This is a genomic window from Diaphorobacter sp. MNS-0, assembly GCF_019602835.1.
Lineage (GTDB): Bacteria > Pseudomonadota > Gammaproteobacteria > Burkholderiales > Burkholderiaceae_C > Diaphorobacter > Diaphorobacter nitroreducens.
This window is the reverse complement of the sequence record NZ_CP080761.1, coordinates 224,450-278,764: the sequence shown is the minus strand read 5'-3', so window position 1 is coordinate 278,764 and position 54,315 is coordinate 224,450. Positions and strand designations below refer to the sequence as shown.

Annotated in this window: 56 protein-coding genes and 1 pseudogene (2 of these 57 only partly in view); 18 read left to right on the top strand and 39 right to left on the bottom strand. The window is 69.1% G+C overall.

Features of this window, described 5'->3' with window-relative positions; translation table 11 throughout:
• Together dmpE and K2L43_RS01270 are read right to left on the bottom strand one after the other, a co-directional pair.
• On the bottom strand, positions 1–428 hold the 5' portion of the coding sequence (gene dmpE / locus K2L43_RS01275) for a 2-oxopent-4-enoate hydratase (protein WP_196994574.1). The gene continues 355 nt to the left of window position 1, outside the view; 428 of the gene's 783 nt are visible here — the first part of the coding sequence; it begins with the start codon at positions 426–428; its stop codon lies off the left edge, out of view.
• Positions 429–510: 82 nt separating this feature from the next.
• Positions 511–1,971 carry a 2-hydroxymuconic semialdehyde dehydrogenase gene (locus K2L43_RS01270; RefSeq protein WP_196994575.1) on the bottom strand — a complete coding sequence of 487 codons (1,461 nt, stop codon included), beginning with the start codon at positions 1,969–1,971 and terminating at the stop codon, positions 511–513.
• A 171-nt stretch (positions 1,972–2,142) separates the two neighbouring features.
• Between K2L43_RS01270 and K2L43_RS01265 the strand changes: the two genes are divergently transcribed.
• Positions 2,143–3,048: a LysR substrate-binding domain-containing protein gene (locus tag K2L43_RS01265; RefSeq protein WP_196994576.1), complete on the top strand. Its 906-nt coding sequence runs from the start codon at positions 2,143–2,145 to the stop codon at positions 3,046–3,048.
• Between the two features lie 16 nt (positions 3,049–3,064).
• Here K2L43_RS01265 and K2L43_RS01260 read toward each other — a convergent pair whose 3' ends face one another.
• The 11 genes from K2L43_RS01260 to K2L43_RS01210 all read right to left on the bottom strand — a co-directional run bounded on the left by K2L43_RS01260 (position 3,065) and on the right by K2L43_RS01210 (position 11,373).
• Positions 3,065–3,925 (bottom strand): alpha/beta fold hydrolase, encoded by an 861-nt coding sequence (locus K2L43_RS01260; RefSeq protein WP_196994577.1) that lies wholly within the window; start codon positions 3,923–3,925, stop codon positions 3,065–3,067.
• A gap of 74 nt (positions 3,926–3,999) precedes the next feature.
• The gene (locus tag K2L43_RS01255; protein WP_231403478.1) at positions 4,000–4,455 is read right to left on the bottom strand and encodes a heme-binding protein; all 456 of its coding nucleotides are present in this window, start codon (positions 4,453–4,455) and stop codon (positions 4,000–4,002) included.
• A gap of 20 nt (positions 4,456–4,475) precedes the next feature.
• Positions 4,476–5,366, bottom strand: a complete 891-nt coding sequence (locus K2L43_RS01250; RefSeq protein WP_220638350.1) for a transporter — start codon at positions 5,364–5,366, stop codon at positions 4,476–4,478.
• A gap of 32 nt (positions 5,367–5,398) precedes the next feature.
• On the bottom strand, positions 5,399–6,343 hold the full coding sequence (locus K2L43_RS01245) for a catechol 2,3-dioxygenase (protein ID WP_220638349.1): 945 nt from the start codon (positions 6,341–6,343) through the stop codon (positions 5,399–5,401).
• 36 nt (positions 6,344–6,379) lie between these two features.
• Positions 6,380–6,730 carry a 2Fe-2S iron-sulfur cluster-binding protein gene (locus tag K2L43_RS01240; protein ID WP_047350241.1) on the bottom strand — a complete coding sequence of 117 codons (351 nt, stop codon included), beginning with the start codon at positions 6,728–6,730 and terminating at the stop codon, positions 6,380–6,382.
• 17 nt (positions 6,731–6,747) lie between these two features.
• Complete coding sequence (locus tag K2L43_RS01235; protein ID WP_220638348.1) at positions 6,748–7,812, bottom strand: NADH:ubiquinone reductase (Na(+)-transporting) subunit F; 1,065 nt, start codon at positions 7,810–7,812, stop codon at positions 6,748–6,750.
• Positions 7,813–7,866: 54 nt separating this feature from the next.
• A complete protein-coding gene (locus K2L43_RS01230) occupies positions 7,867–8,223 on the bottom strand; it encodes a phenol hydroxylase subunit P4 (protein WP_024538558.1) in 357 nt (118 codons plus the stop codon).
• Positions 8,220–9,779, bottom strand: a complete 1,560-nt coding sequence (locus K2L43_RS01225) for an aromatic/alkene/methane monooxygenase hydroxylase/oxygenase subunit alpha (protein ID WP_220638347.1) — start codon at positions 9,777–9,779, stop codon at positions 8,220–8,222. Before K2L43_RS01225 ends, K2L43_RS01230 begins: the two co-directional genes overlap by 4 nt.
• Before the next feature lie 40 nt (positions 9,780–9,819).
• Positions 9,820–10,089, bottom strand: a complete 270-nt coding sequence (locus tag K2L43_RS01220; protein WP_196996106.1) for an MmoB/DmpM family protein — start codon at positions 10,087–10,089, stop codon at positions 9,820–9,822.
• A gap of 38 nt (positions 10,090–10,127) precedes the next feature.
• Positions 10,128–11,120, bottom strand: coding sequence for an aromatic/alkene monooxygenase hydroxylase subunit beta (locus tag K2L43_RS01215; protein ID WP_220638346.1), 993 nt, complete (start codon positions 11,118–11,120; stop codon positions 10,128–10,130).
• 37 nt (positions 11,121–11,157) lie between these two features.
• Entirely contained in the window at positions 11,158–11,373 is a 216-nt protein-coding gene (locus tag K2L43_RS01210; RefSeq protein ID WP_220638345.1) for a phenol hydroxylase subunit, read from the bottom strand.
• Between the two features lie 298 nt (positions 11,374–11,671).
• Here K2L43_RS01210 and K2L43_RS01205 point away from each other — a divergent pair, with 298 nt between their 5' ends.
• Positions 11,672–13,366 (top strand): sigma-54-dependent Fis family transcriptional regulator, encoded by a 1,695-nt coding sequence (locus K2L43_RS01205; RefSeq protein ID WP_220638344.1) that lies wholly within the window; start codon positions 11,672–11,674, stop codon positions 13,364–13,366.
• 24 nt (positions 13,367–13,390) lie between these two features.
• Complete coding sequence (locus K2L43_RS01200) at positions 13,391–14,179, top strand: GntR family transcriptional regulator (protein WP_011803673.1); 789 nt, start codon at positions 13,391–13,393, stop codon at positions 14,177–14,179.
• A gap of 36 nt (positions 14,180–14,215) precedes the next feature.
• Here the strand turns inward: K2L43_RS01200 and K2L43_RS01195 are convergent, their stop codons facing one another.
• Complete coding sequence (locus tag K2L43_RS01195; protein ID WP_255580508.1) at positions 14,216–15,130, bottom strand: M48 family metallopeptidase; 915 nt, start codon at positions 15,128–15,130, stop codon at positions 14,216–14,218.
• Between the two features lie 193 nt (positions 15,131–15,323).
• Between K2L43_RS01195 and K2L43_RS01190 the strand changes: the two genes are divergently transcribed.
• From K2L43_RS01190 to K2L43_RS01170, 5 genes are all read left to right on the top strand, one after another.
• Positions 15,324–16,697 (top strand): AmpG family muropeptide MFS transporter, encoded by a 1,374-nt coding sequence (locus tag K2L43_RS01190; RefSeq protein WP_220638343.1) that lies wholly within the window; start codon positions 15,324–15,326, stop codon positions 16,695–16,697.
• Between the two features lie 120 nt (positions 16,698–16,817).
• Positions 16,818–17,534 (top strand): response regulator transcription factor, encoded by a 717-nt coding sequence (locus K2L43_RS01185; RefSeq protein WP_047350236.1) that lies wholly within the window; start codon positions 16,818–16,820, stop codon positions 17,532–17,534.
• 28 nt (positions 17,535–17,562) lie between these two features.
• A complete protein-coding gene (locus tag K2L43_RS01180) occupies positions 17,563–18,789 on the top strand; it encodes an ATP-binding protein (RefSeq protein WP_220638342.1) in 1,227 nt (408 codons plus the stop codon).
• Between the two features lie 83 nt (positions 18,790–18,872).
• Positions 18,873–19,436 (top strand): redoxin domain-containing protein, encoded by a 564-nt coding sequence (locus tag K2L43_RS01175; protein ID WP_047350215.1) that lies wholly within the window; start codon positions 18,873–18,875, stop codon positions 19,434–19,436.
• Complete coding sequence (locus K2L43_RS01170) at positions 19,433–20,161, top strand: MOSC domain-containing protein (protein ID WP_220638341.1); 729 nt, start codon at positions 19,433–19,435, stop codon at positions 20,159–20,161. The genes K2L43_RS01175 and K2L43_RS01170 overlap by 4 nt, the downstream gene beginning before the upstream one ends.
• 7 nt (positions 20,162–20,168) lie before the next feature.
• On the opposite strand, the gene K2L43_RS01165 is transcribed toward K2L43_RS01170, so the two are convergent.
• Positions 20,169–21,437, bottom strand: coding sequence for a YbfB/YjiJ family MFS transporter (locus K2L43_RS01165; RefSeq protein WP_220638340.1), 1,269 nt, complete (start codon positions 21,435–21,437; stop codon positions 20,169–20,171).
• A 79-nt stretch (positions 21,438–21,516) separates the two neighbouring features.
• Between K2L43_RS01165 and K2L43_RS01160 the strand changes: the two genes are divergently transcribed.
• Together K2L43_RS01160 and K2L43_RS01155 are read left to right on the top strand one after the other, a co-directional pair.
• A complete protein-coding gene (locus K2L43_RS01160; RefSeq protein WP_220638339.1) occupies positions 21,517–22,419 on the top strand; it encodes a LysR family transcriptional regulator in 903 nt (300 codons plus the stop codon).
• A gap of 4 nt (positions 22,420–22,423) precedes the next feature.
• The gene (locus K2L43_RS01155; protein WP_220638338.1) at positions 22,424–23,488 is read left to right on the top strand and encodes a nitronate monooxygenase family protein; all 1,065 of its coding nucleotides are present in this window, start codon (positions 22,424–22,426) and stop codon (positions 23,486–23,488) included.
• 68 nt (positions 23,489–23,556) lie between these two features.
• Here K2L43_RS01155 and K2L43_RS01150 read toward each other — a convergent pair whose 3' ends face one another.
• From K2L43_RS01150 to radA, 8 genes are all read right to left on the bottom strand, one after another.
• Complete coding sequence (locus K2L43_RS01150) at positions 23,557–24,543, bottom strand: glycosyltransferase family 32 protein (protein ID WP_220638337.1); 987 nt, start codon at positions 24,541–24,543, stop codon at positions 23,557–23,559.
• A gap of 3 nt (positions 24,544–24,546) precedes the next feature.
• Positions 24,547–25,626, bottom strand: a complete 1,080-nt coding sequence (locus tag K2L43_RS01145) for a glycosyltransferase family 2 protein (RefSeq protein ID WP_370633085.1) — start codon at positions 25,624–25,626, stop codon at positions 24,547–24,549.
• Positions 25,623–26,780, bottom strand: a complete 1,158-nt coding sequence (locus tag K2L43_RS01140) for a glycosyltransferase (RefSeq protein WP_220638336.1) — start codon at positions 26,778–26,780, stop codon at positions 25,623–25,625. Before K2L43_RS01140 ends, K2L43_RS01145 begins: the two co-directional genes overlap by 4 nt.
• Before the next feature lie 9 nt (positions 26,781–26,789).
• On the bottom strand, positions 26,790–28,097 hold the full coding sequence (locus tag K2L43_RS01135) for an O-antigen ligase (protein WP_220638335.1): 1,308 nt from the start codon (positions 28,095–28,097) through the stop codon (positions 26,790–26,792).
• Positions 28,098–28,199: 102 nt separating this feature from the next.
• Positions 28,200–28,406 (bottom strand): zinc-finger domain-containing protein, encoded by a 207-nt coding sequence (locus K2L43_RS01130; protein WP_088887884.1) that lies wholly within the window; start codon positions 28,404–28,406, stop codon positions 28,200–28,202.
• A 4-nt stretch (positions 28,407–28,410) separates the two neighbouring features.
• Positions 28,411–29,349: a branched-chain amino acid transaminase gene (locus tag K2L43_RS01125; RefSeq protein ID WP_047350207.1), complete on the bottom strand. Its 939-nt coding sequence runs from the start codon at positions 29,347–29,349 to the stop codon at positions 28,411–28,413.
• Positions 29,350–29,395: 46 nt separating this feature from the next.
• Entirely contained in the window at positions 29,396–29,836 is a 441-nt protein-coding gene (locus K2L43_RS01120; RefSeq protein ID WP_088887885.1) for a glycerate kinase, read from the bottom strand.
• Positions 29,837–29,905: 69 nt separating this feature from the next.
• Complete coding sequence (gene radA, locus K2L43_RS01115; protein ID WP_011803649.1) at positions 29,906–31,288, bottom strand: DNA repair protein RadA; 1,383 nt, start codon at positions 31,286–31,288, stop codon at positions 29,906–29,908.
• A 110-nt stretch (positions 31,289–31,398) separates the two neighbouring features.
• Here radA and K2L43_RS01110 point away from each other — a divergent pair, with 110 nt between their 5' ends.
• Both K2L43_RS01110 and K2L43_RS01105 read left to right on the top strand, forming a co-directional pair.
• Complete coding sequence (locus K2L43_RS01110) at positions 31,399–31,605, top strand: hypothetical protein (RefSeq protein ID WP_220638334.1); 207 nt, start codon at positions 31,399–31,401, stop codon at positions 31,603–31,605.
• Positions 31,606–31,752: 147 nt separating this feature from the next.
• The gene (locus tag K2L43_RS01105) at positions 31,753–32,367 is read left to right on the top strand and encodes a glutathione S-transferase family protein (RefSeq protein WP_103736849.1); all 615 of its coding nucleotides are present in this window, start codon (positions 31,753–31,755) and stop codon (positions 32,365–32,367) included.
• Positions 32,368–32,460: 93 nt separating this feature from the next.
• Here the strand turns inward: K2L43_RS01105 and K2L43_RS01100 are convergent, their stop codons facing one another.
• The 4 genes from K2L43_RS01100 to alr all read right to left on the bottom strand — a co-directional run bounded on the left by K2L43_RS01100 (position 32,461) and on the right by alr (position 35,655).
• Complete coding sequence (locus K2L43_RS01100) at positions 32,461–33,480, bottom strand: cytochrome-c peroxidase (RefSeq protein ID WP_304515501.1); 1,020 nt, start codon at positions 33,478–33,480, stop codon at positions 32,461–32,463.
• 98 nt (positions 33,481–33,578) lie between these two features.
• Positions 33,579–33,719, bottom strand: coding sequence for a hypothetical protein (locus K2L43_RS01095; RefSeq protein ID WP_220638333.1), 141 nt, complete (start codon positions 33,717–33,719; stop codon positions 33,579–33,581).
• Positions 33,716–34,549, bottom strand: a complete 834-nt coding sequence (locus K2L43_RS01090) for a hypothetical protein (protein ID WP_220638332.1) — start codon at positions 34,547–34,549, stop codon at positions 33,716–33,718. The genes K2L43_RS01095 and K2L43_RS01090 overlap by 4 nt, the downstream gene beginning before the upstream one ends.
• 8 nt (positions 34,550–34,557) lie before the next feature.
• The gene (alr, locus tag K2L43_RS01085; RefSeq protein WP_220638331.1) at positions 34,558–35,655 is read right to left on the bottom strand and encodes an alanine racemase; all 1,098 of its coding nucleotides are present in this window, start codon (positions 35,653–35,655) and stop codon (positions 34,558–34,560) included.
• Between the two features lie 140 nt (positions 35,656–35,795).
• On the opposite strand from alr, the gene lplT reads away from it, so the two are divergent.
• The 3 genes from lplT to K2L43_RS01070 all read left to right on the top strand — a co-directional run bounded on the left by lplT (position 35,796) and on the right by K2L43_RS01070 (position 38,637).
• Complete coding sequence (gene lplT / locus K2L43_RS01080; RefSeq protein WP_220638330.1) at positions 35,796–37,073, top strand: lysophospholipid transporter LplT; 1,278 nt, start codon at positions 35,796–35,798, stop codon at positions 37,071–37,073.
• 140 nt (positions 37,074–37,213) lie between these two features.
• Positions 37,214–38,155 (top strand): DMT family transporter, encoded by a 942-nt coding sequence (locus K2L43_RS01075; protein ID WP_220638329.1) that lies wholly within the window; start codon positions 37,214–37,216, stop codon positions 38,153–38,155.
• Complete coding sequence (locus tag K2L43_RS01070; protein ID WP_123675315.1) at positions 38,152–38,637, top strand: glutathione peroxidase; 486 nt, start codon at positions 38,152–38,154, stop codon at positions 38,635–38,637. The genes K2L43_RS01075 and K2L43_RS01070 overlap by 4 nt, the downstream gene beginning before the upstream one ends.
• A 225-nt stretch (positions 38,638–38,862) precedes the next feature.
• Here K2L43_RS01070 and K2L43_RS01065 read toward each other — a convergent pair whose 3' ends face one another.
• The 11 genes from K2L43_RS01065 to K2L43_RS01015 form a co-directional block, all read right to left on the bottom strand.
• Positions 38,863–39,591, bottom strand: coding sequence for a YafY family protein (locus K2L43_RS01065; protein ID WP_220638328.1), 729 nt, complete (start codon positions 39,589–39,591; stop codon positions 38,863–38,865).
• 77 nt (positions 39,592–39,668) lie between these two features.
• Positions 39,669–40,139 (bottom strand): GyrI-like domain-containing protein, encoded by a 471-nt coding sequence (locus tag K2L43_RS01060; RefSeq protein ID WP_012655292.1) that lies wholly within the window; start codon positions 40,137–40,139, stop codon positions 39,669–39,671.
• A 92-nt stretch (positions 40,140–40,231) separates the two neighbouring features.
• On the bottom strand, positions 40,232–40,621 hold the full coding sequence (locus tag K2L43_RS01055; protein WP_041835845.1) for a VOC family protein: 390 nt from the start codon (positions 40,619–40,621) through the stop codon (positions 40,232–40,234).
• A gap of 99 nt (positions 40,622–40,720) precedes the next feature.
• Positions 40,721–41,590 (bottom strand): ProQ/FINO family protein, encoded by an 870-nt coding sequence (locus K2L43_RS01050; protein ID WP_220638327.1) that lies wholly within the window; start codon positions 41,588–41,590, stop codon positions 40,721–40,723.
• Positions 41,591–41,651: 61 nt separating this feature from the next.
• A complete protein-coding gene (gene glcF, locus K2L43_RS01045) occupies positions 41,652–42,890 on the bottom strand; it encodes a glycolate oxidase subunit GlcF (RefSeq protein WP_196994602.1) in 1,239 nt (412 codons plus the stop codon).
• 25 nt (positions 42,891–42,915) lie between these two features.
• Positions 42,916–43,713 (bottom strand): YoaK family protein, encoded by a 798-nt coding sequence (locus K2L43_RS01040; RefSeq protein WP_088887897.1) that lies wholly within the window; start codon positions 43,711–43,713, stop codon positions 42,916–42,918.
• A 270-nt stretch (positions 43,714–43,983) separates the two neighbouring features.
• A complete protein-coding gene (gene glcE, locus K2L43_RS01035; protein ID WP_220638326.1) occupies positions 43,984–45,093 on the bottom strand; it encodes a glycolate oxidase subunit GlcE in 1,110 nt (369 codons plus the stop codon).
• A gap of 103 nt (positions 45,094–45,196) precedes the next feature.
• Positions 45,197–46,147 (bottom strand): SMP-30/gluconolactonase/LRE family protein, encoded by a 951-nt coding sequence (locus tag K2L43_RS01030; protein WP_220638325.1) that lies wholly within the window; start codon positions 46,145–46,147, stop codon positions 45,197–45,199.
• A gap of 139 nt (positions 46,148–46,286) precedes the next feature.
• Complete coding sequence (locus K2L43_RS01025; RefSeq protein ID WP_220638324.1) at positions 46,287–47,714, bottom strand: ammonium transporter; 1,428 nt, start codon at positions 47,712–47,714, stop codon at positions 46,287–46,289.
• A 46-nt stretch (positions 47,715–47,760) separates the two neighbouring features.
• Complete coding sequence (glnK, locus tag K2L43_RS01020; protein ID WP_011803632.1) at positions 47,761–48,099, bottom strand: P-II family nitrogen regulator; 339 nt, start codon at positions 48,097–48,099, stop codon at positions 47,761–47,763.
• A gap of 20 nt (positions 48,100–48,119) precedes the next feature.
• Entirely contained in the window at positions 48,120–48,851 is a 732-nt protein-coding gene (locus tag K2L43_RS01015) for a TorF family putative porin (RefSeq protein WP_220638323.1), read from the bottom strand.
• A 218-nt stretch (positions 48,852–49,069) separates the two neighbouring features.
• Here K2L43_RS01015 and K2L43_RS01010 point away from each other — a divergent pair, with 218 nt between their 5' ends.
• Positions 49,070–50,608, top strand: a complete 1,539-nt coding sequence (locus K2L43_RS01010; RefSeq protein ID WP_012655283.1) for a YifB family Mg chelatase-like AAA ATPase — start codon at positions 49,070–49,072, stop codon at positions 50,606–50,608.
• 45 nt (positions 50,609–50,653) lie between these two features.
• Positions 50,654–52,391 (top strand): annotated as a pseudogene (locus K2L43_RS01005) (methyl-accepting chemotaxis protein).
• A gap of 129 nt (positions 52,392–52,520) precedes the next feature.
• Here K2L43_RS01005 and K2L43_RS01000 read toward each other — a convergent pair.
• Positions 52,521–53,330 (bottom strand): SDR family NAD(P)-dependent oxidoreductase, encoded by an 810-nt coding sequence (locus K2L43_RS01000; RefSeq protein ID WP_220638322.1) that lies wholly within the window; start codon positions 53,328–53,330, stop codon positions 52,521–52,523.
• 108 nt (positions 53,331–53,438) lie between these two features.
• Between K2L43_RS01000 and K2L43_RS00995 the strand changes: the two genes are divergently transcribed.
• Positions 53,439–54,315, top strand: partial view of a LysR family transcriptional regulator gene (locus K2L43_RS00995; protein WP_220638321.1) — the 5' portion only. It continues 41 nt past the right edge of the window; only the first 877 of its 918 coding nucleotides appear in the window; the start codon lies at positions 53,439–53,441; its stop codon lies beyond the right edge, outside the window.

Here is a 54,315-nt window from a genome sequence, read left to right as displayed (position 1 = left end):
CGCGAGTCAACGATCTCGAAGCAGGCCATCACGCCCTCGGTGGCGGCCAGCACGTCGGCGGCGGTGACGCCGGGGCCTCGCAGCGTTTTCTTCAGCACAAAGGCGATCTCGCCCTCGGCCTTGGGCTGGATCAGCGTGCTGGCGGCAACGGCCTGGCCTTCGTTGAAGACCATGCCGTCGGTGAGCCAGCCGAAGTCGGGCTGGAACACGCCCAGCATGTCCATCACCGCCCGGCTGGTGACGCCGACCTTTTTGCCCACCACGCGCTCGCCGGCGTCCAGGCGGCGCGCCAGCATGCGCTGCTGGATGGCGTAGGCGTCGGCGATGGTGATGTCGGGGTGGCGGGTGGTCAAAGGCTCCACCACCTGGCAGCCCGCGAGGGCCTGGTACAGCTCGTCGCCGAGCTGCTCGATCTGTTGGGAGTTCATGGCCATGGTTTTGCTATATAAAAAGTAGCTGCTTACGCTTGATGGATAAGGGCTTGAGGCTGATTTGGCTTAAATTCCTGCCTCACAGCTTGATACACACGTTCTTGAGCTCGGTATAGAACTCCAGCGAGTGCACGCCGCCCTCGCGGCCTATGCCCGACTGCTTGGAGCCGCCGAACGGCGTGCGCAGGTCGCGCAGGAACCAGCTGTTGACCCAGGAGATGCCGACCTCCATGCGCTGCGCCACGCGGTGCGCGCGCGACAGGTCGCGCGTCCAGATGGCGGTGGCCAGGCCGTACTCGTTGTCGTTGGCCTTGGCCAGCACCTCGTCCTCGGTGTCGAAGGGGGCGATGTGGCAGCAGGGGCCGAAGATTTCTTCCTTGATGACGCGCGCCGTCTCGGGCAGGCCAGTCCAGATGGTGGGCTGCACCCAGCAGCCGTCCTTGAGTTCGCCCGGCATGTCGGGCACGCCGCCGCCGGTGACCACCGTGGCGCCCTCCTGCACCGCCAGCTGGTAGTACGACAGCACCTTGGCCTGGTGCTCCTTGCTGATCAGCGGGCCGAGCTGGGTGTCGGCGCCCTCGGGCACGCCGATCTTCCAGCCCTCGACCTGCTGCTTCAGCGCGGCGACGAACTTGTCGAAAATCGGGCGCTCGACATAGACCCGCTCGGTGCCCAGGCAGACCTGGCCGCAGTTGACGAAGGCCGAGCGCAGCGTGCCCTCGATGGCGGCGTCAAAGTCGCAGTCGGCAAACACGATGGCGGCGTTCTTGCCGCCCATTTCCAGGCTGACGGGGCGCGCGCCCTTGGCGGCGGCCTTCATGATGACCTCGCCGGTGCGCGTCTCGCCGGTGAAGGTGATGGCGTCGATGCCGGGGTGGCTGGTGACGAACTCGCCGGCCGAGCCGGGGCCGAAGCCGTGCACCACGTTATAGACCCCCTTGGGGATGCCGACGTGGTTCATCACCTCGCCCAGCAGGGCGGCGGTGCGCGGCGTTTCCTCGGACGGCTTGACCACCACCGTGTTGCCGCAGGCCAGCGCCGGGCCGACCTTCCAGGTCATGAGCAGCAGCGGCAGGTTCCAGGGGCAGATCACGCCGACCACGCCCACGGGCTTGCGGTAGCCGTAGTTGATGGCGCCGCGGCCGTCGGGCGTGGCCATCTCGAAGAACTCGGTGGGCACGTTCTTCACCACGTCGGCAAACACCTTGAAGTTGGCGGCGCCGCGCGGAATGTCGATGTGCGAGGCCAGGCTCCTGGGCTTGCCGGTGTCGGCGCATTCGGCCTCCAGGAACTCGTCGAAGCGGCGCGTGATCTCGGCCACCAGGGCCTCCAGCAGCTCCACCCGCTGGGCCAGCGTCATGCTGCCCCACGGGCCCTTGAGCGCGGCGCGCGCGGCGGCCACGGCGGCGTCCACCTCGGCCTGGCCGGCTTCGGCCACCTGGCCGATCACCGCGTTGGAAATCGGCGTGCGGTTGTCGAACCACTTGCCGGTGGCGACGAACTCGCCGTTGATGAAGTTCAGGATCTGTTTGGCTAGCATGTCACTCTCTCTTTTCTACAGGTGGGCGGGGCGGGCCTGCACGCGGGCACCGGCCCCATCGTCACGTTGTCCTCGCAGCGATGAGGGCAACGATAGGCGGCAGTCTTCATACTGTCCAATACCGAATTTTGCGAAATCAATACCTCCGAGGTATGAAAAACAGGGGTGCCCATGGACTTGCGGCAGATGAAATACTTTTTGGCCCTGGCCCAGGAGCTGCACTTCGGGCGCGCGGCGCAGCGGCTGCACATGGCCCAGCCGCCACTGACGCGGCAGATACGGGCGCTGGAGGAAGAGCTGGGCACGGCGCTGTTCCTGCGCACGCCCAAGGGCGTGGAGCTGACGGCCGCGGGCCAGACGCTGCTGGACGAGGTGCCCAACATCCTGTCGCTGGCCCAGCGCGCCGACGAGCGCACCCGGCTGGCGGGCGCGGGGCTGATAGGGCGCCTGGACGTGGGCATCTTCGGCTCGGGCGTGCTCGACGTCATCCCCCGGCTGCTGGCGGACTTCCACCGCCAGCGCCCCGACGTGCGCCTGGAGCTGCACAACATGACCAAGGCCGAGCAGCTGCAGGCGCTGCGCGAGCGCCGCATCGCCGTGGGCTTCAACCGGCTGGTGCAGGCCGAGCCCGGCCTGGGCGTGCAGGTGGTGCTGCGCGAGCCGCTGGTCGTCGGCCTGCCCGAGACCCACCCGCTGTGCGGGCGCGCCCAGATCGGCCTGCGCGAGCTGAGCGGCGTGCCGATGATCCTGTACCCCAACGCCCCCCTGCCCGGCCTGGCGCAGGAGGTGACCGCCGCCTTCGCGCGCGAGGGCGCGCGGCTGGAGGTGGCGCAGGAGGTCGAGGACGTGCTGACCTGCGTGGCCCTGGTGGCCAGCGGCTTTGGCTGCTGCATCACCACCCAGTCCGCCATGAGCCTGCGCCTGCCGGGCGTGGCCTACAGGCCGCTGCACTCGCGCCAGCTGCGCGACATCGCCCTGTGCTGCCTCTACCGCACCGATGACGGCTCGCCGGTGCTGGCGGCCTTTTTGCGGGTGGTGCAATCCTTCGCCGCGCGGCAGGGCGCCGTGGAGCCGTAGCCAGGCAGGCATGGCCTCAAGCCTCCGCGCCTTCGGCCAGGAAGTCGCCGACCAGGCGGGCAAAGCGCGCCGCGTGCTCGATCTGCGTCCAGTGGCCGCAGCGGCCATAGACATGCAGCTGCGATTTTTCAATCCATTGGGCCAGCGTGAGCGAGGTGGACAGCGGAATCACCCGATCCTCGCGCCCATGCACGATCAGGGTCTCGTGCGCAATGCGGCGGATGTCCTGCTCGGGGCTGGTCAAGGCATCGACCCAGCGCTGGCGCGGCGCGGGGAACATGGCCGCGAACGACTCCTGGAAGCCCGGGCGGATGCTGGCCTCGTAGCGCAGCTGGGCCAGCTCGTCGTTCACCAGGGAGCGATCCCAGGCGAAGAAATCCATGATCGCGCGCATGTTCTCGAACGAGGGGGTGTAGCCCCAGACGGCGTCCAGCCCCTCGGTGAGGGTGAACGGCACGCCCACGCTGCCCATCAGCACCAGGCGGCGCACGCGCTCGGGGTGGCGTATGGCCAGCGCCAGCGCCAGCCCGCCGCCGAACGAGTTGCCCACCAGGTCGGCGCGCGCGATGCCCAGCGCATCGAGCAGGCCCACGGCCTGGCGCACCCAGGCGTCCATGCCGTAGGCAAAGCCCTCGGGCCGCTCGCTGAAGCCGAAGCCCGCCATGTCGGGCGCGATCACGCGCGCGCGCTCCGACAGCGCGGGCATGACGAGCCGCCAGTTGGCCCAGGCCGACACACCCGGGCCGGAGCCATGGATCAGCAGCACCGGATCGCCGCTGCCCACGTCGTGGTAGTTGGTGCGGATGCCGGCCGCCACGATGGAGTGCGCGACCTCCGGGTTGTGCCGGACTGGCTGGTCAGGATGAGAGACAGACATTTTTCGACTTTCGTGTGGAACCCCCGCGAGCGCGCGGCGCGCATGCGCGGGGGGTATTTGCGGGGTATGACAGATCAGGCATCGAGGCCCAGGGCCTGCAGGCCGGCCCGCGCAATGGCCTCGTCCTGCGCCTCGCTGCCGCCGGACACGCCAATGCCGCCAATGCGCGCCCCGTGCTCCACGATCGGCAAACCGCCGCCGAAGGCCACGAAGCGCGGGCGCAGCACCAGCCCCTGGCGCACGGCCTCGGAATGCGAGGCCAGCGCCGCGTGCCAGGCGCCCGTGGGCAGGCCGAAGCTGGCGGCGGTATAGGCTTTGTCGTTGGCAATATCGATGGAGTGCAGCGGCGCGCCCGCCATGCGCGCAAACGCAGCGGGCAGGCCCGCGGCATCGACCACGGCCACGTTGACACGCAGGCCCAGCGCCGTGGCGTGCCGCACCGCGGCCTCCACGGCGCGCAGCGCGGCCGGAGCGTCGATGACGGGCTGCGGCACCGAAGCCGTGTGCGGCATCTGCGATACCTGCGGCATCTGCGACATACGCTCCTCCATCAGAAGGCTTTCACGACCGAGAAGCGCAGCAGCGAGCCCTTGGACTGCGGGCCGGTGCCGGCCTCGGCGCGCAGTTCCTTGTAGAGCGCGCCCTTGAGGAACAGGCCCGCGCCCGGCACGGGATAGACCACCTCGGCGCCCAGCGCATGGCGCGATGCCTTGTGGGTGCTGGCGCCCGGCCCGCTGTCTTCGCTGGTCTGCCACTGGCTGTAGCCCACCAGCCCCGCCTGCCAGGTGCCGAAGGACTTGCCCACCCCCCACTCCATCGTGAGTTGATTGCCCGGGCGCAGGCCCGCGTCGTTCTTGCCGTTGCGCTCGAAACGCATCAAGGCCGACCCGGTCCAGGTTTTGGCGCTGTCGAAGTAATAGGTCAGGCCACCCGTGAGCATGGTGCTTTTGAAGCCCTTGCCCGGCGATGCGGGGTGGCTGGTGCTGGCGCTGTCCAGCCACACGCCGGCGGAGGCCACGGCGTCCCATTGCTGGCCATGCCAGCCCAGCACCAGCGGGCCCAGATACACGTCGCCCACGCCCGAGCGGGTGTCGGAGATGCCCGCCGCGTTGATGGTGAGCGAGGTGCGCATTACCGGCACGATGGCCTCCATGCCGTAGTCGGCGCCCAGCAGCTTGTATTGCGAGATCCACACAAAACGGTTGGACAGCGCCGTGACGGTGCCCCGGTTGTGGCCCGGCAGGTTGCTGCTGGTGCCCGGCGCGCGGAAATCGTCAATGTTGTAGTTGACGAGGTAGCCCAGGTAGTAAAAGCCGGGCGGCGGCACGCTGGCGCCCTGCAGCCCTTCCACGCCCGGCACGTAGTGCCCCTCGGCCTGCGCGCTGCTGACGGCCAGACCGCCTGCCAGGGCAAGCGCGGCAATGACCCTGTGTTTTTTCATGCTGTGTTCCTTGTGCATGGATGCGCGCCCGATCAGGTATAGACGTCCGTGAAGGACGGCACCAGATCACCCGTGTGATAGAAGATGCCGCTGCCCATCTTGTCCTCGCTCCAGGTGGTCACTGGGCGGTCGGGCTGCGCCAGGTAGCCCAGTCCGGCAAAGGTTTCGTTGCGGTTGCCGCTGGGGTCGAAGAAGTAGATGGTCTCGCCGCGCGTGATGCCGTGGCGCGTAGGGGTCACATCTATCTTGACCTTCTTCTTGGCCATGACGTCGGCGGACTTGAGCACGTCGTGCCACGAATCCAGGAAAAACGCGATGTGGTGCAGGCCGCTGACGGGGCCGCCCACAAAGGCGATGTCGTGTGGCGTGGACGTGCGCGCCATCCAGGTGGCGGCCTGCATGTCGCCCTGGGGGCCCACCAGCACCTGCTCGGTCAGGAAGAAGTCCAGGCATTCCTTCATGAAACGCGTGTTGTCCTGCACGGTGTTGATGCCGGCCTCGGGGTTCATCTCGCACATCAGCAGCAGGTGGTCGAGCCAGTGCGCGCCCGCGCCCCGGACACCGTCGGGCCACGGGTCGGGATTGACAGTGCCCACATCGGTGCCCACGTATTCCTTCATGGCGTACAGGCGCATTTCGTGGCCGCTGGGCAGGTTGAACTGCAGCATGCGGCCGGTGGAGGGCAGCGTGCCTTCAGGCAGCAGCGTGGTCTTGATGCCCCAGGCCTCGATGCGTGCCTGCAGCGCCTCCAGATCCTCGTCTTTCTCCACCTTGTAGGCAACGTGGTTCAGGCCCGCCCGGTCGCTGGGGGTCAGGATGATGGAGTATTTGTCCCACTCGTCCCAGCATTTCAGGTAGACGTTGCCCGCACTGTCCTTCATGACGGTCTTGAGGCCCAGGACCTCTTCGTAGTGCTTGACGGCAGCAGCGATATCCATGACCCGCAGGCTCGCGTGGCCGATTCTCAGTACACCCATTTCATGTCTCCTCTTGGTTGATAAATCTTCAATGACTCAATTGGCTGGACGTTGCGCCACCGAGGCGGCACTGCCCAGAAACGGTTTGCGCAATCGGGCGGCCACTTCCAGGCACACCGCCTGGGTGGGCGCCACGCGGCAGGCCAGCGTGTAGCCTTGCGCTTCTTCTTCGGTGCTGACATGCGCCCGGCTCACGGGGCCCAGCGGCTGCACGCCGCCCTCGACGATGCGCACCTTGCACACGCCGCAGCCGCCGTTGACGCATCCCACGGGAATGCCCTTGCGGCCCAGCCGCAGCATGCCCTTGAGCAGGCTTTCGTCGGTGGCGCAGGCATAGCAGTCACCGGTCTGCGCGACATGCACATCCACGGTCGGTCGTTGGCTCATCCACATGCCGGCCTCCGTCAGACGCGCTTGAACAGCGGGCTGCGCGCGCCCTGCGCATCGGCGGCCGAGAGGAACTTCTCGGTGTAGATGTCGCGCTCGAACAGCCGCCCCTGCATCAGCGTGGCAATGCAGGCCTCGACCATGGGCGGCGGGCCGCACAGATAAGCCTTGTGGCCCGCAAAGTTGCCCTGGAAGTGCGCCTGCGCGGCCTCATGCACAAAGCCGCGCGCGCCGCTCCAGTCCGAGCCCTCGGGCTCGGCTGACAACGACGGCACGTAGGTGAACTGCGGGTGCTGCTGCGCGAGTGCGCGAAATTCATCGTCGTAGTACAGCTCGTCGCGCGAGCGCTGGCCATAGACCAGCGTGACCGGCTCCGTGCAGCCGCCAGCAAGCAGCGCATGGATCATGGAGCGCGGGCTCGACAACCCCGAGCCGCCCGCCAGGAACACCATCGGCAGCCGCGCCGAACGCCGCACAAAAAAGCGCCCATACGGCCCGGCCAGGCGCAGCCGCGCGCCTTCTTGCAGCTGCTCGTGCAGCCAGGTGGTGCCGGCACCGCCGGGCACATGGCGCACGTTGAGCTCAACCTGCGCGCATTCGCCATCTGCGCCCGGCGCGTTGGCGATCGAGAAGGCGCGGCTTTGCCCCAGGCCCGGAATCGCCAGCTGCACATACTGCCCCGGCTGAAAGCGGATGGGCTTGTCCAGCCGCAGGTGCAGCGCCTTGATGGTGGGCGTGAGCCGCTCGATGCGCTCCACCGTGGCCGCGAAGTCGCGCACGGGAATGATTTGGGCGTCGGGCTCCTCGTCAATGTCGGCCTCGATGGTCGTATCGCACTGCAGCGTGGCGCAGCAGGCCAGCGTCTTGCCCTCGTCGCGCTCGAAGTCCATCAGCGCGAACGGGTTGGCGGCACCGTGGTCCACATCGCCGTCGGCAACCTGCACCTTGCAGGTACCGCACAGGCCGTGGCCACAGGCGTGGGGAATGTAGATGCCCTGGCGCAGCGCGGCGTCGAGCAGGGTCTGGCCCTCTTCGACATCAATCGTTGCGCCCAAGGGCTCGATGGTCAGTTGGTAGGTCATGGCATGGACGCGGGGCCCGGGGGTAGCCCCCGGGCTTCCCTCACCGAATGGGACTTAGCTGCACGTACCCTGGATGCCGGTCAGGCCCGGGGTGCGAAAACGGATCGCGTCCTTGTGCTGAAGGCCATTGGCCTGCAGCGACTTGGCCGGATCGGGCGTCCACGGCTGGCCGGACTTGAACCACTCGACCTGGGACCAGTCGATCTTGGCAAAGTCGGGGTGCTCGCCGTACACGCCGGGCAGCACGCCCTGGGCCAGCGCGCCGAACGGGGTATCCGGCGGCAACGGCAGGCAGACCGGTGATGCAAACATCAGGTGGTCCTCCCAGCCGATGTAGAGCAGCGGTGCGGGGAAGTTCTCGCGCCGGTCGCGGGCGGGAAAGTCGTAGGGTTTGACAGCAACGACGCTCATGCCTTGTCTCCTTGAACAGCATCACCACGCCAGGCGGCAAAGTTCTTCTGGTCTTCCGAGCCTTCAAAGTCGAAGTTGTCCCGGCCCACCTTCAGGTCGTAGTAGTCCATCACGGCAGCCATCGGGTCAAAGCCCTCCACCGTCGGGTCGGTGCCCGCGGGGAAGCAGTTGCCCTGGTAAATCTGGTGCACGGGCAGCCAGGCTTGCGAATATTTCTCGGGCTCGTTGTCAAAAATTTCTTTGCAACCGTCGCTGCAGAAGTGGTACTTGTCGCCGTGGTAGTCGGACTCGCGGTAGCAGATCTTGGTCGGATCGCCGGGCTCGGTAAAGAACATGGGGACCTGGCAGATGGTGCACAGCATGGGCAGCGTCTTGTTGTAAAAGCGCTTGCCCTGTTGCTGCTGCGCGTGGAAATGCTCGAAGCGCGGCCGGTAGTACTTGTCGAAGGTGTCGGGGTACTTCTCGGACAACCAGTTCAGCTCGTCTTCCTTGGGAATCCAGGTGTGGAACGGGGCGGCGGCCGCGTAGTTGTAGAAGCCGCTCCAGGCCTGGTGCGTGATGTGGTCCTTGCCGGCGCAGGCTTCCTTCCAGCCCTTGGGTTCGCGGATGCCATAGCGGGCCAGATCGCGGAACAGGGCGCCGCCGTTTTCCTCGCCGTACATCTCCCACGCTTCCTTCCAGCTCATCACGCGCTTGGGCAGCATGTAGTCCTGCATCATCCCGACGATGGTGAGCAGGCGGTAGCCGCGCCAGAGCCACTTGTCGATCCACTTCTGCACGATCGGCACGTTGGCCGGGTCCTGCTCGAGCATGAACTTGATGCACTCGATGCCCAGGGTCATGTGACGCGATTCGTCGGACTGGGCCGAGAAGCCAAACGTCACGGTGCTCATGTCGCCGTTGTGGGCGGCGCCGGACATGAAGGGCACGAACAGCAGGTTGGTCAGCACGTACTCGAACGAGAAGCTCACGGCGGTGAGGAACTCGAACGGCCCTGCGGTGGAGGCGTCTTCAAAAAACGACTTGGGCACGGACAGGTACCACACACGGTCAAACATGTGGGGTGCCTGGTGCAGGCCATTGAAATACTTGTTGTAGTGCGACAGGGCGTGGGTTTCGGTCTGGCAGTGGCGCAGCTCGTCAATGGACTGCATCTGCGCGGCAACGCGGGCACCGGCACCGGTGAAGTGGCGGCCCACATGGGCAAAGCCGCGGTGCGCGAGGTACTCTATCGGGGTCACGGCCTGGAAGAAGATCTTGATCGCATTCACATAGCGCGCATCCGAAATACCCAGCTGGCCATTGTTCTGCGCAAAGGCCTCGATCACGGCATAGAGCTTCTTTTCCTTCTCGCCCTGGTATTTCCAGTAGGCGTCCATGGTCAGGCGAAACGGGTCTTCCCATTTATCCCAGTCGTGGATCTTGATGCCTTCGTACTTGTCGAACGGAAAGACCTTGTCCATGGGCTGGTAGGTCGTATCCCAGGCCAGGCCGCGCGTCATGGCGGCGTAGCGGTCCTTGAGGCCCAATTTCTTCTTGATAGCAGGTGCGTCCATGGTGTTATCTCCTGGTTGTTGGGTGAAACGGCCGGCTGGCTCAGTGCTGCCAGCTCAGTGAAAACTCGTCGTCGTCTTCGTCGATGTAGCCGGAAAGCGTGACGAGGTTGACGTGCAGCTGCTGCAGGTTGAAGCGCTGCCCGGTCTGCTCTTCGATGGTTGCGCGCCGAATGACAAGCCGACCGGGCGCGTTGATCTTCACGAGCCCCTGCGGATAGGTGGCTACGGCTTCGGCGTTGTCGGCCAGGATGGCGTCCACAACGGGGCGGGACTCTTCGTTGTCCTGAAAGGCAATGAAGACGCTGGAGATGACGGAGGCGTTGGGGGTGTTCATGGTGATGACCTCCTTCAGACAGCCAGGCCGCACTTGCGGGCACGCGCGTCCAGCGCCGCGCGCACGGCAGTCAGGGCCGCGCTGCCTTGTGCGCCCAGCGCCATCTCTGCCACCGGCGCCAGCGCGGCCTGCGCACTGTCGGCATAGGTCTTGAACCAGCCGGTAATCAGCGCGCGGTTGTCGTCCGATGCGGCGGCGGCCACTTTGATGACCGCGTCCACCCAGCGTGCGCTCTCGTCATGCCATTCGGGCATGAAGGCCGTGAGCATGGCCACCGCCGTACCGCCCTGCACCGCAAGGTGGTCGTCCACGAAATGCGTGTAGATCAGTGGGTACAGCAGACCGTCGAGCGCCAGGTTCTGCGCCACAAACAGCTCGAACGGGTCGTTGACGACCAGCGTGTCCTCCACCAGCTTGCGCAGTCCCTGCCAGCGCGGGTCCTGCAGCCAGTCGTTCTTGCCGGCTTCCAGTGCGCCGGGCTCGCCCAGTGCCAGCCCCAGGCGCGTGAGGTACTGCGCAACCGCCAGATGGTCCATGGCATGGAACATGGCCGGTGCAGTGAACGCCGTGCCATAACCGCGTGAACAGATCGTGCAATTGTTCATGTTGGCGCCCCAGGCCGCGTGGCGCAGCGGCATGAGCACCTCGCAGGCTGCGGCGCGCTGCGCGTCAGGAATCTTGTCGATCAGGCCGCGCGACTCGACAAACTGGTAGTTGGCCTCCATCGCCTCTTGCTGGCGCGCACGCGCCATGGTCCAGTTGGCGTAGTAGAACTGGCGCGGGTCGCGCAGCGCGTCCCAATCGGCCAGCTTGACTGCGGTGCGCGCGGCATCAAACAGCTCAAACTCGGGCTCCCAGGTCGGGCGGTAATGAAAATTCACGGCGGGCTGTATGCCCAGCGTGGCTTCAAGGTAGCGCGACGCGGGCTTGTCGCCCGTGTAAGCAGCCACGCGGGCGAAGGTGTTGCGCAGCGGCTGAATTTCGCGCGCCTGCAAGTCGATGTTCATGGGGCTTATCTCCTGGTCGTGGTTGTTGGGGCAGGGCTCAGTCATCCAGGTGGCGCACGCGGTGCGCCGCGCAAAAGGCCTCGAATGCCGGTGCGGGGAGCATCAGCTCCACCGACAGCTCAGGCCATCCGATCGAGAACGAAAACTCGACAAGGCCGTTGTCGCGGCGGCCCAGCACGCGAACGAACCGCTGCGACAGATCGCAGACGGGTTGCGGGGTGGTGGCGGGCGCCTCGGTGGCAGTGCAGGTCATGGCTGTCTCCTGTTCGGTTTTGCGCCATCTGTTTTGCACGGGCCATGCCAATGCTGGCGTTTTGCGCGCAAATATCGATAAATCCAGGGTTAATCCCTAGCAAATCGCGTCAAAGAGGCCCGCCCGCAGGTTGGTAGCCGCCGGCTGCGGCACCCGCGGACAGCCCGGAGCCGCGATTGCTGCACAGCAGCATGATGTTTTGATGAGACCCAGGGGTCAGCCAGTTCATGAAATGATGAAAAACCTCCCCGGGTCGATCCCGATGGACGACCACCCGCTGTTTATCGATACTTTTTTCATGCCAGCCACCACCCTGCCCCCCTACCCGTCCGACGCCGACTTGCGCCGGCTGGTGCACTTCTCGCCCGTCGATGGGCGCATCTGGCTGGCTGATCAGCGCATGCTGCTGGTACATGCGGCGGCCTTTCAGGCGTTGCGGCGCGAGCTGGTGGCCAGCCTGGGGCCGGAGCACGCCCGCCGCTTGCTGATGCGTGCGGGCTACGCATCGGGCGAGCGCGATGCGCTGCTGGCGCGCCAGGTGCGGCCGGGCGCATCGCTGTTCGACGCCTTTGCCGTCGGGCCGCAGCTGCACATGCTGGAAGGCGCGGTGCGCGTGCAGCCGCAGGTGTTCGAGCACGACGAGGCAGCAGGCCACTTTCACGGCATCTTTCAGTGGGATCACAGCTGGGAGGCCGAGGTGCACCAGCGCGCCTGGGGCCCGCAAGGTGCGCCCGTGTGCTGGATGCTGCTGGGCTATGCCTCGGGCTACACCAGCGCGTTCTTTCGGCGTCCGGCCCTTTTCAAGGAAGTGCAATGCACTGCCTGCGGCCACCCGCACTGCCTGATCGAGGGCCGCTTTGAGCACGAATGGCCCGACGGCGAGCAGCTGGCGCGCGACTACGACCCTGACTCCATGCTGGTGCGCCTGGGCGAGCTGCAGTCGCAGGTGGATGCGCTGCGCACCCAGCTACAGCCCGCAGATGATCAGGGCCCGCTGCTGGGACGCTCGCGCGCCTTCAACGACACCGTGGAGCTGCTGCGCAAGGCCGCGCCCACGCAGGTCACCGTGCTGCTGACCGGCGAGACCGGCGTGGGCAAAGAGCGCTTTGCGCGCGCGCTGCACGCCATGGGCCCGCGCGCCGACAAGCCCTTCGTGGCAGTCAACTGCGCGGCGCTGCCCGCCGATTTGATCGAAAGCGAGCTCTTCGGCGCCGAAAAAGGCGCCTACACCGGCGCCACCGCCGCGCGCGTGGGCCGCTTCGAGCGCGCGCACGGCGGCACCTTACTGCTGGACGAGCTGGGCGAGCTGCCGCTACCCGCGCAGGCCAAGCTGCTGCGCGTGCTGCAGCAGGGCGAAGTGGAGCGCCTGGGCGGCACGCAGCCGCGCAAGGTGGACGTGCGCGTGGTCGCCGCCACCAACGTCGATCTGGAAAAAGCCGTGGAGGAAGGGCGCTTTCGGCGCGACCTGCTCTACCGCCTGAACGTCTATCCCATCCGCATACCGGCGCTGCGCGAGCGCGCGGACGACATCGAACTGCTGGCCATGCACCTGCTGCAGCGCTACGCCGCCCTGCACGGCAAGCGCCTGGCGGGCTTCACTGACCTGGCCATGACCGCCATGCGCCAGCACGCCTGGCCCGGCAACGTGCGCGAGCTGGAAAACCTGGTCGAGCGCGGCGTGATCCTGGCGCCCAACGACGACCTGGTGGACGCCGCCATGCTCTTTCCCACGTCAGCCCTGCCCACGGCCCACACCGTGAACGCCGCCGGTGCGCTGGAAAGCGAAGCGCACTGCCAGCAAAGCGCCAGTCTGTACGACACCCTGCAAGCCAGCGGCCTGACGCTGGACGCGCTCGAAGACGCGCTGATCCGCGAAGCCGTGGCGCGCGCGGGCGGCAACCTGGCGGCAGCGGCGCGCGCGCTGGGGCTGACCCGCCCACAACTGAGCTACCGCCTGTCGCGCCTGCAAGAGCGGCCGCTGGCGGCTTCGTGAGGCGAACGCCAGCCCCGCATTGCCATGGCCAAACGCAGTTTTCACCCCCTGATTGCACTGCCCGGCGGCGACGCCGCCGAGGACGCAGCCCTGTACGACGCCCCCTCGCGCACGCTGATCGAGCAAACCTACGCCACGCTGCGCAGCGACATCGTCGAGGGGCGCCTTGCGCCCGGCAGCAAGCTGCGCATCGAGCACCTGCGCACCCAGTACGCGGTGGGCGCGGGCACGCTGCGCGAGGCGCTCACGCGGCTGGTCAGCGACGCGCTGGTGACCGTGGAGGGGCAGCGCGGCTTTCGCGTGGCGCCCATCGCGCTGCAAGAGCTGGAAGACATCACCACGCTGCGCGTGCACATCGAGACCGACGCGCTGCGCCAGTCCATTCGCGCCGGTGACGCGCAGTGGCGCGAGGCGCTTGCCGAGGCCTATGCGGCGATATCTGCCGAGGAACAGCCCATCGCGCCGCACCGCCGCCGCCAGTGGGAGCTGCTGAACGTGCGCTTTCATGAGGCGCTGCTGGCGGGACACGACTCGCCGTGGACCGTGCGCGTGTTGCGCCTGCTGTCGCGCCACAGCGAGCGCTACCGCTTCTGCGCCATGGGCCTGCCGGGCGGTGTACGCGATGTGCACGCCGAGCACACCGAAATCTTCGAGCTGGCCATGTCAGGCCAGGACGCGCGCGCCGCGCTGGCGCTGGAGGCGCACATCCGCGCCACGCCCGACCTGCTGATCCGCGCCCTGCGCGAAGGCCGCGCCTTTTTGCCGGGCTGCGCACCGCCGCAGCTTCAAGTCAAATCAGCTGCCAGCCCTTGAACAGCGAGCGCTGCCAGCTACTAATAAAGTAGCAAATCAGCCCCCCCGCGCTGCCTGGTACAGCCCCTGCACCTTGGGCACGTTCTGCTCCAGCTCGCGGATGCGGTCGGGCCCCGACGGGTGGGTGGACAGGAACGCGATGCCGCCGTTGCCCGTGGCCTCGCCCATCTTGCGCCATAGGCTCACGGCGGCCTGCGGGTTGTAGCCGGCGCGGGCGGCCAACTCCAGGCCGACCAGGTCCGCGTCGGTCTCGTCGGAGCGGCTGAACTTGAGCGTGAGCAGCTGCGCCCCCAGGTTGGCGGCTGCATTGCCCAGGTCGCCCAGGCCCAGCAGCTGCGCGCCCAGCGACAGGCCGATGCTGGTGGCCTGGCTCTTGGCCACGCGCGAGCGGGCGTGCTCGCGCAGCGCGTGGGCCATTTCGTGGCCCATGATCATGGCGGCCTCGTCGCCGGTCAGCTTGAGCTGATCCAGGATGCCCGTGTAGAACGCAATCTTGCCGCCCGGCATGCAAAAGGCGTTGATCTGGCGGCTAGCGATCAGGTTGATCTCCCAGCGCCACTGGGCCGCGCGGCTGTTCCACTGCGCGGCGTGGGGAATGAGGCGGCGGGCAATGCCGCGCAGCGCCACCAGCTGCGGGTGGTTGTCCGGCGCCAGTGCGCGTTTGGCCTTGGCCTGCGCCAGCAGCTGGCTGTATTGCTGCACGGCGGATTCTTCCAGCGTCTCGGCGGGCACCAGCATGCGCATGCCCGATGCGCTGCCCACATCCACCTGCGCCGCCGCCGGCAGCGCCGCCGCGCCTGCCGCCGCCAGCACAAAGGCGCGGCGCGCCTGCCAGATTCCGCCGGCCTGATCACCGCGCACGTCACCGCGCGCATTCACGCGCGCAACGCAGCACAGGCAGCCCGGCCAGGCGGACAACGAGGACAAGGGGTTGGTAGTGCGGGTGGTCATGCGCGCGAGTCTAGGACACCCTGGCGCGCTGCGCCACACCGGGTGGGCGCGCCCTGCGGCGGGCGCCGCCGCAGCGTGCGGATAATCCCGCCACAGCACGCACCTGCACCTGTCCTGCGCTGCTCGGGTGCTCATACCGCACCCGCCCTGCACTCATCTCGCACTCATCTCGCGCACCCTGCCGCCCCTGCACATGCCCCCCGACACCACCACCGCCGCCGCCCCTGCCGCAGCCACCAATGCCACCGCCGCCCCCCGGCGCAGCTGGCGCCAGGCCTGGCTTGTCTATCTGGAGCCCGCCAGCCTGCGCATGCTGGCCCTGGGCTTTGCCGCCGGGCTGCCGCTGTTGCTGGTGCTGGGCACGCTGTCTTTCAGGCTGCGCGAGGCGGGCATCGACCGCACCACCATCGGCTATCTGTCGTGGGTGGGGCTGGCCTATGCGTTCAAGTGGGTCTGGTCGCCGCTGGTGGACCGCCTGCCGCTGCCACTGCTCACGCGCTGGCTGGGGCGCCGGCGCAGCTGGCTGCTGCTGGCGCAGGCGCTGGTGATGGCCGGGCTGGTGGGCATGGCGCTGGCCGACCCGCGCGACGCGCTGGGGCCCATGGTGTGGTGCGCGCTGCTGGTGGCCTTCGGCTCGGCCACGCAGGACATCGCGCTGGATGCCTTCCGCATCGAATCTGCCGACGCCGACCACCAGGCCGCCCTGGCCGCCACCTACCAGACGGGCTACCGCCTGGCCATGATCTGGGCCGGCGCGGGCGTGCTGTGGGTGGCCGCGCGTGCCGAGGTGGCGGGATTGGCCGGCTACCAGGCCAGCGCCTGGGCCACGGCCTATCTGGTGATGGCGGCGTCGATGCTGGTGGGCACGGTGACGGTGCTGCTGTCACCCGAGCCCCAATCCGATGCCGCGCGCCCACTGCCGCCCGCGCGCAACCTGGGCGAGTGGCTGCATGGCGCGGTGGTGGCGCCGTTTGCCGACTTCATTCGGCGCTACCGTTGGCAGGCGGCGCTGATCCTGGCGCTGATCGCCGTGTACCGCATCAGCGACGTGGTCATGGGCATCATGGCCAACCCGTTCTACGTGGACATGGGCTACACCAAGGACGAGGTGGCCGCCGTGACCAAGGTCTTCGGCGTGGTGATGACGCTGGCCGGCGCCTTCGTGGGCGGCGTGCTGTCCATGCGCCTGGGCGTGATGCGCGTGCTGATGCTGGGCGCGGTGCTCAGCGCGCTGACCAACCTGCTGTTTGCCTGGCTGTCCGGGCATGGCCACGACCTGACCGCGCTGGTGGCCGTGGTCAGCGCCGACAACCTGGCCGGCGGCATCGCATCGGCGGCGTTCATCGCCTATCTGTCCAGCCTGACCAACGTGCAGTACTCGGCCACGCAATACGCACTGTTCAGCTCGATGATGCTGTTGCTGCCCAAATGGCTCGCGGGCTTCTCGGGCCAGTTCGTGGACGCGCAGGGCTACAGCGCGTTCTTCACGGGCACGGCCCTGCTGGGCCTGCCGGTGCTGCTGCTGGTGGCGCTGGCGTCCAGAGCCCAATCACCCTCCAGCGCTTGATGGACAAGCGCGGGCAGCTATCAAAACGAGACCCACAACGGTTTACCTAACTTTACCCGGCCGACAACCCTGCGAGATGCCGCGCGGGGAACATGGCAGTCCAGAAAGGCCCACCCACCCATGAGTTCGCAACTGCTGATGATCGAAGACGACCACCGCCTCGCGCAGATGGTGGGCGAGTACCTCGGCCAGTCCGGATTGCAGGTCACGCACATGGCCGACGGCGCCAGCGGCCTGGCGCGGCTGCAGGCGCCCGAGGGCGGCCAGCTGCCCGACCTGGTGATCCTGGACCTGATGCTGCCCGACATCGACGGCCTGGAGGTGTGCCGGCGCATCCGCGCGCTGCCGGGCGCCGCCGCCCAGGTGCCGGTGCTGATGCTCACGGCCAAGGGCGACCCCATGGACCGCGTGATCGGACTGGAGATCGGCGCCGACGACTACCTGCCCAAGCCCTTCGAGCCGCGCGAGCTGCTGGCGCGCATCCGCGCCATCCTGCGCCGGCGCGAGAGCGGCGCCCAGCCGGCCACGCAGGTGCTGCGCTTCGGCTCGCTGGAGATCGACCGCGACGCACGCACCGTCAGCGTGCACGGCCAGCCGGCGGAGCTGACCTCCTACCAGTTCGACCTGCTGGTGACCATGGCCGAGCGCGCGGGCCGCGTGCTCACGCGCGACCAGATCATGGAGGCCGTGCGCGGGCGCGAGCTGGAGGCGTTCGACCGCTCCATCGACGTGCACATGGGCCGCATCCGCGCGGCCATCGAGGCCGACCCCAAGAACCCGCGCCGCATCCTCACCGTGCGCGGCGTGGGCTATGTCTTCGCCAAGCAGCAGGACTGACCTGCCTCTTTTGAAAAGCCCCGCACGCATGTCCCTCATCAGCCCCTTCTCCCGCCGCCTGTACCTGCGCATCTGGCTGGCCGTGGTCGGGGGCGTGCTGGTGTTCGCCTTCGCCGTGGGCATGGCCTGGCGCTGGGCGGCCGAGCAGAACCAGCAGCAGCCGCCCTCGCGCGAGATCCGCATCACGGACGCCGCGGGCCGCACGCTGGTGGATGGCGTGGGCCTGCGCCAGCGGCGCGACCCCAGCGAAGGCGTGCTCTACCGCATCGAGAGCGCCACAGGCGAGGTGTTCGAGATGCACCTGTCCCCGCGCACGCCACGCATGCGCCCCGACGAGCGCGGTCCCGCCGCGTGGTTCCGCCCGCCCTTCGGCTTTCTGTGGATGCTCGCGCTGGTGGGCATTGCCGTCACCGTGGGCGTGTTTCCCATCATCCGGCGGCTGCTGCAGCGGCTGGAGCAGCTGCAGCGCAGCGTGCAGCGCTTCGGCGAGGGCGACTTGTCGGTGCGCGTGGCCGAGCAGGGCCATGACGAGGTGGCGGCGCTGGCGCGCCAGTTCAACGCCGCCGCCGCGCGCATCGAGACGCTGGTGCAGTCGCACAAATCGCTGCTGGCGAATGCCTCGCACGAGTTGCGCTCGCCGCTCACGCGCATCCGCATGGGGCTGGAGCTGATGCAGGGCGGCACGCCCTCCCCTGCATTCCGCGCCGAGATTGAACGCAACATCGCCGAACTGGACCAGTTGGTGGACGAGATCCTGCTGGCCAGCCGCCTGGATTCCGGCGCCGCCGATGTGGGCACGGTCGAGCCCGTGGACTTGGTGGGCCTGGCCGTGGAGGAATGCGTGCGCGTGGACGCCGAACTGCACGTAGGCTCCGGCGATGGTGCAGACGCCATGACGGCGCCCGTCGAAGTGCCGGGCGTGTCCAAGCTGCTGCGCCGCGCCGTGCGCAACCTGCTGGAGAACGCGCGGCGCTACAGCCAGGGCGAGATCACCCTCACCCTCACGCGCGAAGGGCACGACGCCGTGCTGCGCGTGTGCGACCACGGTCCGGGCGTGCCGCCCGCGCAGCGCGAACGCATCTTCGAGCCCTTCTACCGCCTGCCGGGCGCCAGCGAACGCTCGGGCGGCGTGGGCCTGGGCCTGGCGCTGGTGCGCTCCATCGCGGCGCGCCATGGGGGCAGCGTGGTGTGCGAGGACCGGCCCGATGGCGCGGCAGGCGCCTGCTTCACGCTGCGCCTGCCGGTCAAACGCTGAAGGTCTGCGCACACGCCCTTGCCCCAGCAGGCACATTCGCCCATGTTGTAGGGTGGCGCTTTTCCGTTCCGCAAGGCCTGCCCATGACCGCCGCCGCGCCCTTCTTTGCACCTGCGCCGCCGCTGCAAGTGGCGCACTGGTTCAACACCCCCGAGCCGCTCACGCTGGACAGCCTGCGCGGGCGTGTGGTGGTGCTGCACGCTTTTCAGATGCTGTGCCCTGGTTGCGTGGAGCACGGCATCCCGCAGGCGCGGCGCGTGCATGAGGCGTTTGCGCAGGATCAACTCGTCGTGATCGGCCTGCACACGGTGTTCGAGCACCACGCCGTGCAGGGCACGCCAGAGGTGCTGCAGGCCTTCATTCACGAATACCGGCTGCGCTTTCCCATCGGCCTGGACCAGCCCGATGCGCCGCGCAGCATTCCACGGACCATGCAGAGCCTGTCGCTCAGCGGAACGCCCAGCCTGGTGGTGCTGGACCCGCAGGGCCGCGTGCGCCTGCACCACTTCGGCCATCTGGACGATCTGCGGCTGGGCGCGCTGCTGGGCCGGCTGCTGGCGGAACCCACGCCAGCCGCCCCGGCGACCGTGCCCGCCACGGGCTGCGACGATGGCGGCTGCCCACTGCCCGATCAGCCCCGCCCATGAACACGACCCCCTTGCCTTCCGAACCCATCACCCTGGGCACGCTGCGCACCGTGCTCACCGGCCGCGCGCAACCCTACACCCGCCCCGGCAGCCGCAGCGCCATTGCCAAGCAGGCACGCAGCGGCCCCGTCGCCGTAGGCGCGGAGGGACTGGACGGTGACGAGCAGGGCGACCTGCGCGTGCACGGCGGCCCCGACAAGGCCGTGCACTGCTATGCATGGCCGCAGTACACGCCCTGGCGCGAGGAGCTGGCGGGCCACGCCACGGCGCAGGCGCTGCTCGCGCAGCCCGGTGCCTTTGGCGAGAATTTCAGCCTGGACGGCGTGCAGGAGGCCCAGGTGTGCATTGCGGACCAGTGGCGCATCGGCAGCGCCGTTTTCGAGGTCAGCCAGGGCCGCCAGCCCTGCTGGAAGCTGAACGACCGCTTCCAGGTGCCCGACATGGCGCTGCGCGTGCAACGCAGCCTGCGCGCGGGTTGGTATCTGCGCGTTCTGCAACCCGGGACGGTGCAGGCGGGCGACACCGTCTGGCTCCTCGCGCGGCCGCGGCCCGCGTGGCCCATCGCACGGTTGCTGGAGGTGATCGACCGGCGCGACTGCACACCCGCCACGCTGCGCGAAATCCTCGCGCTGCCGCTGCCGCCGTCATGGCAGCGGCTGTTCCAGCGGCGCCTGGACAGCGGACAGAGCGAGGCCTGGGACGCGCGCCTGCAAGGGCAGCACTGACGGCCTGTCAGGCGCGCTGCGGCCAGCGCCAGGCCGACCAGCCGTACATCGCCGCGCCGGCCACCAGTGCCCCCGCCGCCAGCGCCAGCCCGCGGGCAAAACCCTGTCCGGCATCGGCGTGCGCGAGCAGCCACGCCACCAGCGGCGGACCCGCGATCTGGCCCAGGCCGTAGACGGCCGTGACCAGGCTCGCAAAGCTGTCGGCAGACTGCGGCCACAGGCGCCGCGCCTCCTGCAGGCCGTAGAAGGTGATGGCCGTGAACGGCAGGCCCACCAACGCGCTGCTGAGTGCAAAGCCCGCCGGCGTGGGCCAAAGCAGCCCCAGCACGATGCCCAGCGCCTGCAGCGCATACGCCGCCAGCAGCAGCCAGCGCCGGTCCCAGGCGCTGGGCGCGCGCGTGCTGAGCGCCGCGCCCACGGCCACGCCCGCGCCGAACATCGGCCAGAAAAGGTCGGGCCAGGGTGAACCGGAGGGCAGCGCGGCACGCGCAATCACGGGCAGGAAGGTGGCGGTCACGATGTAGCCCAGCCCCGCCAGGCCGTACGCTACGGCGTGCACGCCGCGCGCCGCCAGGGTGCCGGCGTTTCCCCCCTGCGCGGCCGCGCGGGGCTGGGCACCGGCGTCGGCCTTGACCGCGCGGCCACGCACCACGGGCCACACGCCCACGCACAGCAGCACCGAGAGCACCCCGAACACCACCCAGCCCGAGGCCGCACGCCACTGCGCTGCCACCATCGCGCTGGCGGCCAGCCCCGTGAGCACGATGCCCACGCCCGGCCCGCAGAAGATCAGCCCGCCCATGGCCGGGCGGCCCAGCACCGCCAGGCGCACCATGCACCAGGCCGCCACGTTCAGCAGCACGAAGGCGCTGGCGGCCCCGGCCGCAAAGCGCAGCGCCGGCCACGCGGCGGCCACGGGAAGCGCCATCGCCAGCGTGAGCAGCACCGTGGCCACCAGCCCGGCACGCGCCAGCCGCGCCGGATGCCAGCGTGCATAAAAACCCGGTGCCACCCAGGGCAGTGCCATGCAGGCCAGCGCCCCCAGCAGGTAGCCCACGTAATTGGCCGTGGCCAGCCAACTGCCCTCGGTGAGGGTCAACACCCCGTCGTGCAGCATCATGGGCAGCAGCGGGGTGAACGCGAACCGCCCCACGCCCATAGCCACCGCCAGCGCCAGCATGCCGGCCAGGGCCACGGCATGGGGCCGCTCGCTCCAGTGCAGGGCGGGCCCGCGGGGCGCGGGCACATCAATCGACGGGGTGGCTTGTGGTTCCATGGCGCGGTCTCCGGCGGTATGATCGCCATCAATCTTTTTTTAAGATGATTTTTTGACAAATCATCTCACAAACATATCCATGGACCTGGTCGCACTGGAGATTTTTCGCACGGTGGCCCATGAGGGCAGCGTGACGCGGGCGGCCGAGCGGCTGGGCCGCGCCCAGTCCAACGTGACCACGCGCGTGCAGCAGCTGGAGGAGCAACTGGGCACCGCCCTGTTCCTGCGCGAGGGGCGGCGCATGGTGCTCACACCCGCAGGCGCCACGCTGCAAGGTTATGCCGAGCGCCTGCTGGCGCTGGCCGAGGAGGCGCGGCAGGCCCTGCACCCGGGCACTCCCGCCGGCCACCTGCGCATCGGCGCCATGGAAAGCACGGCCGCCGCACGCCTGCCCGCGCCCCTGGCGCAACTGCATGCGCGCTGGCCCGCGCTGGTGCTGGAGTTGCGCACCGCCCCGTCGCGCCAACTCGTGGAGCAGGTGCTGGCCCACGAACTCGACTGCGCCCTGGTGGCCTGGCCGCCGCCGGGCCTGGACGAGGAGGCCCCGGTGCAGCGCACGCCCGTCTGGACGGAATCGCTGCTGCTGGCCCTGCCGGCCAGCCACCCGCCCGTCGAAACACCTGCCGACCTGCGCGTGCACACCCTGGCCGCGTTTGCGCACGGCTGCACCTACCGCCGCATCGGCGAAGACTGGATGCGCCAGGCCACGGGCCAGGCGCCGCAGGTGCTGGAGCTCGCGTCCTACCCCGCCATCCTGGCCTGCGTGGCCGGGGGCCGTTGCGCCGGCGTGGTGCCTGAGGCGATGGTCGATCTGCTGCACACGCCGCCCGCGCTGCGCTGGGTGCCGCTGGGCCCCTGCGACACGGTGCTGGTGCACCGCACGGGCTATGCCACGCCCGCGCTGGCCGCGCTGCAAGCAGCGCTACACGGCGCCCAGGACACCCCCTCTGTCCTCGCCCCCGATTCTTCTTTGCGGAGCTGACCCCATGAATGCCTTGCTGCAACGGCTGCAGATCGACCTGCCCCTCTTCCAGGGGCCCATGACGGGCTCGGACACGCCCCAGTTGGCTGCCGCCGTCTCCCAGGCCGGCGGCCTGGGCTTTCTGGGCTGCGGCATGCGGTCGCCTCAGGCCATGCGCGAGGCCGCTGCCGCCGTGCGTGCGGCCACCGCCAAGCCCTTCGGCATGAACCTGTTCGTGCTGGAGCAGCCCACGCCCGATGCGGCCACGGTGCAAGCGGCCATAGCCCGCCTGACGCCGCTGTACGCCGACCTGGGCCTGCCCCCGCCCGAAGCGCCAGCGCGTTGGTGCGAAGACTTTGACGCCCAGTTCGAGGCGCTGCTGCAGGCCCGCCCCGCGGTGGCCAGCTTCACCTTCGGCATCCTGAGCCGCGCGCAGGTGCGGCGCCTACAGGACGAAGCGGGCTGCTGCGTGATCGGCACCGCCACCACGCTGGCCGAGGCGCAGGCATGGGCCGCCGTGGGTGCGGACGCCGTCGTCGCCAGCGGCATGGAGGCCGGCGGCCACCGCGGCACCTTTCTGGGCGACTTCGAGGCCAGCATGGTCGGCACCCTGGCGCTGGTGCCGCAGTGCGTGGATGCGCTCTCCATCCCGGTGATTGCCGCCGGCGGCATCATGGACGGGCGCGGCATTGCGGCTGCCCAGGCGCTGGGCGCGCAGGGGGTGCAGTTGGGTACGGCCTTCCTCGCCTGCCCCGAGTCCGCCATCGGCCCTGCGCAGCGCGCCGCCATGGCCCGCGCACAGGCCACGGACACGCGCGTCACGCGCATCTACTCCGGCCGACCCGCCCGCGGCATCGTCAACACGCTGATGCAGCGGCTGGCACCGCACGAGGCCACGGTGCCGGCGTACCCGGTGCAGAACGCGCTGACCGGCCCACTGCGCAAGGCCGCCGCCAGCCAGGGACGCGCGGACTACCTGTCCCTGTGGGCAGGCCAGGGCGTTGCCGCCGCGCGCGCGCTGCCGGCACAGCAGCTGGTGGCGCTGCTGGCGCAGGAATGGCAGGCCGCACTGCGGCGCCTGAAGGTTTAAGTCTTTTGGGGCTCTAGCGCTTTACCATCAAGCGCCAGCAGCTATTTAATATATAGCAAAGCAGAGAATTATCGGAGGGCGGGGCGATCCCCATCCAGCCACTGCCCCGCCACGCTGTCCGGCAGGTACAGGCCCTGCGTCAGGTAGTCGTCCAGCCGCCGGCGGTCGGGCGAACGCAGTTTGATCAGCGGCGGCAGCGGCCCGCGCGCACGCATGAACAGCAGCCGCAGCTTGAGCGCAGCGCGGCGCCAGCGGCCCTGCACGTGCAGGAAGTACGGCCCCGACTCCGCCGGGGACAGGCTCAGTCGGTAGCTGCCGCCGCGCAGCAGGATCACCTGTAGCGCCAGGTGCATGGTCAGGTAGGCGGGCATGTCGATGCGCTGCAGCGCCTGCGTGTACAGGCCCTGGGCCTGCAGGTGGGCGATGTACTGCTCGCCGGTGCGGGCGATGACCTCCTGCGTGAATTCACGCTGCAGATCCTCGATGAAGGGGCTGCCGGGCGGCGCGGCCATGAACCAGTTCTCCACCACCGGCCGGTCCGGGACACTGGTGTACTGCTGCAGGTAGTAGCCCACGAAGTCGGCACCCGTGCGCGCCTGCTCCTGCAGAACCCAGTCCAGCGGCTGGGTGAGGATGGTGCTCGCGTCCAGCCAGATGCCGCCGTGGCGGCGCAGCAGCTCCAGGCGGATCCAGTCGGCACGCTTGGCCGCCGATGCGCCGTCGAGGGCAGCAGGGATGGCCGGCAGGTACCGCAGCACGCCACGCTCGTCCAGGATGCGGATCTCGAAATGCGGATGCAGGCGCCGCCAGTGGTCGAAGCAGCGCTGCACCAGCAGCGGCGGTGTGCCGCCCTGCCAGTAGCTCCAGAGAATGCGGGGAATGGCCGTGCGCGCGGCCGGCGCTGCGGCTGCGGTGCCCGTGGCGTGCAGCGTGAACACGGGTGCCGGGGCGGGCTCCAGGTCGCGCGGGCGCAGGCGGTACCAGCGCTTCAGCCAGCCCGCCAGCCACAGTTCGCCCCGGTGCTTCCAGTGGGCGGAGGATGGCGCATGCGACATGGGTCAGCCCTTTGCTTCGACCGCCACGACACCCCAGGCACGGCGCAGCCGCAGAGCGCGCAGCCACCAGCCGCGCCGCACGTAGGCGCGCAGCAAGGCCTGCGCCGACAACGGCGATGCCGCAGCGAAGTCGTCACGCAATCGCTGCGCTGCGGCTCGGCGTTCGGCCACGGGCAGATCGGCCCGCTCCAGGAAGCGCGCCGCGCCGGCAAGGTTGCGCGCACTCTGGTGGGCCAGGGCGAAATGCAGCGCCGCGCTGCCAGGCAAGGCCCCTTCGGCCTCGGCCGTGCGCAGCGCATGGGCAAACGCGCCCAATGCCCGTGACTGATCGAGCGCCTTAGGCAAGGTCATCGTCGCCAGGATGCTGCTGCCGCGCTGGCGGTAGGCCACCCAGGGCTGGGGCATGTAGCAATAGCTGCGCGCGCGCAGCAGGGCCAGCGGCATGGCGGCCATGTCCTCGAAGTAGCGGCCCGCGGGAAAGCGCAGGTCCGCGCCCCACAGCGCGCGCCGCGTGACCTTGGACCAGGCATGCAACTGCCCGGTCATCAACACGCCCGTCAGCAGCGCAGCGCGGTCGCGCTGAAGCCCTCCCTCCGGGCCGGCAAAGGTGGCGCGATGGCCCTCGCCGCGCAGCCGGTGCTTGAGTTGCGTACGCTCGCGCCACACCATGAAGTCGCACAGCACCGCATCCGGGGCATGGCGCTGCACGGTGGCCTGTAAACCGGCCAGCGCACCGGGCAGCAGCTTGTCGTCGGAGTCCAGGAACCAGAGGTATTCACCGCGGGCGGCGTCAATCATGGTGTTGCGCGCGGCGCTCAGGCCCTGGTTGACCGCGTGGCGCATCAGGGTCAGCCGGCCGGGCCAGCGCTGCGCCAATTGCTCCATGAGCGCACGCGAGCCATCGGTGGAACAGTCGTCGAGCACCAGCACCTCCACGCCTGCCCCCCCCTCCACGGCAAGCGGCAGTTGCGCCACCTGCTCCACCACGGAGGTGAGACACGCTTCCAGATAGTCCCGCACGTTGTAGACCGGCACCAGGATGCTGAGCCAGGGCGCAGCCGGCGCGCGCACGGCGCCGCTCACTGAGCAACCTCCAACCCCCGCAGCAGCAGGTCCTCGTACCGCTTCGTCATGGTCTGCAGGCTGTATAGATGCCGGGCATCTTCCTGCGCAGCCTGGGCCATGCGCCGCGCCTCGTCATCGCGCACTAGCAGCCGCTCCAGTGCGTCGGACAGCGAAGCGGGATCGGCATGTTCGGCCAGCAGGCCATTGCGGCCGTCATCGATGATTTCCTGCACGCCCACCACACGGCTGCCCACCACCGCACAGCCTGCGGCCATGCCCTCGATCAGCGACAGCGGCATGCCCTCGTAGTGCGTGGCCAGCACGCAGATGCGGTGGCCCATGAGCAGTCCCGGCACATCACCGCAATGGCCCAGGAATTCCACCTGCCCGTCCAACCCTAGGGCCGTGCACAGCTTGCGCGCCGCCCGCTGCGCCGCCGCCTTGCCGCCGCCGGCCAGTTTGACGGGCGGCGTGAGGCCGCGATCGCGCAGCAGCGCGACGGCGCGCAGCAGCGTGGCATGGTCCTTCTGGCGCGCAAAGCGCGCGGCCATGACGATGCCCGGCACACGGTCGGCCCAAGCGGGATGGCGCGCCAGCTCATACGGCCCCAGCGCGATGCCGTTGGGAATGGCCACGGTCTTGGCGGCGGGAAAGCCACGCGCGAGCAGGCTCTGGCGCACGCCTTCGGAGACGCCCACGATGAGGTCGGTGCGCTCAGCCAGCCACAGCGCTTGGCGCAGCCGCCAGGCGGTGTAGCGCTCGCGCGAGTTGTGCTCTACATGCACCAGGTGGGGCACGCCGGCGATCAACCCGGCATAGCGGCCCCATAAATGCTCGCTGAACCCATGGGCCACCAGCACATCGGGTTGGAAACGCCGGCAGAGCGCGACCAGCTGCCAGATGGTGGCCACGTGCGCCCAGCCGGCCACGGTTTCCACAGTTAGCCCCTGGTCCCGCAGGGCCTGCACGCGTTCGTTGCGCGTGTGCCGCTTGCGGCGCAGCACCAGCAAGGCCTCGCAGCGGCCCGAAGCCGCGTGCGCTCGTACCAGATCCACGGCCACCTGCGTGGCGCCGGAAAACCCGCCCGTCACGAAATGCAGCACCCGCGGCCGGCGCACGGCCGGGGTGCCGGCCGCGCCGGGAAGGCCAGGGGCAGACGCCGCAGACACCATGGCGTGGCCTTATGCCGCAGCCGCAGCGGATCCCTTGCCCGCGTACAGCGCGTCCATGCCGCGCACCGCCGACCAGGTGGTCATCACCATGAACAGGTAGAACATGATCCCGCTGTTGTGTGCAAAGAAGACCTGCGTCATTCCGAATCCCGCGTACAGCAACGGAATGCACACGCCCGCCATGCGCAGCGCCAGCACCTGCGCACGCACCTCGGCCGCTTGCCCCGCGTAGGCGGCCATGCGCGCGCGGGTGGGCCAGAACATGCCCAGCGGCACCGCATAGAACAGCAGCAGCAACAGCACGCCCACAAGGCCCGCCTTGATGAACATATCCAGGGGTTCGTTGTGGGTGTAGATGTACTCAAGGATGGAGGGCTCGTACTGCCCCGCCGCCACCCGCTTTTCCTTTTCGGCCAGATAGCCGCGCATCCCCCAGCCGAGAATGGGTTTCTCCAGGCCTACCTCCCAAGCAAAGCGCCAATGCTCCAGCCGCTGACCCACGGAGGTGTCGGCCGCGCGTTCGGTGCCGTAAATCAGCACTTCCTGCTCCATGATGTCCCAGCGCTCTGCCAGCACCGCATGATTGGCTGCGCCCAGCACCAGCAGCGCAATGGCAGCGCCCGCCAGGGTGCGCCACAGTTCGCGGCAGAAAAAGCGCCACAGCAGATACAGCCCCCACGGCGCCGCCAGCAACAGCGCCAGCCAGCCGCCACGCGACTGTGAGAGAACAGAAGCGTTGAATGCCAACAGCACGGCGATACATGCTAGTGCCACATCCCGACGGTTGAGATGCTCGCGCAACGCAATGGTCTGGACGGCAAGCATGGTGCCCAGCAAGAGTGCCAGATTGCCCCACTGAATGGCATTGGTCCTGCCTGTCGGGAAACCCGAGGCACGCGGAGCCCCTTCCACGTACACCTGCCACAGCGCGACGGCGCCAGCGCCCGCACAACCTGCCACCAACCCCCAGAACTGGGCGCGCGGCCGAGGCCCTACAGGGCTCACAAACAACAGGCAGGCAATACCCAGAGCGAATTTGGACGGTCGGTCCCATCCTCCCAGTCCCTCCAGGGGATTGGCCAATACCAACCAGAGGATGCCCATGCCGAGCATGATGGCCGCAAAGCTCCAGGTCCAGCGATCCTGCGGCAGACGAGGCCATCGGTGCGCAGAGCACAGCGCACCAACCAGCAGCAGCACGGCGCCATAGGAGTAGCCTGACTGCACCGTCAACGCCAGCGCAGGCAGCAGGAACAAGGCCGCCGTGGCGACCCGGCGAGGCCAGGGGCCTGGGCCCAGAAGGTTTTCAAGGGTCATGAACAGTACGCAGCCCAGAGCCTGCGGATCAGCCCTGCAGTGATCAAGGCACCACCGCCAACGCGACGGGGGTGCCAACACAGGCGTGGCGCGAACGCCGCATCAATGCCCGGCGTGGACAACCTCGCCCGCCTTCAGGCGGTACACGGTGCCGCAGTAGGGGCACTTGGCCTCGCCCGTGTGGGCCACGTCCAGGTAGACCTTGGGGTGGCTGTTCCAGAGCTTCATGTCGGCCTTGGGGCTGGGGCAATACACCCCGCCCTGGAGGTTGAGATCCTTGGCCAGCAGTTCAACGATGGCTTGTGACATGGGTTCAGACCTTGGTGAGCCAGTGGGCGTACTTGGGATTGCGGCCGTTCACGATGTCGAAGAAGGCCGATTGGATCTTCTCGGTCAGCGGGCCGCGGCTGCCGCTGCCGATCTGCACGCGGTCCAGTTCGCGGATCGGGGTGATCTCGGCGGCCGTGCCGCTGAAGAAGGCCTCGTCGGCGATGTACACCTCGTCGCGCGTGATGCGCTTTTGCACCAGCTCCAGCCCCAGGTCCTTGCAGATGTGGAACACGGTGTTGCGCGTGATGCCGTTGAGCGCGCCGGCCGACAGGTCGGGGGTGTACACCACGCCGTCCTTGATGATGAACACGTTCTCGCCCGAGCCTTCGGACACGAAGCCGGCGCTGTCCAGCAGCAGGGCTTCGTCGTAGCCATCATCGGTGGCTTCCATGTTGGCCAGGATGGAGTTGGTGTAGTTGCTCGACGCCTTGGCCTGCGTCATGGTGATGTTGACGTGGTGGCGCGTGAAGCTGCTGGTCTTGACGCGGATGCCGCGTTGCATGCCTTCCTCGCCCAGGTACGCGCCCCAGGCCCAGGCGGCGACGATCAGGTGAATCTTGTTGCCCTTGGGCGAGACGCCCAGTTTTTCCGAGCCGATCCACGTCAGCGGACGCAGGTAGCAGGATTCGAGCTGGTTTTCGCGCACCACGGCCTTCTGTGCCTCATTCACCTCGTCCTTGGTGAAGGGGATCGTCATGCGCAGGATCTTGGCGCTGTTGAACAGGCGGTTGGTGTGCTCTTCCAGGCGGAAGATGGCCGTGCCCTGCTCCGTCTTGTAGGCGCGCACGCCTTCGAAGGCGCCGCAGCCGTAGTGCAGCGAATGGGTCAGCACGTGGATCTTGGCGTCGCGCCAATCCACCATCTGGCCATCCATCCAGATCTTGCCGTCACGGTCGGCCATGGAGGGAACAACGGGGCTCATGGAGATCCTTTTCGAGAGAACTGCGTGGGTCGCAAAGCGGGCAATTCTACGATTCGTCCGCCGGGTTGGCGGCGGCAGGGGGGCCGGCGTCCTCCTGCGGGGCGGGTCGCACCAGTTCCCAGCGCACCAGGCGACCGTTGACGAACTCGCAGGTCACGTGCGACTGCGTGCCGTCGGTCCAGCGGTAGAGCTCGGGCTGCTGGCCGTCCGCCGACAGCTGCTGGCCCAGGGCGCGCGTCATGGCGACCACGTGCAGCAGGTTCACACCGGCTTTCAGCTTGGCATTGAGCATTACCGCGCTGCCCACGTAGCCGATCGGGTGGTTACGGGCCTTCTGCATCACGTTCATGAGCCGCGTGTAATGCAGCAGCCCCCACATGACCAGCCCTCCGCTCACGGTGAGGATGCCCTGAGGGCCATAGGCGCGGTAGGCGGCAATGACCAGGACGACGATGCCCGCCGGGATCAATATCTTGCGCAGATTCATGGCCGCATTGTCCTACGCAGCACCACCAGCGCCGCTGTGGAAGCTGCGTAGCCCCAGGGACACGACGCGTCAGTCCAGCCCGCGCACGGCAGTCATGGCCTCGTCCACGCGCTCCACTGCGTGGATCTCCAGCCCGGCGATCGGCTTCTTGGGCGCATTGGCTTTGGGCACCACGGCCACCGTGAAGCCCAGTTTGGCGGCTTCCTTCAGGCGCTCCTGGCCACGCGGCGCGGGGCGCACCTCGCCAGCCAGGCCCACCTCGCCAAACGCGATGAAGCCCTTGGGCAACGCCTTGCCGCGCAGGCTGCTGGTGATGGCCAGCATCACGGCCAGGTCGGCCGCGGGTTCGCTGATGCGCACGCCCCCAACGGCATTGACGAATACGTCCTGGTCGGCGCAGGCCACGCCCGCGTGGCGGTGCAGCACGGCCAGCAGCATGGCCAGGCGGTCGCGCTCCAGCCCCACCGACAGGCGCCGCGGGCTGGGCCCCCCGCCGTCCACCAGCGCCTGGATCTCCACCAGCATCGGCCGCGTGCCCTCCAGCGTGACCAGCACGCAGCTGCCGGGCACCGGCTCGCTGTGCTGGCTCAAGAAAATGGCACTGGGGTTCGCCACACCTTTGAGGCCCTTCTCGGTCATGGCGAACACGCCGATCTCGTTCACGGCGCCAAAGCGGTTCTTGATGGCGCGCACCAGACGGAAGCTGCTGTGCGTGTCGCCCTCGAAGTACAGCACCGTGTCCACCATGTGCTCCAGCACGCGCGGGCCGGCCAGCGCGCCTTCCTTGGTCACGTGGCCCACCAGGATGACGGCGATGCCTGTGGCCTTGGCCATGCGCGTGAGGTGGGCCGCGCACTCGCGCACCTGGGCCACCGAGCCCGGGGCGCTGGTGAGCTGGTCGGAATAGACGGTCTGGATGGAGTCGATCACGCACACCGCGGGCTGCGTGGCCTCCACGGTGGCGAGGATTTTTTCGAGTTGGATCTCGGCCAACACGTTCACCTGGCTCGCATCCAGCCCCAGCCGGCGCGAACGCAACGCCACCTGGGCGCCGCTCTCCTCGCCCGTCACGTACAGCGTGGGCAGGCCCGCGCGCTGCAGCGCGTCCATCGCCTGCAAGAGCAGCGTGGACTTGCCGATGCCCGGGTCGCCGCCGATGAGCACCACCCCGCCCTCGACCACGCCACCGCCCAGCACGCGGTCCAGTTCCTCGATGCCACTCGCCGTGCGCGCCACCTCGGTCGCCTCGATGGCGGCCAGCGGCATCACCGCCTGCGCCTGGGCCAGGCCCGCGTACTGGCCGGCCCCGCTCAGGCGGTTCTTGCCCGGTCCAGCGTCGGGCACGGATTCGATCAGGGTGTTCCACGCACCGCAGGAGGGGCATTTGCCCAGCCAGCGCGGACTGGTGCCACCGCATTCGGTGCAGGAGAAGATGGTTTTTTCTTTGGCCATGGTGGCAGGACGCAGCGTAGGCCGGCGGTGGGCCGGCGCGGGGGATCTGTCCTATCCTAACGGGCAGTGCCGCCCCGCCGGGCGAACACCGACTCAGGAAGGACCCCGCCATGCCCCTGCCGACACTTCGCCCCCTGGCCGCGCCGCTGCTGACCGCCTGCGCACTGGCGCTGGCCGCTTGCGACAAGAAGCCCGCCGATCCGCCGCACCTGCCCTCGGTCCCCGCCGTGCCCAAGCCCTCGGCGCCCGCCGCGCCCAAGCCCTCGGCGCCCGCCGCGCCCCTGCCCGGCGCGCAGCCGGCCAGCGTGGGCTCCTGAGTTCCTGGCGCATCAAAAAAAGGAGCTGTCAGCGCTTGCCACAAGCCACATTCAGGTACTTATTGCATCGAAATGACCTGGGATTGAGCGCAAGCCGCTCCTCTTTTTATAGATACGATCATCCATCCTCGATCACGCCCGCCGTCCATGACCTCTCTCACCCTCTACTTCACCCCCGGTACCTGCGCACAGGCCGTGCGTATTGCGCTGGAGGAAGCGCAAGCACCCTATACCCTGGTCCGCGTGGACTTCGCCAGCCAGCAGCAGCGCTCGCCCGAGTACCTCGCGGTCAATCCCAAGGGCCGCGTGCCCGCGCTGGTGACCGAGCACGGAACGCTCACCGAGACCCCCGCCCTGCTGGCCTACGTGGCGCAGCGCTTCGCGGATGCGCGCCTGGCGCCCGCCGACCCCTTCGGCTTCGCGCGCATGCAGGAATTCCACAGCTACCTGGCCTCCACCGTGCACATCGCCCACGCCCACCGCCCGCGCGCCAGCCGCTGGGCCGACGAGCCCGAGGCCCAGGCCGCCATGCAGCGCAAGGTGCCCGCCAACATGACGGAGTGCTTCACGCTGATCGAGCGCCACAACCTGGGCGACGGCCCGTGGGTGCTGGGCGAGCAGTACTCGGTGGCCGACGGCTACCTCTTCACCGTTGCGGGCTGGCTCAAGAGCGACGGCGTGGACATCGCGCAGTTTCCCAAGGTGCACGCGCACTCCCACCGCATGGCGCAGCGCCCCGCGGTGCAGCGCGCCCTGGCCTGACGCCCAGCCCCCCCCAAAAAAGGCCGGCGCCCCTTGCGAGGCCCCGGCCTGTAAAGGCCCGCAAGCGGGCCGGCTTTCATCCGTGACGGCGCATCAGTCGAAGGGCTGAGGGCGCTTGGTCGCATCGCTGGAGGGCGGCAGGATCGGCAGGGAGATCCGCGGCTGATCGCCCGTGAGCGTCTTGAGGAAGGCCACGATGTCGGCGTTCTCCTGCGCGGTGAACTTCTTGCCCAACTGGATGCGGCCCATGGTGTCCACGGCCTCGGCCAGCGTGTCGGCAGCGCCGTCGTGGAAGTAGGGGTAGGTCAGTTCCACGTTGCGCAGCGTGGGCACCTTGAAGTTGAAGCGCTCGGCATCGTTGCCCGTGACGGCGGAGCGGCCCTCGGCCGGGTTGTCCGTCTTGTATGCCTCGACCAGGCCCATCTTCTGGAAGGAGTTGCCGCCCAGGTTGGGGCCGTTGTGGCAGGCCACGCAGCCGCTGGTCTTGAAGAGCTGGTAGCCGCGCAGTTCCTGCGCCGTGATGGCCTTCTTGTCGCCCTTGAGCCATTGGTCGAAGCGCGCGTTGGGAGTCACCAGCGTTTCCTCGAACGCGGCAATGGCGGCCGTCACCTCGTCGATGGTGAGCTTGTCATGCCCGAAGACCCGCTTGAACTCCGCCACGTACTGGGGAATGGAGCGCAGCATGTCTACCGCGAGGTCATGCGAGAAGGCCATCTCGCCCGGGTTGGCGATGGGACCGCCCGCCTGCTCTTTCAGGTCCTTCGCGCGGCCGTCCCAGAACTGGGCCAGGTTGAGGCTGGAGTTCAACACCGTGGGCGAGTTGATCGGGCCTTTCTGCCATTTGTCGCCGATGGAGGTCTTGAGGTTGTCCGAGCCCCCCATGCTCAGGTTGTGGCACGAGTTGCACGAGATGAAGCCCGAGCGCGACAGGCGCGGATCGAACCACAGCTTCTTGCCCAGCGTGACCTGGGCGGGGTTGGTCACCTTGTGGGGCGCGATGGGCTGCACGGGCTCCTGTGCGCCGGCGCTGCCCATGGACAGCAGGGCCGCAGCCGAGACGATGCCCAGGAAGAACCGCGCGGCGGGACGGGAGGAGGGGGACTGGCTTTGCATAGGGGACTCCACTTCTTGTTCAGCGAACGTTCAAAGCGCTGCACGCCCGAGCACCCGGGGCGCCCTGCGGGCCGCACAGCAGGTGTTCGCTGTAAGAGTCATTCTTCGGGAAGACCCTGGGCAATGGCTTGATGCAAAACAAAGCCAAAAACATTTTCAGCAAAATGGTCTTTCAGCAGCCCAGCGCCATCACCAAGGCATGCCGCATGGGCCGCAGGGCCCGCCAGAGGCAAGGTCAACGGCCCCGCAGCAGTTGCACCGCGTGTGGCAGCGAGCGCGCCTGCGGCAGCCAATGGTCCAGCGCCGCGCCCAGGGCCACCGCGCACAGCAGGGCGCCAAGCAAGGGCTTGCCCGTCAGGCGCCAGGCCGCGCCAAGCCAGCCCGCGCGCTCCGCGCCCATCAGCGCCCGTGCCGAGGCCACGGAGAACGCCAGTTCGACGGCCACGGCCAGCAGCACCTCGCTGCCAAAGTACAGCCACGCCAGCGCACCCGCACCCCCCAGCAGCGCCACGCCCACCACGAAGATCGCCACCACCGGCACGACCACCACGGCGGCTTCGTCGGCGCTTCCCGCGGCCTCCAGCGCTCCCGAGGCCGCGTCGCCCAGATCACCGCCCCATCCGGTGCCGCCAGCGCCATCTGCGGCCGGCGCGTCCCACTGCCCAGTCGCGCCCGCCCCGCCAAAGTCGCCGCCACCGCCGTGCAAGGGTGGCGTGGTGCCCTGCGGCCCCGGGCCGGCGGGCCAGCCCGCATCGGGCAGCAGGTCCAGCCCGTCGGGCGCATCGCCCGCATCGCTGCGCCGACGCAGCAGCCATGCGGCCCACAGGCGCAGCACCAACAGATAGACCCCATATCCCACGCCCAGCGTGACCAGGTAGCGCAGCGCCAGCGACGGCACGCCCAGCGCCATCTGCGCATGGGACACCGCCCACATCACACCCAGGATCAGACTGCCGATGCACCAGCCGTGCAGCCGCAGGGCATGGCGCTGGCGCAGGCCCTCCTGCAGCCGCTGCGGCAGGCGCATGCCGCGCCACGAGGCGCCCGTGCGGCCGCGCACCCGGACCATGGAGGGAATCAGTCCTGCACCACCACGGGCACGCGCGGTGCCAGCGCGCACATCAGCTCGTAGCCGATGGTGCCGCCCGCTTGCGCTACCTCGTCGATGGGCAGCACGGCGCCGTTGGCGGCGCGGCCCCAGAGCGTGACCTCGGCCCCCAGCCCCGCGCCGGGCACGGGCGTGAGGTCCACGGCCAGCATGTCCATGCTCACGCGCCCGATGGTGCGCGTACGCACCCCGTTCACCAGCACGGGCGTGCCGGTATCGCAGTGGCGTGGATAGCCGTCGGCATAGCCGCAGGCCACGATGCCGATGCCCAGCGGCCCCTGCGCCGTGAAGCGCGAGCCGTAGCCCACGGTGTCGCCCGCCTGCAGCTGCTGCACGCCGATGATGCGCGAAGCCAGCGTCATGGTGGGCAGCAAGTCCCAGTCGGCCGCGCGGCGCTCGGGATGGTCGGGCGCGCTGCCGTACAGCACGATGCCCGCGCGCACCCAGTCCAGCCGCACCTGCGCATCACCGCCGTGGCGCAGCAGCGCGGCGCTGTTGGCGATGCAACGCTCGCCCGGCAGGTCCCGCGTGGCGGTCTGGAACGCCTGCACCTGGTGCGCGATGCCGCGCGGGCCGTCGGCGTCGCTGAAGTGGGTCATGCACGAGATCTCGTCCACCTGGGGCAGCGCGTTCAGGCGCGCCCAGGCGCTGCGGTAGCGCTCGGGCGTGAAGCCCAGGCGGTTCATGCCGGAGTTCATCTTGAGGAACACGCGGTGCGGCACCTGCGTCTTGTGCGCGGCCAGCCAGTCGATCTGCGCATCGCAGTGCACGGCATGCCACAGGCCCAGGCGCGAACACAGCTCCAGGTCGCGCGGCTCGAACACGCCCTCCAGCAGCAGGACCGGGCCGCGCCAGCCGAGAGCGCGCACGCGCTCGGCCTCGGCCAGGTCCAGCAAAGCGAAACCGTCGGCGGCGCGCAGGCCTTCGAACACGCGCTCGATGCCGTGGCCGTAGGCGTTGGCCTTGACCACCGCCCACACGCGCGCATCGGGCGCGGCACGCCGCGCGCGCTCCAGGTTGTGGTGCACGGCTGCGGGGTGGATGGTCGCAAGAATGGGGCGCGGCATGGGGGTGTTTCTACGGACTGGACGGGGGCCATTCTGGCACTGGGCGCGCGGGGTCGCGTGATATAACCGCCCGTCGCTCCTCGGAGTGTTTCGAATTTTCACAGGCCATCATTCCCGCTGATGGAGCCACCAGCCACCCGATGAAGCGCGGTTTCTACACCATCATGTCGGCGCAGTTTTTCAGCTCGCTGGCCGACAACGCATTGTTCGTGACCGCGGTGGAACTGCTGCGTACGAGCGGCGCGCCGGAGTGGCAGCGCGCAGCGCTGGTGCCCATGTTCGCGCTGTTCTACGTGGTGCTGGCGCCGTGGGTGGGCGCATTCGCCGACTCCATGCCCAAGGGGCGGGTGATGTTCATCAGCAATGCCATCAAGGTGGTGGGCTGCCTGATGATGCTGTTCGGCCACCACCCGCTGCTGGCCTACGCCGTGGTGGGCCTGGGCGCGGCGGCGTATTCGCCGGCCAAGTACGGCATCCTCACCGAGCTACTGCCCGCATCCCAACTCGTGAAAGCCAACGGCTGGATCGAGGGGCTGACCATCGCCTCCATCATCCTGGGCGTGCTTGTGGGCGGCCAATTGGTCGCACCCCACATCGCCAGCCATCTGCTGGCGCTGGACATGCCGGGCATCGATCTGGGCATCGACCTCGCGGCCGAAGCCGCCATCCTGGCGCTGGTGCCGGTGTACATGCTGGCGGCGTGGTTCAACCTGCGCATCCCGCACACGGGCGTGGAGATGCGCCCCCTGCCGCCCAACCCGCTGGCGCTGCTGCCCGACTTCTGGACCTGCAACGGGCGCCTGTGGCGCGACAAGCTCGGGCAGATCTCGCTGTCCACCACCACGCTGTTCTGGGGGGTGTCGGGCAACCTGCGCTACATCGTGCTGGCCTGGAGCGCCGCGGCCCTGGGCTACAGCACCACGCAGGCCTCGGCCCTCGTGGGCGTGGTGGCCATCGGCACGGCCGCGGGCGCGGTGGCGGCGTCCCTGCACATGCGCCTGGACATGGCCACGCGCGTGATCCCGATGGGCATCGCCATGGGCCTGCTGATGATCCTGATGAATGTCATCAGCAACATCTGGCTGGCCATTCCGTTCCTGATCCTGCTGGGTGGGCTGGGGGGCTTCCTGGTCGTGCCCATGAACGCGCTGCTGCAGCACCGCGGCCACAACCTGATGGGCGCGGGCCGCTCCATTGCCGTGCAGAACTTCAACGAGCAGGCCGCCATCCTGGGCATGGGGGCGTTCTACAGCCTGTCCACCAAGTTCGGGCTGTCGGCCTTCGGTGCCATCACGGCCTTCGGCATGCTGGTGGCGGGCGTGATGTGGCTGATCGGCCGCTGGCACGCGCACAACGTGCGCAGCCATCCCGAGGAAGTGGAGCACCTGCTCTCCATCGCCCGGCACGACCACCACTGAACCGGCGCGTGGGGCTACCCCGCGCGCCCGCCATCGCGCCGGCACAATGCGCCGCAAAGGCTGGGCGTCTTCGCGCCTTCACCACTCTGTTTTTGATAGCTGCTTGCGCTTGCCAGATAAGCGCTACGGCCACTTTTTGCATGCAATCTCCGCTTCCCGCCCTGGCCTTGCTGTTCAACGCCTTCATCTGGGGACTGTCCTGGTGGCCGTTCCGGCAGATGCACGGCGCGGGACTGCACCCGCTGTGGGCCACGGCGCTCATGTATGGGGCCATCCTCCTTGTGCTGCTGGCGCTGCGGCCGGGCATTTCCGCGCAGCTGCGGCAGCACAAGGCCCTGTGGTTGCTGGCGCTGTGCTCGGGCCTGAACAACGTGGCCTTCAACTGGGCCATCACCATTGGCGACGTGGTCCGCGTGATCCTGCTGTTCTATCTGATGCCAGCCTGGAGCGTGCTGCTGGCCTGGCGCTTCCTGGGCGAGCGGCCCACGCCGCAGGCGCTGGCGCGGCTGCTGCTGGCCTTCAGCGGCGTGCTGCTGGTGCTGTGGCCCGCCGAGGGCGGCCTGCCGCGCCTGCTCGCCGCCCTGACGCTGGCCGATCTGCTCGCGATCCTCGGCGGCTTCACGTTTGCCGTGACCAACGTCACCCTGCGCCGCCTGCACGCCGTCCCGGGCCAGGCGCGCATGGTCGCCATGTTCGGCGGCTGCATGCTCATGGCGCTGCTGGCGGCCCAGCTGGGCCGATCCCTGGGCGTGGTGCCGCCCTTTCCACCACTGAACGCCACCTGGGCCTGGGTTGCGGCGCTTCTGGCGGTCGTGCTGCTGGCCGGCAACTGGGCGCTGCAATTTGGCGCCGCGCGCCTGGCGGCGGGAACGACGGCGATCATCATGCTGTCGGAGGTGGTGTTCGCCAGCGGCTCCTCGACGCTGCTGGGCGCGGCACAGCTGACGGGCGGGACCCTCGCCGGCGGCGCGCTGATCCTGCTGGCGGCCGGCTGGTCGGTCTGGCGGCCGCGGGTGCATGCAGCAGGCACACCCCATGCCCCCAGTGATAAGGTGACGGACACACGACCGGAGGCCCCATGACCACTGCGTATGACTTCGACGCGACACGCATCGACGGCGCACCCCAGCCACTGAGCGACTTCCGCGGTCAGGTGCTGCTCATCGTCAACACCGCCAGCGCCTGCGGCTTCACGCCGCAGTTCACCGGCTTGCAGGCGCTGCATGAACGCTACGGGCCGCGCGGGCTGGTAGTGCTCGGCTTTCCGTGCAACCAGTTCGGCCACCAGGACCCGGGCAGCAACGACGCCATCGCGGGCTTTTGCCAGCGCAACTATGGCGTGCAGTTTCCCATGATGTCCAAGATCGACGTCAACGGCAGCGACGCGCACCCGCTGTACCGCTGGCTCACCGCCGAAGCGCCCGGCGTGCTGGGCACCAAGGCGATCAAGTGGAACTTCACCAAGTTCCTGGTCGGTCGGGACGGCCAGGTGATCCGCCGCTACGCGCCGCAGGAGGCTCCCGAGAAGCTCACGGTCGACATCGAGGCAGCGCTGACGGCCTGAAGCCAAGCGGTTTTCACAAGCGGTCCGGCGCGACATGCGCGCTCCACAAAGGCCGCGGCAAGTACAGCCCCGATACCGGCCTCCGGGCCTGCCAAGACCAGCCAAGGCAGCAAGCGGGCCACGACCCGCGGCTCTCACCGTGCCATGCTGCGTGGGTACGCCGTGGGGCAGGTTTGCAGCGCGTGCAGGCCCGGCGCTGGACCCGCAGCGGAGGAGCAAAAAAGGTCAGGAGGAGAACGCGGCGCCGTCCAGCCCCTCGGCCGGGCAGTCACACATCCGGGCCTCGACCTGGCGCAGCAGGTCGGCCTGGGTCTTGCCGGGCTCCTGGCGGAAGCGCTCGTCCAGCACCTCGAAGGCCGCGATGCGGTCGATGCGAAAGCCCCGGAAGTCATCGCGCAGTTCGCACCAGGCCGACAGCGTCCACACCTTGCCCCAGTAGAAGCAGCCCAGCGGCCGCACGCGCCGCAGGCTGGGCCGGCCCTGCACGTCGGCGTAGTCAAGCCGCACCACGTGGCAGGACTGCACGGCCTCGCGCAGCGCCTGCAGCGCGGCCTGGGCGCGCGTATCCAGCCCCGAGCCCGGCGCGTAGAGCGCTTGCGCCTCGGCCCCCGCGCGCGCGGCGGGCGGCAGCACCGAGAGGATCTTGCCAAGCGCACCCTCGATCTCGCGCGCCATGCCGCCATCGACCCAGGTCTGCGCAAGCCGCGCGGCGGCCACGAGGGCGTTGGCCTCGCCCTGGCTGAACATCAGCGGCGGCAGCTCGAATCCCGCGCCCAGGCGGTAGCCCACGCCGGCCTCGCCTTCAATGGGTATGCCCTGGTGCTGCAGGTCGGCCACGTCGCGGTAAATGGTGCGCAGCGACACTTCCAGCCGCCCGGCGAGAAAGGCGGCCGTGGACAGGCGCCGGCCCCGGATGAGCTGGACGATCTGGAACAGGCGGTCGGCACGGCGCATGGAATCTCAGGCCACGGAAGGAATGGTCCGCATGGTACGGTGCCGGGTGCCAGGCAGGACAGCGCCCGGGCCTGCACTCAGAGCAGCACGCCGATGTGCAGGGCGACGCACTCCGGCCCCTCGTAGCATTCGAAGTCGGTGTCGAAGCGGCGCCGCACCTCGGGATGTTCCTCGAAGTAGCGCCACGCGGCGGCCCAGGCGTCGAGCACCATCTGCGGCATGGGTCCCTCGCAGTGGAACACCAGATAGCTGCCCGGCTGCACCTCGATGCGGGCCGCGCCCACCGGCGGATCGGCCTGCACGGCGGCCGACACGCCGGCCGTCACGTCGAAGGCGCCATGCTGATCGGACTCATAGGCACTGTAGACGCCGTAGAGGCGCCCGTCGGCCCCGGGGCCGGGCAACTGGCGCGCCCAGCTTTCGGTGAAGAACTGGTCCCACAGTGCGCCTATGCGCGCCCGTTCGGGCTGGGCCTCGTCTCGGTTGCAGGTGCGCACGGCAACGCCCGCCACGCTGAACGCCGGCACCTGGACGGTGATTGGGGTCATGGAAATCTCTCCTGAACGGAATCCAAGAACGCGCCGATGCTGCCGCCACCCTGCTGACAACGGGGTGTCAGCAGGGTGTGCGAGCCGGCGCCTCAGCGCGCCATGGCGTGCAGGCCGATGGTGTTGCCCTCGGTATCGCGCACGTGGGCGATGTACCCCATGCCCTGGGGCAGCTGCGTGCAGGCATCCACGACCTGTCCACCGGCAGGCACTACACGGGCCAAAGCCGCCTCCACGCTGGGCTCGCAGTCCAGGTAGATGCGCACGCCCGCGTCAGGCGCCGCGCGGCGCTGCGGGCCCGCCACCAGGCAGCCGCCCGTCGCGGGATCGTCCTTGGAGAACAGGGCCATGGGTTCGCCGCCGAAGTCTTCGCGGCGCATGGGCCGGTCCAGCATGCGCTCGTAAAAGGACTGCGCACGGCCGAGATCGGCGCACGGAATCTCGAACCAGTTGATGGCCTGGCTGGATGAGGGGATGGTCATGGAGGGGCTCCTTGAAAGCAAGTTGCGAAGGCCTCCATGCTGCGGGGAAGCTGCTGACAGCGTCGTGTCAGCAGCCTGTCACCACCCCTCGCGCCGCGCTCAGGCTCCCGGTGCGCGGCGCTGGCGTGCCCGCTCGAGCATCTGCGCCGCCTGCCGAGCGGGCAGGCCGTACATATCGGCAAAGGCCTCGGGGGTCTGGCCGCTGGCCTCGAAGGCACGCAGCAGCGCCTCGGCCTTGGCATCGCGCTCGGCCACCTCGGCAAAGGCCTCATCGAGCAGGGCGTTGGCCTTCTCGTCGCGGCCGCGCACCAGCGCGTCATAGGCCTCGCGCGTGAGGCCGCTGGCCTCGAACGCCTGGGCAATGCGCCGGCGCAGCTTGGCCGTCAGGTCCTCGCCGTCCTGCGGCTTGCGCCGGCGGAACACCTCCAGCAGCGCGTGGTGCACATGCTCGGGCGCCATGTCCTCCACGGGCTGGCCCTGCAGGTCGTGGCGCTTCATGCCCTGGGCCACCGCATTCAGATAGCGCGTGGACCGCGTGTGGATGGAGAGGGCGAGCTTGAGCGCGTCCTTGTCGATGGCTTCGCCATGCGCGGCCAGCAGGTCCTGGAAGATGCCGCGCTTGAGCGGCAGGAACTGCGCGCCGAACAAGTGCGGATACCAGCCCGCCAACTGCTCCAGCAGCGGATGCGTACGGCGGGGTGCACCCGCCGCGGGGCCGCCCTTGGCGCCGGCCTGGGGCGCATCGCCTGCGGCCTGCGCTCCCGGCTCACGCCGCCCCCCCGCGCGGCCACGGCCGCCGCGGCGATTGGCCCTGGGCGCGCGTGCGGCGCCGCTGTCAGCGGCGGGTGCCGGGCTGGCCGACGCGGGGCTCTCCGGTGTCGCATGGCCTTCGGCCGCGGGGACCGCAGCGGCGATGGGTGGCACGCCTTCTTCGTGGATCGGAGCGGGTGCGTTCACGGTGTCGTTCATGGCTCGAAAGCGCGCGGCCGGGCCCCGAAAGCCCGCCCCGCGCGGCGGTCAAAACCCGCCATCATGCCAGCAATGCAGCGTCCAGCACCTCCACCCAGTGCTTCACGGGAATGCCCGTGCCGCTTTGCAGGTGGGTGATGCAGCCCATGTTGGCCGAGAGGATGGCCGCAGGCGGCTGCTCGGTGAAGGCCTCGCCCAGCGCGCCCAGCTTGCGGTCGCGCAGCTGGTACGACAGTTCCGGGTTGAGCACCGAGTAGGTGCCGGCCGAGCCGCAGCACAGGTGCGACTCGGTGCGCGCCACGCGCAGCTCGAAGCCCAGCGCCGCCAGGTGCCGCTCCACGCCGCCGCGCAGCTTCTGCCCGTGCTGCAGGGTGCAGGGCGGGTGGTAGGCCAGCGGCGCCGCGGGAGGCTGGATGCGCCCGCGCAGACGCTCCACCAGATCGGGCAGCAGTTCCGACAGATCGCGCGTGAGGGCGCTCACCCGCGCCGCCTTCTCGGCGTACTGCGCGTCGTTGCGCAGCAGGTGGCCGTATTCCTTCACGGTGACGCCGCAGCCCGAGGCATTCATGACGATGGCCTCCACCTCGCCGCGTTCCACGTAGGGCCACCAGGCGTCGATGTTGGCGCGCATCTGGGCGAGGCCCCCTTCCTGATCGTTCAGGTGGAACTTGACCGCGCCGCAGCAGCCCGCCTCGCGCGCCACCACGGTCTGTATGCCTGCAGCATCCAGCACGCGTGCCGTGGCGCTGTTGATGTTGGGCGCCATCGACGGCTGCACGCAGCCCTCCAGCAGCAGCACCTTGCGCGCATGGCTGCGCGTGGGCCAAGCGCCCGCGTCCTGGCGCGGCGGCACCTTGGCGCGCAGGCGCTCGGGCAGCAGGCCGCGCACGGCCTGGCCCACCTTCATTGCCGGGGCAAAGAGCGGCGATGGCAAGCCTTCCTTGAGCATCCAGCGGGCCGCCGCCTCGCCGCGCGGGCGCGGCACCTTTTCCTCGACGATGCGCCGGCCGATGTCCACCAGATGCCCGTACTGCACGCCGCTCGGGCAGGTGCTCTCGCAGTTGCGGCAGGTCAGGCACCGGTCCAGGTGCAGCTGCGTCTTGCGCGTGGGCTCGGCCCCTTCCAGCACCTGCTTGATGAGGTAGATGCGCCCGCGCGGGCCGTCCAGCTCATCGCCCAGCAACTGGTAGGTGGGGCAGGTGGCAGTGCAAAAGCCGCAATGCACGCATTTGCGCAGGATGGCCTCGGCCTCCTGCCCTTCGGGCGTGCCCTGGTACTGGGGTGCGAGCTGGGTCTGCATGGTGTGTCGTGGAGATCGTGGAGGGTTAGCGGCGCGCGGGGGCGTCTTCGGCGGGTGCGGGAGCGCGGCGCGCGCGCCACAGCTGGGCCAGGCGCTGGCGGTCGGCGGCGAGGGGGGGCAGCGACAGCGCCAGCAGGATGGACGCCAGCGGCACCACCCAGATGAAGCCCACGTACTTGAAGCCCGCCGCGCCGACCACGCCGCCGGCGGTGAACATGCCCAGCAGGCTGGCGAACATGCGCAGGCGCGTCTTGTTGGCATGCACCTGCGACTCGCGCGGCGTCCCGCTGCGGTTCCAGTACAGGGCCTTGCCCATCTCGATGCCGAGGTCGGTGACGATGCCCGTCATGTGCGTGGTGCGGATCTGGGCCGAGGACATCTTGGTCACCACCGCGTTCTGCAGCCCCATGATGTAGGCCAGCAGCAGCACCGTGAGCGGCACGGCGAACGGCGTGCGCCAGCCCAGCGTGATGGCCCCCATCAGGCCGAACAGCAGCATCAGCACCGCCTCCAGCAAGAGCGGCAGCGCAAAGCCGCTGCGCAGGTGCTGGTGGCGCGCCCAATTGACGAGGATGGCCGTGGAGCCCGCGCCCGACATGAACGCCCACAGCGTGCCAATGGCGCTGAGCACCAGCGTCATGTTGCCCAGCACCAGGTTGTCGGCCACCAGCGAAAGGAAGCCCGTCATGTGCGAGGTGTACATGTGCACGACCAGAAAGCCCCCCGCGTTGATCGCTCCCGCGTTGAACGCCAGCAGCAGGCCCAGCGTGCGGTTGGTGACCGTGGTGCGGTGCCGCCCGGTCAGGTGGCGCAGCAGGCGCATGGCTAGGGCCTGTTCACACTATTTTTGCCAGTGCGAATGGCGTGAAAACCGCGCCAATCTAGGCGCGTGACGACGCCAAGGCCGGGGCCTTGGCTAGGAGGGCAACGACGCGTGGCGCGGTTTTCACTCCGTTCCCTCCGGGTTGCGATCAAAAAGGGCCATTCGCGGCGTTGCCAAGCCTCGCTGGGGTAGCACCCCAGCTTCGTTTGGCGCCTTGCGCCTGGCCCTTTTTGATCGCAACGCATCTGGCAAAAATAGTGTGAACAGGCCCTAGACGAGGCGCCCGGGGTTGAAGATGCCGGCCGGGTCGAACGCCTGCTTGAGCCGCTGGTGGATCGCAGCGAGCGCCGCAGAATTTGCATCAAAAATGGCTCTAGCGCTTATCTCATCTGCGCTAGCAGCTATGAATAGAGAAGCACTACCCCCCACCTCGGCGGCCAGTGCGTGCAGCGCATCGCCGTGCTGCGGCAGCGCCTGCACCCAGCGCAGACCGCCGTGCCACTCCACCAGCGGCGGCGCCACGCCCGCGGGTAATGCCAGCACGGGCGCGGTCTGGGGAACCGACAGGCGCCACAGAGCATGGTCCGCCGCGCGCGCGGCGAACCAGGGCAGGCGCTGGTCGCGGCAAGCCTGCCAGTCGTTAGGCACGGTGGGAGCGTCTTGCAACTCACCTCCCATGCTGCGGCAGGCGGCCTGCACCGCCGCCTGCGCGCCACGCAGGCGCAAGTAGAGCTGGCCGCGGCCCGCATCCTCCACCCAGCAGCTGGCGTTGAGCGGCAGCGGCTGGCCGCCCCAGGCGTTGAGGCGGCGCAGCGCCTCGGCCTGGTCGCAGTCAAAGCGCAGCGTGGCCTCGGCCGGCGGCACCGGCAGCACCTTCAGGCTGACCTCGGTGATCACGCCGAGCTGCCCCCAGGCCCCGGCCATGAGGCGCGAGACGTCATAGCCCGCCACGTTCTTCATCACCTGCCCGCCAAAGCGCAGCAGCTCGCCGCGCCCGTTGATGATCTCCACGCCCAGCACGTAGTCGCGCACCGCGCCCACGCTGGCGCGCGCCGGGCCCGACAGGCCGGCCGCCACCATGCCCCCCACGGTGCCGCCTTCGGCAAAGCGTGGCGGCTCGAACGGCAGGCTCTGGCCATGGCGCGCGAGCAGCGCCTCCAACTCCGCCAGCGGCGTGCCGGCCAGCGCGGTCACCACCAGTTCGCTGGGCTCGTAGCTCACGATGCCGGCCAGCGGCCGCATGTCCAGCGGCTCGCCGGCATGCTGCGGCGCGCCCGGGCCATGGAAGTCTTTGGTGCCTCCGCCGCAGATGCGCACGGCGCTGCGGCGGTCTGCGCTGTCGCGCACGCGGTCGATGATCTGGCGAAGGGCTGCGTCCATCCGGCGATGGTACTGCCCTGCCCTTTCGGGCGGCCGTGGCGCAGGTTTGATTTTTTTGAACGCGCGGCGTGAATGGCGCCGGCAGCCATGCGCGCCGCAGGGGTCAGCGCTGGCCGATCTCGCACCAGGCCACGGGCAACCCCGCCACGGCCACGCGGGTGGACAGCACCCGCCCCGACTGGGGCCAGCGCGCCAGCTCATCGGCACTGCGGCCCTTGCGTGCAGAGGTGACGAACAGCGTGTGCCCGTCCGGCCCACCGACGCAGGGCATGGTGGGGCAGGACAGCGGCGTGGGCAGCTCGGCCAGCACCTCGCCGCGCGGCGACAAGCGCAGCACGCGCGCGCCCTCGTACAGCGCGCACCAGTAGGCGCCTTCGGCATCCACAGCGGCACCGTCCGGGCGGCCGCCATAGGGGACTGCCTCATCGCGCGTCGCAAAGCGGTGCAACACACGCGGCGCCCCGATGGGCTCCAACTGGGCGTTGCAGTCCCACGCGCGGATGGTGTGCGAGGGCGTGTCGCTCCAATACAGCGTGTGCCCGTCCGGCGACCAGGCCAGGCCGTTGGCGGTGGCCACGCCGTCCAGCATGCGGCGCACCGTGGGAGCATCGGGGCCGTCCTGGTCCCCGCCGCGCAGGTCGATGCAGTACAGCGCAGCGACGGGCTGGCGCGGGCCCTGGGCGGGCTCATGCACCGTACCCACCCACAGGCGCCCGAGCGCGTCGCACTTGCCGTCGTTGGCACGCTCGGTCGCCGGGTCGATGGGCAAGTGCGCCAGCGTGAGGAGCGGCCCGCCCCAGCGCGGCGCGTGGCAGATGCGGTCGCGCAGCGCCACCACCAGGCCTGCGGGTGTGCCCCCTTGGCGCGCCGGCGCGATGCAGCCGGGCTCGGCCGGCAGGGGCCAGCATTGCGCATCGCTCCCGTGCACGCCGCTGCGCCACAGCGCGCGGCCAGCGATGTCCACCCAGTACAGACGGGACTCCAGGGGGTGCCAGAAAGGAGATTCGCCGAGTTGCGCGGGCGCGGCGGCCAGGGGCGTCCAGGCAGTGTTCATGCAGGCATTATTGGCCCCGGGCCTGCGCGCCACCCAAAGAAAAGGCCCGCCAAGGGCGGGCCCAAAAAAGGGACAGGGAGTTGCTCGCTTGTCATCGGGGGCGCCGCGCCACCACGCGGCGCCCGCCGTTCAACGCCGCTCAGCGGTGGTAGGCCGTCTCGCCGTGGGAGGTGATGTCCAGGCCCTCGCGCTCGGCTTCCTCGCTCACGCGCAGGCCCACCAGCAGGTCGGCGACCTTGTAGGCGATGAAGGACACCACGCCCGACCACACGATGGTGAACAGCACGCTCTTGACCTGCACCCACACCTGCGCGCCCATGCTGAAGGTGTCGGGCGTCAGGCCGCCGGTGCCGCCCAGGCCCTGGGCCGCGAACACGCCGGTGAGGATGGCGCCCACGATGCCGCCCACGCCATGCACGCCGAACACGTCGAAGGCGTCGTCCACGTTCAGCATCTTCTTCAGGCCGCCCACGCCCCACAGGCAGACCAGGCCGGCGATCAGGCCGATCGCGATGGAGCCCATGGGACCCACGAAGCCCGCGGCGGGCGTGACCGCCACCAGGCCGGCCACGGCGCCCGAGGCCGCGCCCAGCATGGAAGCCTTGCCCTTGTGCAGCGCTTCGCCGGCAATCCACGACAGCGTGGCGGCCGAGGTGGCCAGCACGGTGTTCACGAAGGCCAGACCGGCAGCAGCGTTGGCGGCACCGGCAGAGCCGGCGTTGAAGCCGAACCAGCCCACCCACAGCAGCGAGGCGCCCACCATGGTCAGCGTCAGGCTGTGCGGGGTGAAGGCCTCTTTGCCGAAGCCGATGCGCTTGCCCACCATGTAGGCACCCACCAGGCCCGCGATACCGGCATTGATGTGCACCACGGTGCCGCCCGCAAAATCGAGCGCGCCGTCGGCCGCCAGCAGGCCGCCACCCCACACGATGTGGGCCATGGGCACGTAGCTGAAGGTGAACCACAGCAGCGCGAAGATGAGCACGGCCGCAAAACGCATGCGTTCCGCAAAGGAGCCCACGATCAGCGCCACGGTGATGGCCGCGAACGTGCCCTGGAAGGCGATGAACACGTATTCGGGAATGGTCGCCAGCGCACCAAAGGTTTCCTGGCTCACGCCCTTCAGGAAAAGCTTGGACAGGTCGCCCACGAATTGGCCCTCGCCGGAGAACGCGAGGCTGTAGCCATAGATGGACCACAGCAGCGACACCAGGGCAAAGATCACGAACACCTGCATCAGCACGGACAGCATGTTCTTGGTGCGGCCCAGCCCCCCGTAGAACAGGGCCAGGCCCGGGATGATCATCAGGATCACGAGCAGCGTGGAGGTCAGCATCCAGGCGGTGTCGCCCGAGTCCACCTTGGGCGCGGCGGGCGCCTCTGCCGCGGGTGCGGGTGCGGGTGCCGCAGCAGGTGCTGCGACGGGCTCGGCAGCGGGCGCAGGCGCGGGGGCGACGGCCACGGGCTCCGAAGCCGCCGCGGCCGCGTCGGGTGTCTGGGCCAGCGCGCCGGCGCCACCGGCCAGCAGGCTTGCACCGATCAGTAGGGAAGCAAATAGTTTTTTCATGGCAGATCTCTGGGTCGGGAGGGACGAATGCCTGTGCGGCGCGCGCTCACAGGGCTTCCTGGCCGGTCTCGCCGGTGCGGATGCGCACCACCTGCTCCAGGTGCGCCACGAAGATCTTGCCGTCGCCGATCTTGCCGGTGCGGGCCGCGCCTTCGATGGCCTCGATGACGCGTTCCACCAGCTCGTCGGCCACGGCGGCCTCGATCTTCACCTTGGGCAGGAAGTCCACGACGTACTCGGCGCCGCGGTACAGCTCGGTATGGCCCTTCTGGCGGCCGAAGCCCTTCACCTCGGTCACGGTGATGCCCTGTACGCCGATGTCCGACAGGGACTCGCGCACCTCGTCGAGCTTGAAGGGTTTGATGATGGCGGTGACCATTTTCATGATCGGTTCCTTGTCGAGAGTTAAAGGGTCTTGGTGAGGGAGACGATCAGGCGGGCCTTGTTGGCATCGCCGAAGAAGCCCTTCTTGTTGGCTCCGGCAACCGCCGCGGACAACGACAGGCCGGCGCCGAAGTCGTAGGCGCCGCCCACGCTGTAGTCCACGTAATTGGGCACGCCCAGATCCTTGATGTCGCTGGCAAAGCGCGTGTAGCCCACGGACGCCTTCAGCGTGACGCTGGGCGCAACCTCCTGCGCAAACGCCAGGTTCAGGTAGCCCGTGTTGCGCCCACGGTTGCTGGAGGTCTTGGCGCCCGCCCAGCCGAAGTAATCCTTGGACACGGTGTGCGAGTACTTGGCCGTGAACGGGCCGTACGTGGCCGCGCCGTACAGCTCGGTGGTGTTGCCGTTGGTGTTGCCTGGGTACACATACGTGAGCGCGCCCACATCCAGGTCCACCTCGCCGGCCTTGAATTTGTAGCCACCGTAGAAGTCGGCCTCGATGGAGTTGCCGGACAGCCAGTCCACGCTGGAGTTCCAGTTGCCCACGTAGAAGCCACTGTCGCCAAAGCTGTAGTCGAACCCGCCCTGGATGGCCGGGTTCACGGCCTTGATGCGGTTCACGTCCTGGTCCTGGCCGCGGAACTTGTAGTTGCTGGTCAGCGACACATTGGCAGTGAGCTGGGCGCTGGCAAGGCCCGGTACGGCGACGGCCGCAAAAGCGAGGGTCAGGGTCTTGAGGGAAAAGCGGTGCATGGTTCCTCCAGTGTTGGGCGACGGTTGACACCCCTCAATGCATGGACCGTGCCACCCCGAAATCCGCCCCGCGACGGCCTGCCGGGTACCATCCTGAGACATACGTGCAGTCACAGGGGTTGCAGCCCGGCGCATTTCGCACCAGCCTGGTGCAGGGCTGCCCTCTTGCGCATCCCGTCGCCATGGTTGCACGCACATGCCTGGGGAGATCCGTTGCGATGAGTCTTGCTTTGGTGCAAAGCCGCGCCCTGCTGGGCCTGCACGCGCCCGCCGTTACGGTGGAAGTACACCTGGCCAACGGGTTGCCCAGCTTCGCGCTGGTGGGCCTGGCCGATGTCGAGGTCAAGGAGGCGCGCGAGCGCGTGCGCTCCGCGCTGCAGAACGCCGGGCTGGAATTCCCGGCCAACAAGAAGATCACCGTGAACCTGGCGCCGGCCGATCTGCCCAAAGACTCCGGCCGCTTCGACCTGCCGATCGCGCTGGGCATCCTGGCCGCGAGCGGGCAGATCGACGCGGCCCGGTTGGACGGCTGGGAGTTCGCCGGCGAGCTATCGCTGTCGGGCCTGCTGCGCCCGGTGCGCGGCGCCCTGGCGACCAGCTTGGCGCTGCGCGCGCTGGCGCAGCCCGTACGCACGGTGCTTCCCCCCGGCAGCGCCGAAGAAGCTGCGCTGGTGCCGGGCACCGAGATCTACCGCGCGCACCACCTGTTGGACGTGGTACGCCAGTTCGTGCCCGTGCCCCCGCCGAACGATGATGGCGCGGACGACGGCGGTTGGCAGCGGCTGCAACCCGCGCCGCCGGCCCCGGCCACCGATGGCCCGGACCTGGCCGACGTGAAGGGGCAGGCCGCGGCCAAGCGCGCACTGGAGATCGCTGCCGCAGGCGGGCACGGGCTGCTGCTCGTGGGGCCCCCGGGCTCGGGCAAATCCATGCTGGCCCAGCGTTTTGCCGGGCTGCTGCCCCCGATGGGGGTGGAGCAAGCGCTGGAGAGCGCGGCCATTGCCAGCCTGGCCGGGCGCTTCAGCCCCGCGCAGTGGATGCAGCGCACCACAGCCAGCCCGCACCACAGCTGCAGCGCGATCGCACTGGTGGGCGGGGGCTCGCCGCCGCGCCCGGGCGAGATCTCGCTCGCGCACGAAGGCGTGCTGTTCCTCGATGAATTCCCCGAATTCGCCCGCAGCGCCCTGGAGGCGCTGCGCGAGCCGCTGGAGAGCGGGCGCATCACCATTGCCCGGGCGGCGCAGCGCGCCGAGTTCCCGGCGCGCTTTCAGCTCGTGGCGGCCATGAACCCCTGCCCCTGTGGTTTTGCGGGCTCGCACCAGCGCGCCTGCCGCTGCACACCCGACCAGATCGCGCGCTACCAGGGCAAGCTCAGCGGCCCGCTGCTGGACCGCATCGACCTGCATGTGGAGGTGCCCGCGCTGCCGCCCGAGGAACTGCTGGGCGCCCCGCCCGGCGAACCCAGCGGCGCCGTGCGCGAACGCGTGGCCCGCGCGCACGAACGAGCGCTCCAGCGCCAGGGCAAGGCCAACCAGGCATTGCAGGGTCAGGAGCTGGAACAGATGGCGGCGCTGGACGCGCCGGCCGCGCGGTTCCTGCAGGCCGCGGCGGCGCGCCTGGCGTGGTCGGCGCGCAGCACGCACCGGGCCCTCAAGGTTGCACGTACTATTGCCGATCTATCGGGTTGCGAGACCGTGGGCGCCGCCCATGTGGCCGAAGCCGTGCAATACCGGCGCGCCCTGCGCGCACCGGCGTGACGCGCCACCGCTGCCCTTCCTTGTTTGAATCCTCCTGAAGATCCTATGAAAAACCTCAGCATCGGCACCCGCCTAGGAGGCGGCTTCGCCCTTGTCCTGCTGCTGATGGCCCTGATGACGGCCTTTGGCGTATGGCGCCTGCAGACCGTGGCGCAAGCCACCAACGAGATGACGCAGCAACCCTTGGCGGTAGAGCGCATGATCAGCGACTGGTACCGCTACGTGTACAGCGCGGCGCGGCGCACCTCGGCCATCGTCAAGAGCACGGACCCCTCGCTCGGCCAGTTCTTCGCGGCGGACACCGCCACCTCCACGCGCGAATCGGCCGAGCTGCAAAAGCGTATCGAAACACTGCTCACCAGCGACGAGGAAAAGGCCCTGTGGGCCGACATCCAGAAGGCGCGCGTGACCTACCTGTCCTCGCGCGACCAGGCCGTGAAGGCCAAGGCCGAGGGCCAGCTGGAGGAGGCCGAACGCCTGCTCACCCAGGTGTACCTGCCCGCCACCGACCAGTACGTGGCGCTGATCCAGCGCCTGCTGGACATGCAACGCGCCCGCATCGACGCCACGGCGCAGGGGATCAATGTCACCTATGGGCAAAGCCGGCTGTGGCTGATCGTGCTGGGCGTGCTCGGCCTGGGCGCAGGCGCCCTGTGCGCATGGTGGCTCACACGCGGCATCACGCGGCCGCTGGCGCAGGCCGTGCAGGTGGCCCGCGCCGTGGCGGCCAACGACCTCACCAGCCGCGTGCAGGTCGACTCGCGCGACGAGACCGGCCAGCTGCTGCAGGCGCTGCAGGAGATGAACGCCAGCCTGTCGCAGGTGGTGGCGCGCGTGCGCTCGGGCACCGACGGCATCGCCACGGCGTCCAGCCAGCTCGACGCAGGCAACCAGGACCTGTCCTCGCGCACCGAGGAGCAGGCCAGCTCGCTGCAGGAAACCGCCGCCTCGATGGAGCAGCTGACCAGCACCGTGCGCCAGAACGCCGACAACGCGCGCCAAGCCAACCAGTTGGCCTCCTCCGCCGCGCAGACGGCCACGCAGGGCGGCCAGGTGGTGGCTGGCGTGGTGCAGACCATGGGCGCCATCAACGCCAGCAGCCGCAAGATCAGCGACATCATCGGCGTGATCGACTCGATCGCCTTCCAGACCAACATCCTGGCGCTGAACGCCGCGGTGGAGGCCGCGCGCGCCGGCGAGCAGGGCCGCGGCTTTGCCGTGGTGGCCGGCGAGGTGCGCGCACTGGCACAGCGCAGCGCGGCTGCCGCCAAGGACATCAAGGGCCTGATCGGCGACTCGGTCGCCAAGGTGGAGGAAGGCTCCCACCAGGTCGAGGAAGCCGGCCGCACCATGGACGCCATCGTGCAGAGCGTGCAGCGCGTGAGCGACCTGGTGGCCGAGATCACCGCCGCCAGCCAAGAGCAGAGCGCGGGCATCGAGCAGGTGCACCAGGCCATCACGCAGATGGACCAGGTCACGCAGCAGAACGCCGCACTGGTGGAGGAAGCCACCGCCGCCACGGGCTCGCTCAAGGCCCAGGCTGGCCAGTTGGCGCAGGCAGTGAGCGTGTTCCGCGTGGAAGGCCTGCAGGCCGCCCAGACGGCAACGGCAGCGCCCGCCCCCCTCCGCCGGCCCGCACCGGCCACAACGACCACAACGACCAAGCCCCCCGCAGCAGCGCGCACGCTGGCGGCGCCCGCCCGCCCGCCCGCCGGCAGCTGCAGCGGCCAAGGCGGCCCCGGCCGCCGCGCGCCACAGCGACGACGATTGGGAAGCCTTCTGAGCGCCCCCGGGCGGGGATGCCTCACCCGCCCCGTTTTACTACGTTATTTATAGCTGTTAGCGCTGATGTAACAAGCGCTACAGCCCAAAAATGCAGTAAAGCAACCAGGCGCAGCCCCGCTGCCGGGCGTCAAACGAACATGCCGCCCGATGCCTCGATGCGCTGCGCGTTCACCCAGCCCGTGCCCGGCTGCAGCAGCGCTGCGATCACGCCACCGATGTCGTCCGGCAGGCCCACGCGGCCCAGCGCGGTCTGGCCGGCGATGAAGGCGTTGAGCTGCGCGTTGTCGCGCACGGCGCCGCCGCCGAAATCCGTCTCGATCGCGCCAGGCGCCACCACGTTCACGGCAATGCCGCGCGCGCCCAGTTCCTTGGCCAGGTAGCGCGTCAGCACCTCTACCCCGCCCTTCATCGCCGCATAGGCCGCGTAGCCCGGTAGCGCGAATCGCGCCAGGCCCGACGACACGTTCAGGATGCGCCCGCCGTCGTTCATCAGCGGCAGCAGCTTCTGTGTGAGGAAAAACACGCCCTTGAGGTGGATGTTGACCATGTCGTCGAACTGCGCCTCGGTGGTCTCCATGAAGCTGGCATACACGCCCACGCCGGCGTTGTTCACGAGGAAGTCGAAACGCTCGCGCTGCCAGTGCCGCGCCAGCACGTCGCGCACCTGGCCTGCGAAAGCGGTGAAGGTGGCGCTGGCCGCCACGTCCAGGGGCAGCGCCACGGCGCGGCGGCCGAGGGCCTCGATCTCGGCGACGACGGCCTGCGCCTCGGCGGCCTGGTTGCGGTAGGTCAGGATCACATCGGTGCCGGACCGCGCCACGTGCAACGCGGCATTGCGGCCCAGTCCCCGGCTGCCGCCGGTGATGAGGGCGATGGCCGGGCGGGCGGCCATGCCGGCGGTGGCCGTAGAGGAGGAAGAAGATGCGGCGTGGGTCATGGCGGGGACCTTTCAGTGAGGAGTGAGAAGCAGTGAACGGACTCTATTGATCCGCGCTGCATCCATAAATCACTGAAAATTGATCGCATCGTTCTTTGGATACGAACAATGAGCCCGTTTGACCGCATGCACATCTTCGTCCGCGTGGCCGAGCTGGCCAGCTTCACGCAGGCCGCCGAAGCGCTGGGCATTCCCAAGGCCAGCGCCTCCACCGCCGTGCAGCAGCTCGAAACCCAGCTTGGCACGCGCCTGCTGCACCGCACCACCCGGCGCGTCCAGCTCACGCAGGACGGGCAGGCCTATTACGAGCGGTGCAAGGATCTGCTGGCCGACGTGGACGAGCTGCAGTCCATGTTCCAGCACCCCGACGGCGCCGGCCTGAAAGGACGCGTGCGCATCGACATGTCCACCGGCATGGCGCGCAACGTGGTGGTGCCCCGCCTGCCCGAACTGCTGGCGCGCCACCCCGGTCTGGAGGTGGAGCTGAGCAGCACCGAGCGCCGCGTGGACGTGGTGCGCGAGGGCTTCGACTGCGTGCTGCGCACGGGCGCCGTGGTGGACAGCAGCCTGGTCGCGCGCCCGCTGGGGCTGGCGCGGCTGGTCAACTGCGCCAGCCCGGCCTATCTGCGCGCGCATGGCACGCCACGCTCGCTCGCCGACCTGCCGGGCCACCGGCTGGTGCATTTCGTGAACACGCTGGGCGCCCGCTCTGCAGGCTTCGAGGCCGTGGTGGATGGCGCACCCGTGCTCACCCCCATGCAGGGCGCCCTCACGGTGAACAATGCCGAGGCCTACATGGCCGGCTGCCTGGCGGGGCTGGGCCTGATCCAGGTGCCGCACCTGGGCGTGGTGGACCTGCTGGCGCGCGGCGATCTGGTCGAAGTGCTGCCGCAACTGGCCGCCCCGCCGATGCCGCTCACGCTGATGTACGCCAACCGCCGCAACCTGCCGCGGCGCGTGCGCACGGTGATGGACTGGCTGGCGC

What these genes read in the sequence shown, in the direction of transcription:
- K2L43_RS01270 (WP_196994575.1), bottom strand. Translation starts at nt 1,971, where the DNA reads ATGCTAGCCAAACAGATCCTGAACTTCATCAACGGCGAGTTCGTCGCC.
- K2L43_RS01265 (WP_196994576.1), top strand. Translation starts at nt 2,143, where the DNA reads ATGGACTTGCGGCAGATGAAATACTTTTTGGCCCTGGCCCAGGAGCTG.
- K2L43_RS01260 (WP_196994577.1), bottom strand. Translation starts at nt 3,925, where the DNA reads ATGTCTGTCTCTCATCCTGACCAGCCAGTCCGGCACAACCCGGAGGTC.
- K2L43_RS01255 (WP_231403478.1), bottom strand. Translation starts at nt 4,455, where the DNA reads ATGCCGCAGGTATCGCAGATGCCGCACACGGCTTCGGTGCCGCAGCCC.
- K2L43_RS01250 (WP_220638350.1), bottom strand. Translation starts at nt 5,366, where the DNA reads ATGAAAAAACACAGGGTCATTGCCGCGCTTGCCCTGGCAGGCGGTCTG.
- K2L43_RS01245 (WP_220638349.1), bottom strand. Translation starts at nt 6,343, where the DNA reads ATGGGTGTACTGAGAATCGGCCACGCGAGCCTGCGGGTCATGGATATC.
- K2L43_RS01240 (WP_047350241.1), bottom strand. Translation starts at nt 6,730, where the DNA reads ATGAGCCAACGACCGACCGTGGATGTGCATGTCGCGCAGACCGGTGAC.
- K2L43_RS01235 (WP_220638348.1), bottom strand. Translation starts at nt 7,812, where the DNA reads ATGACCTACCAACTGACCATCGAGCCCTTGGGCGCAACGATTGATGTC.
- K2L43_RS01230 (WP_024538558.1), bottom strand. Translation starts at nt 8,223, where the DNA reads ATGAGCGTCGTTGCTGTCAAACCCTACGACTTTCCCGCCCGCGACCGG.
- K2L43_RS01225 (WP_220638347.1), bottom strand. Translation starts at nt 9,779, where the DNA reads ATGGACGCACCTGCTATCAAGAAGAAATTGGGCCTCAAGGACCGCTAC.
- K2L43_RS01215 (WP_220638346.1), bottom strand. Translation starts at nt 11,120, where the DNA reads ATGAACATCGACTTGCAGGCGCGCGAAATTCAGCCGCTGCGCAACACC.
- K2L43_RS01210 (WP_220638345.1), bottom strand. Translation starts at nt 11,373, where the DNA reads ATGACCTGCACTGCCACCGAGGCGCCCGCCACCACCCCGCAACCCGTC.
- K2L43_RS01205 (WP_220638344.1), top strand. Translation starts at nt 11,672, where the DNA reads ATGCCAGCCACCACCCTGCCCCCCTACCCGTCCGACGCCGACTTGCGC.
- K2L43_RS01200 (WP_011803673.1), top strand. Translation starts at nt 13,391, where the DNA reads ATGGCCAAACGCAGTTTTCACCCCCTGATTGCACTGCCCGGCGGCGAC.
- K2L43_RS01195 (WP_255580508.1), bottom strand. Translation starts at nt 15,130, where the DNA reads ATGACCACCCGCACTACCAACCCCTTGTCCTCGTTGTCCGCCTGGCCG.
- K2L43_RS01190 (WP_220638343.1), top strand. Translation starts at nt 15,324, where the DNA reads ATGCCCCCCGACACCACCACCGCCGCCGCCCCTGCCGCAGCCACCAAT.
- K2L43_RS01185 (WP_047350236.1), top strand. Translation starts at nt 16,818, where the DNA reads ATGAGTTCGCAACTGCTGATGATCGAAGACGACCACCGCCTCGCGCAG.
- K2L43_RS01180 (WP_220638342.1), top strand. Translation starts at nt 17,563, where the DNA reads ATGTCCCTCATCAGCCCCTTCTCCCGCCGCCTGTACCTGCGCATCTGG.
- K2L43_RS01175 (WP_047350215.1), top strand. Translation starts at nt 18,873, where the DNA reads ATGACCGCCGCCGCGCCCTTCTTTGCACCTGCGCCGCCGCTGCAAGTG.
- K2L43_RS01170 (WP_220638341.1), top strand. Translation starts at nt 19,433, where the DNA reads ATGAACACGACCCCCTTGCCTTCCGAACCCATCACCCTGGGCACGCTG.
- K2L43_RS01165 (WP_220638340.1), bottom strand. Translation starts at nt 21,437, where the DNA reads ATGGAACCACAAGCCACCCCGTCGATTGATGTGCCCGCGCCCCGCGGG.
- K2L43_RS01160 (WP_220638339.1), top strand. Translation starts at nt 21,517, where the DNA reads ATGGACCTGGTCGCACTGGAGATTTTTCGCACGGTGGCCCATGAGGGC.
- K2L43_RS01155 (WP_220638338.1), top strand. Translation starts at nt 22,424, where the DNA reads ATGAATGCCTTGCTGCAACGGCTGCAGATCGACCTGCCCCTCTTCCAG.
- K2L43_RS01150 (WP_220638337.1), bottom strand. Translation starts at nt 24,543, where the DNA reads ATGTCGCATGCGCCATCCTCCGCCCACTGGAAGCACCGGGGCGAACTG.
- K2L43_RS01140 (WP_220638336.1), bottom strand. Translation starts at nt 26,780, where the DNA reads ATGGTGTCTGCGGCGTCTGCCCCTGGCCTTCCCGGCGCGGCCGGCACC.
- K2L43_RS01135 (WP_220638335.1), bottom strand. Translation starts at nt 28,097, where the DNA reads ATGACCCTTGAAAACCTTCTGGGCCCAGGCCCCTGGCCTCGCCGGGTC.
- K2L43_RS01130 (WP_088887884.1), bottom strand. Translation starts at nt 28,406, where the DNA reads ATGTCACAAGCCATCGTTGAACTGCTGGCCAAGGATCTCAACCTCCAG.
- K2L43_RS01125 (WP_047350207.1), bottom strand. Translation starts at nt 29,349, where the DNA reads ATGAGCCCCGTTGTTCCCTCCATGGCCGACCGTGACGGCAAGATCTGG.
- K2L43_RS01120 (WP_088887885.1), bottom strand. Translation starts at nt 29,836, where the DNA reads ATGAATCTGCGCAAGATATTGATCCCGGCGGGCATCGTCGTCCTGGTC.
- radA (WP_011803649.1), bottom strand. Translation starts at nt 31,288, where the DNA reads ATGGCCAAAGAAAAAACCATCTTCTCCTGCACCGAATGCGGTGGCACC.
- K2L43_RS01110 (WP_220638334.1), top strand. Translation starts at nt 31,399, where the DNA reads ATGCCCCTGCCGACACTTCGCCCCCTGGCCGCGCCGCTGCTGACCGCC.
- K2L43_RS01105 (WP_103736849.1), top strand. Translation starts at nt 31,753, where the DNA reads ATGACCTCTCTCACCCTCTACTTCACCCCCGGTACCTGCGCACAGGCC.
- K2L43_RS01100 (WP_304515501.1), bottom strand. Translation starts at nt 33,480, where the DNA reads ATGCAAAGCCAGTCCCCCTCCTCCCGTCCCGCCGCGCGGTTCTTCCTG.
- K2L43_RS01090 (WP_220638332.1), bottom strand. Translation starts at nt 34,549, where the DNA reads ATGGTCCGGGTGCGCGGCCGCACGGGCGCCTCGTGGCGCGGCATGCGC.
- alr (WP_220638331.1), bottom strand. Translation starts at nt 35,655, where the DNA reads ATGCCGCGCCCCATTCTTGCGACCATCCACCCCGCAGCCGTGCACCAC.
- lplT (WP_220638330.1), top strand. Translation starts at nt 35,796, where the DNA reads ATGAAGCGCGGTTTCTACACCATCATGTCGGCGCAGTTTTTCAGCTCG.
- K2L43_RS01075 (WP_220638329.1), top strand. Translation starts at nt 37,214, where the DNA reads ATGCAATCTCCGCTTCCCGCCCTGGCCTTGCTGTTCAACGCCTTCATC.
- K2L43_RS01070 (WP_123675315.1), top strand. Translation starts at nt 38,152, where the DNA reads ATGACCACTGCGTATGACTTCGACGCGACACGCATCGACGGCGCACCC.
- K2L43_RS01065 (WP_220638328.1), bottom strand. Translation starts at nt 39,591, where the DNA reads ATGCGCCGTGCCGACCGCCTGTTCCAGATCGTCCAGCTCATCCGGGGC.
- K2L43_RS01060 (WP_012655292.1), bottom strand. Translation starts at nt 40,139, where the DNA reads ATGACCCCAATCACCGTCCAGGTGCCGGCGTTCAGCGTGGCGGGCGTT.
- K2L43_RS01055 (WP_041835845.1), bottom strand. Translation starts at nt 40,621, where the DNA reads ATGACCATCCCCTCATCCAGCCAGGCCATCAACTGGTTCGAGATTCCG.
- K2L43_RS01050 (WP_220638327.1), bottom strand. Translation starts at nt 41,590, where the DNA reads ATGAACGACACCGTGAACGCACCCGCTCCGATCCACGAAGAAGGCGTG.
- glcF (WP_196994602.1), bottom strand. Translation starts at nt 42,890, where the DNA reads ATGCAGACCCAGCTCGCACCCCAGTACCAGGGCACGCCCGAAGGGCAG.
- K2L43_RS01040 (WP_088887897.1), bottom strand. Translation starts at nt 43,713, where the DNA reads ATGCGCCTGCTGCGCCACCTGACCGGGCGGCACCGCACCACGGTCACC.
- glcE (WP_220638326.1), bottom strand. Translation starts at nt 45,093, where the DNA reads ATGGACGCAGCCCTTCGCCAGATCATCGACCGCGTGCGCGACAGCGCA.
- K2L43_RS01030 (WP_220638325.1), bottom strand. Translation starts at nt 46,147, where the DNA reads ATGAACACTGCCTGGACGCCCCTGGCCGCCGCGCCCGCGCAACTCGGC.
- K2L43_RS01025 (WP_220638324.1), bottom strand. Translation starts at nt 47,714, where the DNA reads ATGAAAAAACTATTTGCTTCCCTACTGATCGGTGCAAGCCTGCTGGCC.
- glnK (WP_011803632.1), bottom strand. Translation starts at nt 48,099, where the DNA reads ATGAAAATGGTCACCGCCATCATCAAACCCTTCAAGCTCGACGAGGTG.
- K2L43_RS01015 (WP_220638323.1), bottom strand. Translation starts at nt 48,851, where the DNA reads ATGCACCGCTTTTCCCTCAAGACCCTGACCCTCGCTTTTGCGGCCGTC.
- K2L43_RS01010 (WP_012655283.1), top strand. Translation starts at nt 49,070, where the DNA reads ATGAGTCTTGCTTTGGTGCAAAGCCGCGCCCTGCTGGGCCTGCACGCG.
- K2L43_RS01000 (WP_220638322.1), bottom strand. Translation starts at nt 53,330, where the DNA reads ATGACCCACGCCGCATCTTCTTCCTCCTCTACGGCCACCGCCGGCATG.